This is a genomic window from Curtobacterium sp. 22159, assembly GCF_052045775.1.
Taxonomy (GTDB): Bacteria; Actinomycetota; Actinomycetes; order Actinomycetales; family Microbacteriaceae; genus Curtobacterium.
On the sequence record NZ_JBQEPN010000003.1, the window covers coordinates 306,286 to 361,959 of the forward strand.

The 55,674-nt window shown below is 69.7% G+C and carries 55 protein-coding genes and 2 pseudogenes (1 of these 57 only partly in view); 23 read left to right on the forward strand and 34 right to left on the reverse strand.

What is annotated here, in order from left to right:
* From ACTJKO_RS05400 to ACTJKO_RS05410, 3 genes are all read left to right on the forward strand, one after another.
* Nucleotides 1-1,006 carry the 3' portion of a threonine aldolase family protein gene (locus tag ACTJKO_RS05400; protein WP_440686458.1) on the forward strand. It extends 68 nt beyond the left edge of the window, so the window shows 1,006 of its 1,074 coding nt (coding positions 69-1,074); its start codon lies beyond the left edge, outside the window; it ends in the stop codon at nucleotides 1,004-1,006.
* Between the two features lie 20 nt (nucleotides 1,007-1,026).
* On the forward strand, nucleotides 1,027-1,500 hold the full coding sequence (locus tag ACTJKO_RS05405; RefSeq protein WP_440686460.1) for an SAM-dependent methyltransferase: 474 nt from the start codon (nucleotides 1,027-1,029) through the stop codon (nucleotides 1,498-1,500).
* Nucleotides 1,501-1,639: 139 nt separating this feature from the next.
* The gene (locus tag ACTJKO_RS05410; RefSeq protein WP_440686462.1) at nucleotides 1,640-2,212 is read left to right on the forward strand and encodes a VanZ family protein; all 573 of its coding nucleotides are present in this window, start codon (nucleotides 1,640-1,642) and stop codon (nucleotides 2,210-2,212) included.
* A gap of 50 nt (nucleotides 2,213-2,262) precedes the next feature.
* Here ACTJKO_RS05410 and ACTJKO_RS05415 read toward each other — a convergent pair whose 3' ends face one another.
* On the reverse strand, nucleotides 2,263-2,799 hold the full coding sequence (locus ACTJKO_RS05415; RefSeq protein WP_440686464.1) for a TetR/AcrR family transcriptional regulator: 537 nt from the start codon (nucleotides 2,797-2,799) through the stop codon (nucleotides 2,263-2,265).
* A gap of 106 nt (nucleotides 2,800-2,905) precedes the next feature.
* Here ACTJKO_RS05415 and ACTJKO_RS05420 point away from each other — a divergent pair, with 106 nt between their 5' ends.
* Together ACTJKO_RS05420 and ACTJKO_RS05425 are read left to right on the forward strand one after the other, a co-directional pair.
* Nucleotides 2,906-3,268 carry a DUF4267 domain-containing protein gene (locus ACTJKO_RS05420; RefSeq protein WP_440686466.1) on the forward strand — a complete coding sequence of 121 codons (363 nt, stop codon included), beginning with the start codon at nucleotides 2,906-2,908 and terminating at the stop codon, nucleotides 3,266-3,268.
* A gap of 32 nt (nucleotides 3,269-3,300) precedes the next feature.
* Nucleotides 3,301-3,765: an ester cyclase gene (locus ACTJKO_RS05425; protein ID WP_440686467.1), complete on the forward strand. Its 465-nt coding sequence runs from the start codon at nucleotides 3,301-3,303 to the stop codon at nucleotides 3,763-3,765.
* Between the two features lie 179 nt (nucleotides 3,766-3,944).
* On the opposite strand, the gene ACTJKO_RS05430 is transcribed toward ACTJKO_RS05425, so the two are convergent.
* Both ACTJKO_RS05430 and ACTJKO_RS05435 read right to left on the reverse strand, forming a co-directional pair.
* On the reverse strand, nucleotides 3,945-4,838 hold the full coding sequence (locus ACTJKO_RS05430) for an SDR family oxidoreductase (RefSeq protein ID WP_440686469.1): 894 nt from the start codon (nucleotides 4,836-4,838) through the stop codon (nucleotides 3,945-3,947).
* Nucleotides 4,839-5,017: 179 nt separating this feature from the next.
* Nucleotides 5,018-5,959, reverse strand: a complete 942-nt coding sequence (locus ACTJKO_RS05435; protein WP_440686471.1) for a LysR family transcriptional regulator — start codon at nucleotides 5,957-5,959, stop codon at nucleotides 5,018-5,020.
* A 119-nt stretch (nucleotides 5,960-6,078) separates the two neighbouring features.
* Here ACTJKO_RS05435 and ACTJKO_RS05440 point away from each other — a divergent pair, with 119 nt between their 5' ends.
* Complete coding sequence (locus tag ACTJKO_RS05440) at nucleotides 6,079-7,062, forward strand: putative oxygenase MesX (RefSeq protein ID WP_440686473.1); 984 nt, start codon at nucleotides 6,079-6,081, stop codon at nucleotides 7,060-7,062.
* Nucleotides 7,063-7,114: 52 nt separating this feature from the next.
* Entirely contained in the window at nucleotides 7,115-8,164 is a 1,050-nt protein-coding gene (locus ACTJKO_RS05445) for a methionine synthase (protein ID WP_440686475.1), read from the forward strand.
* 64 nt (nucleotides 8,165-8,228) lie between these two features.
* Here ACTJKO_RS05445 and ACTJKO_RS05450 read toward each other — a convergent pair.
* From ACTJKO_RS05450 to ACTJKO_RS05460, 3 genes and pseudogenes are all read right to left on the reverse strand, one after another.
* Nucleotides 8,229-8,477 (reverse strand): annotated as a pseudogene (locus tag ACTJKO_RS05450) (SdpI family protein); the annotation flags it as partial.
* 18 nt (nucleotides 8,478-8,495) lie between these two features.
* Nucleotides 8,496-8,780, reverse strand: coding sequence for a PLD nuclease N-terminal domain-containing protein (locus tag ACTJKO_RS05455; RefSeq protein WP_440686477.1), 285 nt, complete (start codon nucleotides 8,778-8,780; stop codon nucleotides 8,496-8,498).
* Between the two features lie 3 nt (nucleotides 8,781-8,783).
* Nucleotides 8,784-9,530, reverse strand: a complete 747-nt coding sequence (locus ACTJKO_RS05460) for a hypothetical protein (protein WP_440686479.1) — start codon at nucleotides 9,528-9,530, stop codon at nucleotides 8,784-8,786.
* Between the two features lie 362 nt (nucleotides 9,531-9,892).
* Between ACTJKO_RS05460 and ACTJKO_RS05465 the strand changes: the two genes are divergently transcribed.
* From ACTJKO_RS05465 to ACTJKO_RS05475, 3 genes are all read left to right on the forward strand, one after another.
* Entirely contained in the window at nucleotides 9,893-11,983 is a 2,091-nt protein-coding gene (locus tag ACTJKO_RS05465) for an acyltransferase family protein (protein ID WP_440686481.1), read from the forward strand.
* A gap of 78 nt (nucleotides 11,984-12,061) precedes the next feature.
* Nucleotides 12,062-12,571, forward strand: a complete 510-nt coding sequence (locus tag ACTJKO_RS05470; RefSeq protein WP_440686483.1) for a hypothetical protein — start codon at nucleotides 12,062-12,064, stop codon at nucleotides 12,569-12,571.
* A gap of 74 nt (nucleotides 12,572-12,645) precedes the next feature.
* Nucleotides 12,646-12,978, forward strand: coding sequence for a hypothetical protein (locus tag ACTJKO_RS05475; RefSeq protein WP_440686485.1), 333 nt, complete (start codon nucleotides 12,646-12,648; stop codon nucleotides 12,976-12,978).
* Between the two features lie 33 nt (nucleotides 12,979-13,011).
* Here ACTJKO_RS05475 and ACTJKO_RS05480 read toward each other — a convergent pair whose 3' ends face one another.
* Nucleotides 13,012-13,374, reverse strand: coding sequence for a hypothetical protein (locus ACTJKO_RS05480; RefSeq protein WP_440686487.1), 363 nt, complete (start codon nucleotides 13,372-13,374; stop codon nucleotides 13,012-13,014).
* Nucleotides 13,375-13,661: 287 nt separating this feature from the next.
* Here ACTJKO_RS05480 and ACTJKO_RS05485 point away from each other — a divergent pair, with 287 nt between their 5' ends.
* Complete coding sequence (locus ACTJKO_RS05485) at nucleotides 13,662-14,024, forward strand: hypothetical protein (RefSeq protein WP_440686489.1); 363 nt, start codon at nucleotides 13,662-13,664, stop codon at nucleotides 14,022-14,024.
* Between the two features lie 954 nt (nucleotides 14,025-14,978).
* On the opposite strand, the gene ACTJKO_RS05490 is transcribed toward ACTJKO_RS05485, so the two are convergent.
* Nucleotides 14,979-16,103 (reverse strand): G1 family glutamic endopeptidase, encoded by a 1,125-nt coding sequence (locus ACTJKO_RS05490; RefSeq protein ID WP_440686577.1) that lies wholly within the window; start codon nucleotides 16,101-16,103, stop codon nucleotides 14,979-14,981.
* Nucleotides 16,104-16,253: 150 nt separating this feature from the next.
* Here ACTJKO_RS05490 and ACTJKO_RS05495 point away from each other — a divergent pair, with 150 nt between their 5' ends.
* Nucleotides 16,254-16,658 (forward strand): hypothetical protein, encoded by a 405-nt coding sequence (locus ACTJKO_RS05495; RefSeq protein WP_440686490.1) that lies wholly within the window; start codon nucleotides 16,254-16,256, stop codon nucleotides 16,656-16,658.
* A gap of 148 nt (nucleotides 16,659-16,806) precedes the next feature.
* On the opposite strand, the gene ACTJKO_RS05500 is transcribed toward ACTJKO_RS05495, so the two are convergent.
* From ACTJKO_RS05500 to nrdH, 7 genes are all read right to left on the reverse strand, one after another.
* Nucleotides 16,807-17,499 carry an HAD family hydrolase gene (locus ACTJKO_RS05500; RefSeq protein WP_440686492.1) on the reverse strand — a complete coding sequence of 231 codons (693 nt, stop codon included), beginning with the start codon at nucleotides 17,497-17,499 and terminating at the stop codon, nucleotides 16,807-16,809.
* Nucleotides 17,500-18,259: 760 nt separating this feature from the next.
* The gene (locus ACTJKO_RS05505) at nucleotides 18,260-18,499 is read right to left on the reverse strand and encodes a hypothetical protein (protein WP_440686494.1); all 240 of its coding nucleotides are present in this window, start codon (nucleotides 18,497-18,499) and stop codon (nucleotides 18,260-18,262) included.
* 679 nt (nucleotides 18,500-19,178) lie between these two features.
* Nucleotides 19,179-19,985 carry an isocitrate lyase/PEP mutase family protein gene (locus ACTJKO_RS05510; protein ID WP_440686496.1) on the reverse strand — a complete coding sequence of 269 codons (807 nt, stop codon included), beginning with the start codon at nucleotides 19,983-19,985 and terminating at the stop codon, nucleotides 19,179-19,181.
* Nucleotides 19,986-20,540: 555 nt separating this feature from the next.
* Nucleotides 20,541-21,515: a class 1b ribonucleoside-diphosphate reductase subunit beta gene (gene nrdF / locus ACTJKO_RS05515; protein ID WP_440686498.1), complete on the reverse strand. Its 975-nt coding sequence runs from the start codon at nucleotides 21,513-21,515 to the stop codon at nucleotides 20,541-20,543.
* 97 nt (nucleotides 21,516-21,612) lie between these two features.
* Complete coding sequence (gene nrdE / locus ACTJKO_RS05520) at nucleotides 21,613-23,718, reverse strand: class 1b ribonucleoside-diphosphate reductase subunit alpha (protein ID WP_440686500.1); 2,106 nt, start codon at nucleotides 23,716-23,718, stop codon at nucleotides 21,613-21,615.
* Nucleotides 23,719-23,735: 17 nt separating this feature from the next.
* Nucleotides 23,736-24,152 (reverse strand): class Ib ribonucleoside-diphosphate reductase assembly flavoprotein NrdI, encoded by a 417-nt coding sequence (gene nrdI, locus ACTJKO_RS05525; RefSeq protein WP_440686502.1) that lies wholly within the window; start codon nucleotides 24,150-24,152, stop codon nucleotides 23,736-23,738.
* 110 nt (nucleotides 24,153-24,262) lie between these two features.
* On the reverse strand, nucleotides 24,263-24,496 hold the full coding sequence (gene nrdH, locus ACTJKO_RS05530) for a glutaredoxin-like protein NrdH (RefSeq protein WP_022904483.1): 234 nt from the start codon (nucleotides 24,494-24,496) through the stop codon (nucleotides 24,263-24,265).
* 334 nt (nucleotides 24,497-24,830) lie between these two features.
* On the opposite strand from nrdH, the gene ACTJKO_RS05535 reads away from it, so the two are divergent.
* The 3 genes from ACTJKO_RS05535 to ACTJKO_RS05545 all read left to right on the forward strand — a co-directional run bounded on the left by ACTJKO_RS05535 (nucleotide 24,831) and on the right by ACTJKO_RS05545 (nucleotide 27,806).
* Nucleotides 24,831-26,036, forward strand: coding sequence for an MFS transporter (locus tag ACTJKO_RS05535; protein ID WP_440686504.1), 1,206 nt, complete (start codon nucleotides 24,831-24,833; stop codon nucleotides 26,034-26,036).
* A 328-nt stretch (nucleotides 26,037-26,364) separates the two neighbouring features.
* Nucleotides 26,365-27,183 carry an aldo/keto reductase gene (locus tag ACTJKO_RS05540; RefSeq protein WP_440686506.1) on the forward strand — a complete coding sequence of 273 codons (819 nt, stop codon included), beginning with the start codon at nucleotides 26,365-26,367 and terminating at the stop codon, nucleotides 27,181-27,183.
* Between the two features lie 50 nt (nucleotides 27,184-27,233).
* Nucleotides 27,234-27,806 (forward strand): hypothetical protein, encoded by a 573-nt coding sequence (locus ACTJKO_RS05545; protein ID WP_440686507.1) that lies wholly within the window; start codon nucleotides 27,234-27,236, stop codon nucleotides 27,804-27,806.
* Here the strand turns inward: ACTJKO_RS05545 and ACTJKO_RS05550 are convergent.
* Complete coding sequence (locus ACTJKO_RS05550; protein WP_440686509.1) at nucleotides 27,803-28,144, reverse strand: hypothetical protein; 342 nt, start codon at nucleotides 28,142-28,144, stop codon at nucleotides 27,803-27,805. The two genes, ACTJKO_RS05545 and ACTJKO_RS05550, sit on opposite strands and share 4 nt — an antisense overlap.
* Before the next feature lie 96 nt (nucleotides 28,145-28,240).
* On the opposite strand from ACTJKO_RS05550, the gene ACTJKO_RS05555 reads away from it, so the two are divergent.
* Together ACTJKO_RS05555 and ACTJKO_RS05560 are read left to right on the forward strand one after the other, a co-directional pair.
* On the forward strand, nucleotides 28,241-29,083 hold the full coding sequence (locus ACTJKO_RS05555) for a hypothetical protein (protein ID WP_440686511.1): 843 nt from the start codon (nucleotides 28,241-28,243) through the stop codon (nucleotides 29,081-29,083).
* 65 nt (nucleotides 29,084-29,148) lie between these two features.
* Nucleotides 29,149-29,670, forward strand: coding sequence for a ribonuclease H family protein (locus tag ACTJKO_RS05560; RefSeq protein ID WP_440686513.1), 522 nt, complete (start codon nucleotides 29,149-29,151; stop codon nucleotides 29,668-29,670).
* Between the two features lie 108 nt (nucleotides 29,671-29,778).
* Here the strand turns inward: ACTJKO_RS05560 and ACTJKO_RS05565 are convergent, their stop codons facing one another.
* Nucleotides 29,779-30,030 carry a DUF6458 family protein gene (locus tag ACTJKO_RS05565; RefSeq protein WP_440686515.1) on the reverse strand — a complete coding sequence of 84 codons (252 nt, stop codon included), beginning with the start codon at nucleotides 30,028-30,030 and terminating at the stop codon, nucleotides 29,779-29,781.
* A 149-nt stretch (nucleotides 30,031-30,179) separates the two neighbouring features.
* Complete coding sequence (locus ACTJKO_RS05570; RefSeq protein WP_440686517.1) at nucleotides 30,180-32,768, reverse strand: DEAD/DEAH box helicase; 2,589 nt, start codon at nucleotides 32,766-32,768, stop codon at nucleotides 30,180-30,182.
* Between the two features lie 110 nt (nucleotides 32,769-32,878).
* On the opposite strand from ACTJKO_RS05570, the gene ACTJKO_RS05575 reads away from it, so the two are divergent.
* Entirely contained in the window at nucleotides 32,879-33,895 is a 1,017-nt protein-coding gene (locus tag ACTJKO_RS05575) for an LLM class flavin-dependent oxidoreductase (protein WP_440686519.1), read from the forward strand.
* A gap of 417 nt (nucleotides 33,896-34,312) precedes the next feature.
* Here ACTJKO_RS05575 and ACTJKO_RS05580 read toward each other — a convergent pair whose 3' ends face one another.
* Nucleotides 34,313-36,796, reverse strand: a complete 2,484-nt coding sequence (locus tag ACTJKO_RS05580) for a glycoside hydrolase family 3 C-terminal domain-containing protein (protein ID WP_440686521.1) — start codon at nucleotides 36,794-36,796, stop codon at nucleotides 34,313-34,315.
* Nucleotides 36,797-36,832: 36 nt separating this feature from the next.
* On the reverse strand, nucleotides 36,833-38,101 hold the full coding sequence (locus ACTJKO_RS05585) for an MFS transporter (RefSeq protein WP_440686523.1): 1,269 nt from the start codon (nucleotides 38,099-38,101) through the stop codon (nucleotides 36,833-36,835).
* A 132-nt stretch (nucleotides 38,102-38,233) separates the two neighbouring features.
* On the opposite strand from ACTJKO_RS05585, the gene ACTJKO_RS05590 reads away from it, so the two are divergent.
* Nucleotides 38,234-38,824: a TetR/AcrR family transcriptional regulator gene (locus ACTJKO_RS05590; protein WP_440686525.1), complete on the forward strand. Its 591-nt coding sequence runs from the start codon at nucleotides 38,234-38,236 to the stop codon at nucleotides 38,822-38,824.
* Between the two features lie 137 nt (nucleotides 38,825-38,961).
* Nucleotides 38,962-39,825, forward strand: coding sequence for an NAD-dependent epimerase/dehydratase family protein (locus tag ACTJKO_RS05595; RefSeq protein ID WP_440686579.1), 864 nt, complete (start codon nucleotides 38,962-38,964; stop codon nucleotides 39,823-39,825).
* A 16-nt stretch (nucleotides 39,826-39,841) separates the two neighbouring features.
* On the opposite strand, the gene ACTJKO_RS05600 is transcribed toward ACTJKO_RS05595, so the two are convergent.
* Together ACTJKO_RS05600 and ACTJKO_RS05605 are read right to left on the reverse strand one after the other, a co-directional pair.
* A complete protein-coding gene (locus tag ACTJKO_RS05600; protein WP_440686527.1) occupies nucleotides 39,842-41,455 on the reverse strand; it encodes a DUF7059 domain-containing protein in 1,614 nt (537 codons plus the stop codon).
* A complete protein-coding gene (locus ACTJKO_RS05605; protein WP_440686529.1) occupies nucleotides 41,452-41,817 on the reverse strand; it encodes an ArsR/SmtB family transcription factor in 366 nt (121 codons plus the stop codon). The genes ACTJKO_RS05600 and ACTJKO_RS05605 overlap by 4 nt, the downstream gene beginning before the upstream one ends.
* A 118-nt stretch (nucleotides 41,818-41,935) precedes the next feature.
* Here ACTJKO_RS05605 and ACTJKO_RS05610 point away from each other — a divergent pair, with 118 nt between their 5' ends.
* Nucleotides 41,936-43,192 (forward strand): MFS transporter, encoded by a 1,257-nt coding sequence (locus ACTJKO_RS05610; RefSeq protein ID WP_440686531.1) that lies wholly within the window; start codon nucleotides 41,936-41,938, stop codon nucleotides 43,190-43,192.
* Nucleotides 43,193-43,226: 34 nt separating this feature from the next.
* Here the strand turns inward: ACTJKO_RS05610 and ACTJKO_RS05615 are convergent, their stop codons facing one another.
* Together ACTJKO_RS05615 and ACTJKO_RS05620 are read right to left on the reverse strand one after the other, a co-directional pair.
* Nucleotides 43,227-43,670, reverse strand: a complete 444-nt coding sequence (locus tag ACTJKO_RS05615) for a TIGR02611 family protein (protein WP_440686533.1) — start codon at nucleotides 43,668-43,670, stop codon at nucleotides 43,227-43,229.
* A 130-nt stretch (nucleotides 43,671-43,800) separates the two neighbouring features.
* On the reverse strand, nucleotides 43,801-44,133 hold the full coding sequence (locus ACTJKO_RS05620; RefSeq protein WP_440686535.1) for a TraR/DksA family transcriptional regulator: 333 nt from the start codon (nucleotides 44,131-44,133) through the stop codon (nucleotides 43,801-43,803).
* A 53-nt stretch (nucleotides 44,134-44,186) separates the two neighbouring features.
* Between ACTJKO_RS05620 and ACTJKO_RS05625 the strand changes: the two genes are divergently transcribed.
* Complete coding sequence (locus ACTJKO_RS05625) at nucleotides 44,187-45,218, forward strand: LLM class flavin-dependent oxidoreductase (protein ID WP_440686536.1); 1,032 nt, start codon at nucleotides 44,187-44,189, stop codon at nucleotides 45,216-45,218.
* 108 nt (nucleotides 45,219-45,326) lie between these two features.
* Nucleotides 45,327-45,776: a DUF2510 domain-containing protein gene (locus tag ACTJKO_RS05630; RefSeq protein ID WP_440686539.1), complete on the forward strand. Its 450-nt coding sequence runs from the start codon at nucleotides 45,327-45,329 to the stop codon at nucleotides 45,774-45,776.
* A gap of 9 nt (nucleotides 45,777-45,785) precedes the next feature.
* Here the strand turns inward: ACTJKO_RS05630 and ACTJKO_RS05635 are convergent, their stop codons facing one another.
* The 10 genes and pseudogenes from ACTJKO_RS05635 to ACTJKO_RS05680 all read right to left on the reverse strand — a co-directional run.
* Nucleotides 45,786-46,778, reverse strand: a complete 993-nt coding sequence (locus ACTJKO_RS05635) for a site-specific tyrosine recombinase XerD (RefSeq protein ID WP_440686581.1) — start codon at nucleotides 46,776-46,778, stop codon at nucleotides 45,786-45,788.
* A gap of 65 nt (nucleotides 46,779-46,843) precedes the next feature.
* Nucleotides 46,844-47,425 carry a DUF1349 domain-containing protein gene (locus tag ACTJKO_RS05640; protein ID WP_440686541.1) on the reverse strand — a complete coding sequence of 194 codons (582 nt, stop codon included), beginning with the start codon at nucleotides 47,423-47,425 and terminating at the stop codon, nucleotides 46,844-46,846.
* Entirely contained in the window at nucleotides 47,422-48,009 is a 588-nt protein-coding gene (locus ACTJKO_RS05645) for an NUDIX domain-containing protein (RefSeq protein ID WP_440686543.1), read from the reverse strand. The genes ACTJKO_RS05640 and ACTJKO_RS05645 overlap by 4 nt, the downstream gene beginning before the upstream one ends.
* 66 nt (nucleotides 48,010-48,075) lie before the next feature.
* Nucleotides 48,076-49,791 carry a CTP synthase gene (locus tag ACTJKO_RS05650; protein WP_440686545.1) on the reverse strand — a complete coding sequence of 572 codons (1,716 nt, stop codon included), beginning with the start codon at nucleotides 49,789-49,791 and terminating at the stop codon, nucleotides 48,076-48,078.
* Between the two features lie 74 nt (nucleotides 49,792-49,865).
* Complete coding sequence (recN, locus tag ACTJKO_RS05655) at nucleotides 49,866-51,560, reverse strand: DNA repair protein RecN (RefSeq protein ID WP_440686547.1); 1,695 nt, start codon at nucleotides 51,558-51,560, stop codon at nucleotides 49,866-49,868.
* Entirely contained in the window at nucleotides 51,557-52,483 is a 927-nt protein-coding gene (locus ACTJKO_RS05660) for an NAD kinase (protein WP_440686549.1), read from the reverse strand. The genes recN and ACTJKO_RS05660 overlap by 4 nt, the downstream gene beginning before the upstream one ends.
* The gene (locus ACTJKO_RS05665) at nucleotides 52,480-53,313 is read right to left on the reverse strand and encodes a TlyA family RNA methyltransferase (RefSeq protein ID WP_440686551.1); all 834 of its coding nucleotides are present in this window, start codon (nucleotides 53,311-53,313) and stop codon (nucleotides 52,480-52,482) included. Before ACTJKO_RS05665 ends, ACTJKO_RS05660 begins: the two co-directional genes overlap by 4 nt.
* Nucleotides 53,306-53,521 (reverse strand): hypothetical protein, encoded by a 216-nt coding sequence (locus ACTJKO_RS05670; RefSeq protein ID WP_440686553.1) that lies wholly within the window; start codon nucleotides 53,519-53,521, stop codon nucleotides 53,306-53,308. The genes ACTJKO_RS05665 and ACTJKO_RS05670 overlap by 8 nt, the downstream gene beginning before the upstream one ends.
* A 10-nt stretch (nucleotides 53,522-53,531) precedes the next feature.
* The gene (locus tag ACTJKO_RS05675; protein WP_440686555.1) at nucleotides 53,532-54,509 is read right to left on the reverse strand and encodes an HAD-IIA family hydrolase; all 978 of its coding nucleotides are present in this window, start codon (nucleotides 54,507-54,509) and stop codon (nucleotides 53,532-53,534) included.
* Nucleotides 54,510-54,534: 25 nt separating this feature from the next.
* Nucleotides 54,535-55,674: pseudogene (locus ACTJKO_RS05680) on the reverse strand (hypothetical protein); the annotation flags it as partial.

Below are 55,674 nucleotides of genomic sequence, written 5' to 3' on the forward strand. Positions count from 1 at the left end.
CGAGGTCCTCGACGCGATCGCCACGGCGAACGCGGGGCACCAGATCGCCTACGGCGAGGACGTGTACACGGCGCGGCTGCACGAGGTGTTCCGCGAGCACTTCGGCGAGCAGGCGCAGGTGTTCCCGGTGTTCAACGGCACCGGTGCCAACGTCGTCGGGCTGCAGTCGATGCTGCCCCGCTGGGGTGCCGTGGTGTGCACGACGACCGCGCACATCCACACCGACGAGGCCGGTGCTCCCGAACGCGTCGGCGGCATCAAGCTCCTGCCGGTCGAGACGCCCGACGGCAAGCTCACCCCCGAGCTCATCGACCGCGAAGCCTGGGGCTGGGGCGACGAGCACCGTGCCCAGCCGCTCGTCGTGTCGATCACCCAGACGACCGAGCTCGGGACCGCCTACACGGTCGAGGAGATCCGCGCGATCGCCGACCACATCCACCCGCTCGGCATGAAGCTGCACATGGACGGCGCCCGCATCTCGAACGCCGCGGCGACGCTCGGCGTGCCACTGCGCGACTTCACCACCGACGCCGGTGTCGACGTGCTGAGCTTCGGCGGCACGAAGAACGGCATGCTCTACGGCGAAGCGATCGTCGTGCTCGACCCCGCGGCGTCCGAGGGCCTGCACTACCTCCGCAAGCTCAACATGCAGCTCTCGTCGAAGATGCGCTTCGTGTCGGCGCAGCTCATCGCCCTGCTCACCGACGACCTCCACCTCCGATCCGCCGGGCACGCCAACGCGATGGCCGCCCGGCTCCGCGCCGCACTCGAAGCCCGCATCGCCGACGGCAGCATCACGGGCGTCGAGTTCAGCCAGGAGACCCAGGCGAACGGGGTGTTCGCCACCCTGCCCGCCGGCGTGGCCGACCGGCTGCGGCAGCACTTCCGGTTCTACGACTGGGACGCCAGCCGGAACGAGGTGCGGTGGATGTGCGCGTTCGACACGTCGGAGCAGGACATCGACACCTTCGTGGACGCGCTGGTGCGGGAGCTCGACGCGGTCTGACGATGCGCGAGGATGACCGGGTGCAGATCACCATCGACCCCATCGGACACGTCCGGAGCACCCGAGCCGAGGTCCGCGACGACGACTGGGATCGTGAGGTCGCGTCCATCGAACTCGACACGACCACGTTCGGCCCCGACGCCCTGCTCGGACTCCAGCAGTTCAGCCACGTCGAGGTGCTCTACTGCTTCGACCAGGTGCCCGAATCGAAGATCGAACGCGGCGCCCGTCGGCCCCGCGGGAACCCGGACTGGCCCCTCGTCGGCATCTTCGCCCAGCGAGGCAAGAACCGGCCGAACCGTCTCGGCGCGACCATCGCGAAGATCGTCCGCGTCGAGGGCACGACGCTCCACGTCTCCGGACTCGATGCCGTCGACGGCACCCCCGTGGTGGACCTGAAGCCCTACATGGACGAGTTCGGTCCGCGCGGCGCAGTGACGCAGCCGACGTGGGCGACCGAGTTGATGCACGGCTACTGGGACACGTCCGCCTGAACAGCGCCGTCCGTCCGGCCGGCCAGCCGCGTGCGACCACGGGATGATCTTCCTCGCCGGGCCGGGGATCGGCTGCTCCGCGCCGCTACGCTCGTCGTCGGCCGTGAGACCCAGCCCGTGGTCGAGGAGGCACTGCACGTTGTTCGGGAAGCTCCCCACCCTGCCGTTCGTCGTCCCGCTGGGCATCGTCCTGTTCGTGGTCCTGCTCTGGCTGCTGCACCGTCGTGGCCGACTCACGGTCGCCCGCTCCGCCGTCGCGGCAGCCACGGCCCTATACTCGGGCGGCATCGTCGCGAACACGGTGTTCCCCATCTACCTCGCCTGGCCGTCGAGCGGCGGGTCGGAGCTCCTGCCCCTGAACCTCGTGCCGGTGGTCGACTACGAGATCGACGACGCAGTGCAGAACATCCTCGTGTTCGTCCCGCTGGGGATCCTCGTGTCCCTCATGCTGGCGCGCCCGACCTGGCTGCGCGTCATCGCGATCTGCGCCGGGATCAGCCTCGGGATCGAGGTCGCGCAGTTCCTCACCGCACGCCTCGCCCACGGCGGCCACGTCGCCGACGTCAACGACTGGATCAGCAACAGCGTCGGTGGAGTGCTCGGCTGGGCGCTCTCCGCCGCCTGCATGCGGCAGCCGGTCCTCGCGCGTTGGATCGGCCGGTTCCGATGGCCGACCACGCAGTCCGGGGTGCGGCCGTCCCGCTCCGCCTGACGGTCGGCCCGGAGGCGCGTGGCACGTCCGTCGTGACCGTTGCCTCGGACTCAGTTCTGCGAGAGCACCCGCACGACGCGCTCCAGTCGGGCTCGTGATCGCACCGCGGGCAGCCGCTTGCTGATCTCGAGGGTGGCCAACCCGTGCACCGTCGCCCACGCCACCTCGGCTTCGGTGCCGTCGTCGCCGGGGAACGCTGCCTCGATGCCGTCGAACGCCCGCTGGAGGACGTCCGGCCCGGTGCCGGCACCGAACTCGAGCCCTGACGGCATCGAGAACATCGCCTCGTAGACGCGCGGCTGGTCGACCGCGAACGCGAGGTACGCCTCCATCCGCGCCATCGGCTCCGCCGGGACGCTCTGGAGCGCCCCCGCGATCGCTTCGAACCCGGCGAGCGCGACGGCGTCGACGAGTGCCTGCCGGCCGCCGGGGAAGGCGGAGTAGATCACCGGCTGGGTGACGCCGATCTCCGACGCGAGACGGCGCATCGTGACCGCGTCCCACCCCTCGGCTTCGGCGACCACGCGGGCGGTGCTGGTGATCTGTTCGCGCCGCAGGTCGAGGTCGGGAGCAGGACGGGGAGACATGGTCCGACTGTAACAGAACTGCGTTACATAACAGCACTAGACATCGAGAGCAGCGGCTGCTACCTTCGTCGCATAACGGTGTTATCTAACAAAGAAAGGCTCTCTCGTGATCATCGCAGCCCTCGTGACCGCCATCCTCGGTTGCCTCTTCATCCTGTTCATCGGCGGACGTTTCCTCCTCGCTCCGAGGGTCGCGACCGCTGGGTTCGGAGTCGCCGACGACCGACCGCGGGCATTCACGAGCATCAAGGGCGTCCGGGACATCACCTCCGGCATCGTCCCGCTCGTCGTGCTGCTCGTCGCCGGGCCGCACGCGTTCGGCTGGGTGCTCGTCGCCGCCGCGATCACCCCCATCGGCGACGCGATCATCGTCGTCACCAACGGCGGGAAGCTCCGCCAGGCACTGAGCGTCCACGGGGCGACCGCCGTGGTCCTCGTCATCGCCGGCCTCATCCTCGCGCTCGCTTGAGCACCTCCACCACGTCGGAAGGAAGCACCCTGATGAACACCACGACCGAGGAGCACGGCTCCCCCGACGGCATCGCGGAAGACGTCGTCCGCGCGTTCTACGAGCCGTTCCGCACCGGTGACACGGCCGTCTACGACGAGATCCTCGCCGAGGACTGGGTCGACCTCCCGCTCGCTCCCGGACAGGAGCAGGGGCGCGCCGGGATGGCGGGCCAGATCGCACTGTTCCGGCGTGCGATGCCGGACTACACGGTGGAGCACCAGGACGTCATCGTCCAGGGCGACAGGGTCGCGGTCCGCAACACGGTCTCCGGCACGCACCAAGGCGCCTTCATGGGGCACGAGCCCACCGGCAAGCGGATCGAGATGCGCACCATGGACGTCCACCAGGTCCGCGACGGCAGGATCGTCGCCACCTGGCACCTCGAGGACTTCACTGGTCTCATGGCGCAGCTGAACGCGCCCAGCGATGCGACCACCCCGCACGCCTGGGGGTGACCTGAGCCGGTCGGTCGCAGGGTCGTGGCGTCCCGGACGCCCTCGTGGGCGTCCCGCCCGCAGGCGTCCGAGCGGAGTCGACGCACCGCACCTGTCGGAGGACTACCCGCTCGTCGGCCTCCGTGAGGCCGGAGCGGCCGCCGATCGGTCCACGATCGGGGCGAATGACTCGGACGCCCTCAGCGACTCCCCGGTCGGCGCAGGTCCCGCCACGTGAACCCACCACGCGGCGGGAGCGCCGCCCGGATGTGCTCGTCGTCGAAGCGGGCCTTCGGTGCGAGTTCTGCGGGCAGCTCTCCGGCCGGCTGCGTCGCCTCGGTGACGCCCTCCGCGAGCATGCGCACCTGTGCCTTGGCGACGAGCGGGACCTGCATCGTCCACTCGGTGACCTGTCCGAGCACCTTGTGCGCCCAGACCGGCGCCGGGAAGACCCGCACGGGCCGACCCACCACGCGTGCGACGCGGCGCACGGCGTCGCTGAGCAGCAGCGCCTCGCCACCACGGACCGCGACGGTGCGGCGGGACAGCTGCCCATCCAGAGCCGCGACGAGCACGTCGACGAGTTCGGCGACCGGGATCGGGCTGATCGTCTTCTCGCGGAGACCGACGGACGCGAACAGCGGCACGGTCTGCACGGTGTGGCTGAGGTGGTCGACGAGGTGGTCGCCGTGCCCGTAGATCATCCCGGCCTTGAGCACGGTGTAGTCCAGCCCCGAGGAACGGACCATCTCCTCCGCGGCCCACTTCGTCTCGTGGTACGGCGAACCCGTGCCCGGTCGGGCGCGCAGGAAGCTCAGGAGGACGACGCGCTGCACCCCGGCTCGGTGGGCCGCCTCGAGCACGGCGGCGGTCCCGCGGATGTGCACGCGTTCGAACGACTGGTCGCCGATCTCGCGGTTGATGCCCGCGCAGTGCGCCACGGCGTCGACCCCCTCGAACGCCGTGGTGAGGGCGTCCACGTCGTCGATCTCGACGCCCGTCCGACGCGACACGACGACGACGTCGTCGTCCGGGTACCGCTCCGCGAGGTGTCGCCCGACGAAGCCGGTCCCGCCCGTGATCGCGATCCGCATGCGCCCTGCTCCCCTCGGACGCTGCGCGTCCCCGCCCCTCACCCTACGGACTCCGGGACGGCTCGTCAGCGTGGGGCGGAACCGACTGGAGGCGCGACCCGACCGCCGGACGCACGTCGCGCCTCCAGGCTGGTCACCGCACCAGCGGTCGACGCGCGCGCCCGTCGCGTGCCGCCCACCTACCCGAGCGGCTCCACGCCGTAGCTGCTCACCACCGCCCGCAGCTCGTCCAGGTACGTCTGCGCCTGCACGGTGAGCGGCACGGAGGCGTGTGCGATCCACCCGATCTCGATGCATTCGTCGACGTCGAGCGGGATGGCGACGATCTCGGGGTCGAGGTCGTCGCTGATGAGTCCGGTGGAGATCGTGTACCCGCCCAGGCCGATCATGAGGTTGAAGATCGTCGCGCGGTCCGACACTCGGATCTCCCGCTTGCTGGACATCGTCGACAGGATCTCCTCGGCCAGGTAGAAGGAGTTGTTCGCACCCTGGTCGAACGTGAGCCGCGGGAGGTCCTCGAGGTCGGCGAGGGTCGCACGTTGCCGTGACGCGAGCGGGTTCCGACGGGCGACGAAGATGTGCGGTTCTGCCACGAACAGCGGCGTGAACACGACCCCGGCGTCCCGCATCAGCTTCCCGAGGACCTGCCGGTTGAAGTCGTTGCGGTAGAGGATACCCACCTCGCTCCGGAGGGTGCGGACGTCCTCGATGATGTCCCAGGTGCGCGTCTCGCGGAGCGAGAACTCGTACTCGTCCGCCGCTGCGCCTTCAACCATGCGGACGAAGGCCTCGACCGCGAACGAGTAGTGCTGCGCGGACACCCCGAGCAGCCGCCGGGAGGGCTGCCCGCCGACGTAGCGCTGTTCCAGGAGGGAGACCTGCTCGACGACCTGTCGGGCGTAGCCGAGGAACTCGACGCCGTCGACGGTGAGCACGACTCCTCGTGCCGACCGGGTGAACAGGGCGCGGCCGATCCGCGTCTCGAGGTCCTTCATCGCCGCGGACAGGGTCGGCTGGGCGACGTAGAGCATGTCCGCGGCGGCGCTGATCGAGCCCTCCGAGGCGACCTCGATGAAGTACCGGAGCTGCTGCAGCGTGATGTCGTTCGAGACCCGTGCCATAGGCCGAGGCTATACCAGGGCATAGGCCATCCGGATTACCTGATGACCCTCGTGTGCCGCGATGATCGAGGGACACCTTCCACCGTGCCTCCGGGCCACCCAGCGTACGGACGGCCGACATGACGAACGACCCCACCTTCAGCATCACGAGGACCCGGTTCGACGAGGACTACTCCCCCGCGGACAGCTCCCGGCTCACCACGAACTTCGCCAACCTCGCGCGCGGAGAGCACCGGCAGCAGAACCTGCGGGGTGCCCTCGCCATGATCGATCGCCGGTGCAACGACCTCGCGGCGGCGGACGACCCGGACGGTGACCGGTACCGCGTCGAGCTCGACATCGTCTCGGTGACGATGCACTTCGAGGACGGCGGCGCGGACGAGCAGTTCCCCCTGATCGAGGTGCTGGACGTCGCGATCCTCGACCAGCGCACCGGCGAGCGCCACCAGGGCATCCTGGGCAACAACTTCTCGTCGTACCTCCGCGACTACGACTTCGCGGTGCTGCTGCCCTCCCTCGACAAGAGCGCGGGCATCCCGGACGACTTCGGCCGGCTCCACGGGCTGTTGTTCCAGCGCTTCCTGGAGTCCAACGCCTTCCGGTCCCGGTTCGACGCCGAGCCGGTCGTGTGCATCAGCGTCTCCACCAGCCAGACCTACCGCCGGTCGGAGTACGTCCACCCCGTCCTCGGCGCCGAGTACCACCACGAGCGCTCCTCGCTCACCGACGACTACTTCGGACGGATGGGGATGCAGGTGCGGTACTTCATGCCCGCGGGCGCGAAGGCTCCGCTCGCCTTCTACACGCGCGGCGACCTCGTGCACGACTACTCGGACCTGCAGCTCATCGGCACGATCAGCACGATGGAGACGTTCCAGAAGATCTACCGCCCGGAGATCTACAACGCGAACACCCCGGCCCCGAGCACCTTCCGGCCGAGCCTGGAGCACACCGACTTCGCGAGGACCGGCATCGCCTACGACCGCGAGGAGCGCAGCCGCCTCGGGATCACGCAGGGCCGGTACACGGAGGAGCACCTCGTGCAGCCGCATCGCGAACTCCTCGAGCGCTGGGCCGCCGGCCACAGCGCGCTCGCGCACTGATCGCGTCCGCCCACCGACCGCCTTCGCTCCTCCACCGACTGGACCCCCGCACATGACGAACCTCCTGCCCACCTCGATCGTCGGCAGCCTGCCGAAGCCGTCCTGGCTCGCCGAACCCGAGCGTCTCTGGTCCCCCTGGCTGCTGGAGGGTGCAGCGCTGGTCGAGGGCAAGCAGGACGCCCTCCGGGCCGCGGTGCACGAGCAGGAGCGGCGGGGCATCGACATCGTCAGCGACGGCGAGCAGACCCGCCAGCACTTCGTGACGACCTTCATCGAGCACCTCGACGGCGTCGACCTCGACCGCAAGGAGACCGTCCGGATCCGCGACCGCTACGACGCGGCCGTCCCCACCGTCGTCGGTGCCGTGAGCCGTCGGAAGCCGGTGTTCGTCGAGGACGCTGCCTTCCTCAGGGCCCAGACCGACCGGCCGATCAAGTGGGCGCTCCCCGGCCCGATGACCATGATCGACACACTGTCCGACCAGCACTACAAGAGCCGCGAGAAGCTGGCGTGGGAGTTCGCCACGATCCTCAACGAGGAGGCGCGGGAACTCGAAGCCGCCGGCGTCGACATCATCCAGTTCGACGAACCGGCGTTCACCGTCTTCCACGACGAGGTGCAGGACTGGGGCGTCGCCGCACTCGAACGCGCTGCCGAGGGCCTCCGCGCCGAGACCGCCGTGCACATCTGTTACGGCTACGGCATCGAGGCGAACAACAAGTGGAAGGAGACGCTCGGAGCCGAGTGGCGCCAGTACGAGCAGTCCTTCCCGCTCCTGCAGCAGTCGTCGATCGACATCGTCTCGCTCGAGTGCATCCACTCGCACGTCCCGATCGAGCTCGTCGAGCTCATCCGCGGGAAGAAGGTCATGCTCGGCGCCATCGATGTCGCCACCGAGACCGTGGAGACGCCGGAGGAGGTCGCCGAGGTGCTGCGTCGGGCGCTCGAGTTCGTCGACGCCGACAAGCTCATCCCGAGCTCCAACTGCGGGATGGCCCCGCTCGCACGTGGCGCTGCGCTGGACAAGCTGAGCGCGCTCTCGGCAGGGACGGACATCGTGCGCGCGGAACTCGCGAAGGCCGCCGTCCCCGCTGGGCGCTAGGCCGTCCGACCGACGAGTCCAACGCTCGTCGCGCGGCGCCCACGCTCCACAGCGCCCCGGCAACGAGCACGGCCGCGCAGAGAACCACCGCGAACACGTCGTCAGCCCGCCCGGTCGCGACGGCAGCAATACCGAGGGCGATGGCGCCACCGGCAGCGACACCGGTCGGCAGGACTGCAGCACGGTGCCCTCGGCGCCACGCCGCCTCATCCCGCATCGTCGCTCGCGTGCGAACACCGACGAACTCGTTCCGACCGATGACGCCTCGCGCCGGCAACACGACGAAGACCACGCTCAGTACGGCAGCGGCCATCTCGACGAAGACCACCGTCTACCCCTTTCCCCGACCGGCCAAGCGGCCGACGTGACCAGGTCCGCACGATCCGAAGGTGCCACGTCCCGACTCGATGGACCGTTCGCGGCTCTGGGCAACGAACCACGCGATCGGCCCGAGGATCGGCATGAAGAGGACGACGAGGATCCACACGAGCAACCGCCGACCAGCGGGCGACGGAGATCGGACCAGCGAGACGAACGCTGCGAGAGCCAGCAGGGACGCGACGGTGGACACAGCCATCAGCACACCGTCGAGCGCTGTCGGGATGAGTGGGTTCATGGGTCACTCCCAACGGTTGGCGGTGATTCCGCCGTTGCCCTTCGCGCTGAGGCGCTGGATCGACGAATACGTGCTCCAAGCGATCGATCCCCAAGGCGTCGGGACGCCACGCTTGACGACGACCTTGCACTTCGCGGTGGCCTGTCCGCCACTGATGTAGCCACTGCTCTTCGACGTCCTCACCTCGGTGAAGGGCTGGACGTTCCTGACGACCGTGCACGAGTAGCCGAGCATCTTCGTCGCGGTCGCGCCGCTGTACTCGTACGACATCGACACCTTCGTCTCGGTGAGCCTGATCCCGGCGAACGCGAACCACTGCGTACCCCAGGACGATCGCGACGCCGCTCTCGCCCCGCCCTCAGCGCGGTCGTCATCCTGCGCGCTCAGGGATGGTTCGACCGCTCCCCATTCGAAATTCCCGCGCGTGCGAACAGTGCCCGGGCCGAGCACCTTCGCGCCAGCGGCCGCGGTGACTGCCGACGCCACAGCCGGATCCAAGAAGTACGAAGCAAGCTCGAGGCGCTGATCAGCGCTGAGCCGGTCGAAGGTCGCGACCTCTGATGCAGCTCCTGAAGCCACGAGGTCGGCGCGGATCGCCGACAACACCGCAGAGGGCGTTCGCGGAGCGGTAGCGCCGTCGGTGTCGAAGGGCTCCGCTGCCTGCGCCGGGGCGGAGCCGATGGCGGAGGTTGCGACGATGGCGCATGCTGCGCCGATCGAGGCAACCAGTTTGGTCGTCGTTCGCTTCACGAGAGCTCCCCTTGGTTGTCCGGCTCCGCCGGTACGGCGTCGGCGGCCTTGCCGACGACGAGCAGTCCACCATGTGATACTTCAGAATGTCAACAGAGCGGTGCGGGGTCCGGTCTCCGCGAGCTCCCACAGGTTTCCGGATCGCACGACCGCTTGAAGACGGGCAACCGCGGGCGGTCATGCTGGAACCAACAGCGGCGCGACGGACGCGAGCCGCGCCTCCAGTCCGGGACTCCGATGTGAAGCCGGGGGCTGCGCGCTCGAATCGTGCGGTTTGCTCAATGTAGGCTCTCGGAGGCGAAACGACACTTCCGCAGCACGGCGGCGCCAGGGGTGAGGGAGCCAGGATCAGTACGCGCGTCATGCAGCAGATCGAAGGACGGTTCCGTCCCGAGATCCAGGCCCTCCGGGCGATCGCCGTCGTCGCGGTGGTGCTGTACCACCTGTGGCCGAACCGGCTGCCCGGCGGGTACGTCGGCGTCGACGTGTTCTTCGTCATCTCCGGGTTCCTCATCATCGGCCACCTGCTGCGCGAGACCGAGAAGACCCGGTCGGTCGACGTCTTCGCGTTCTGGGCACGTCGCGTCCGACGGCTGCTTCCCGCGAGCACACTGGTGCTCGTCGCCACCGCGATCGCGACGCTCATCTGGGTGCCGCAGGTCCAGTGGGTGCAGTACTTCCGGGAGTTCGCCGCGTCTGCCGTCTCCCTGCAGAACTGGCTGCTGTCCGCGGCGAGCGTGGACTACCTCGGCGCGGACAACGCAGCGTCGCCGGTCCAGCACTTCTGGTCGCTGTCGGTCGAGGAGCAGTTCTACATCGTCTGGCCGTTGATCGTGCTGGGCGTGCTCGCGTTGCCCAGGCGCCGTCGTCGGATCAGCACGGCGCGGCGGGTGTTCTTCGTCCTGACGGGGATCACCGCGGTGAGTCTCGCGCTCTCGATCGTCATCACGATCACGTCCCCGTCGACCGCCTACTTCGACACCACGACCCGCGCCTGGGAGATCGGGCTCGGTGGGATCCTGGCCTTCCTGACCTACGGTCGACACAAACCGCGCCGGGTCCTCGCGGCCTCGATGAGCTGGGCCGGACTGGCGATGATCGCGGCCGCGCTCCTCTTCTTCACCGCAGCGACGCCGTTCCCCGGCTGGACCGCTCTGCTCCCCGTGGTCGGGACGATGCTGGTCATCGCCGCGGGCATGCCGCACATCTGGTGGTCGCCGACGCACATCGCCCGGCTCCCGCGAGTGCAACGGCTGGGCGCGGTCTCCTACTCGCTGTACCTCTGGCACTGGCCGATCCTGACGATCGTGCCCTTCGCCATGGGCCACCCGCTGGGCTTCAAGTCGAAGCTCGCCGTGATCGTCCTCTCACTCGTGCTCGCGGTCCTCACCAAGCGTTTCGTCGAGGACCCGGCCCGCACCATGCCGGCACTCACGCGCCGCCGACCGCTGGTCTCCGTCGTGGCCGGTGTCGCCACCGCGGTGCTCGTCCTCGGGATGTCCACGTCCGTGGCGACCGTCACCGACGCGACGAACGATGCACGTGCCGATGCGATGCGCCACTCGCTGCGCGAGAAACGGCCCTGTACGGGCGCGCTCGTGGTCGGTAACCCGGACTGCACGAACCCGAACAAGCCCACGGCACTCACCGACCCGAGCGTCGCCCGGAGCGACATCGGCAAGGGCGTGGCCGTCGTCGACCCGTGCAAGCAGGGCCTGACCCAGACCGAGGTGATGACCTGCCGCGTCGGTGACACGGAGCACCCGGTCAAGCGGATCGCACTCGTCGGGGACTCGCACGCCGGTCAGTACGTGGTGCCGCTCGACCGGTACGGGAAAGCACACCGCATCGAGTTCGTCACCTACCTCAAGAGCTACTGCGCCGGCCTCGGGATCCCGGGCATCGCCGCGGCGAAGAACGGGCAGCCCGCCACGGTCAACAGCTGCGCCACCTGGGGTGCCTCGGTCCAGCACGACATCCTCGCCTCGCCCGACGTGCAGTCCGTCGTCTTCACGAACTTCACGCCCTCGTACACCGCGGCCCCGGCACCGTGGCGGTCGCTGACCGCCGGCGACTTCGAGTCCGTCTGGAAGCCGCTCCGCGACGGCGGCAAACAGGTCGTGGCGCTCCGGGACGACCCGATCTCCGCCGAGCCGAACGTCCCGCAGTGCGTTGCAGAGCACATGGACGAATCGGACCCCTGCACGACACCGCTCACCCGGGCGCAGCTCGCCGCCGACAGAGACCCGATGGTGCAGGCGGCCGCCGCCACGGACGTCCCGGTCGTCGACATGGCCGACGTGTTCTGCACCGACGGCACCTGTCATTCCGTCATCGGCGGACTGGTCGTGTACTTCGACCGGCACCACATGACGGCCGCCTTCGCGGAGACCACCGCGGACATCGTGGGACCTCGGCTCGACAAGGCGACCGACCCCGGACACGAGCGGTGACCGGATCGTCGTGATCTGCGACCACACCCCGCGATCACGGGGTGGCCGAGCCGCCGTCCGGCGGGGGAAGATCAGCGGGTGCCGAACACCCCCCGCCGACTGACGACCGCTGTCCTGCTCGCCGGCGCGGCGCTCCTCCTGACCGGCTGCACCGGTCACAGCACCGGGAACAGGCTTCCCGAGGGCTACTCGGAGTGGATGTCCCAGATGTCCTCGCAGTTCGACGACGCCCAGGGCGGAGGCGGCGGACAACTCACCGTGAGTGACGAGGACAAGGGGAAGGCGGAGGGGATCATCGAGCTGCAGACGAAGCTCGCTGGCCCGTACGACGTCCTCGCGGTCTGCCGCTCCACCAAGGCCCTGCACCTCACCATCCGCGACTTCACGGAGCGGCACGACGAGAACGGGTACTCCAGCGACCAGCAGTCGGTCCTCGGCCAAGCCGACATCGACTGCGGCTCCACAGCACGCATCCCCATCGACGTGCCGAAGGGCCGAGACGGCATCGAGCTCGACGCGACCACGACCGACACCTCCGGGCGGGCGCTGTTCGACACGTTCGTCGTCGCGCGAGGGGCGGACCGCTGACCTGCTCGGCCGTCTCGGTGGTCGGTCCGCAGCCGGATCTGCGGCGCGGCCGCTCCCGGCACTACAGTCGGCTCGTGCCCGACAGGATCATGTTCGTCCAGCTCAAGACCGGCTACGACACCGACGCGGGTCCGTCCTGGATCGCGCGGGTCAGCTTCTCGAAGTCGTGGTCGACGGTGTCCTTCCACGGGCGCACGCTGCGGCGCGTGACCGGCACGGCCTACGCCAACCACGACGCCAACTTCGTCGACGTCGACTCGGGCGAGGGGTACTGGATCTCGGGCCCCAAGCGCGACCAGACGGACACGCGCTACCGGCACGGAAGGCCCACGATCGAGGAGGACGCGCGTGCCGCGTACGAGGCGTTCCTCCGCGGCGGGGCGCTGCCGGGGCGGGAGCGCGGCTGATCGGCTCGGCCAGTCGCTCTTCGTGGCTGGCGCTCAGGGGCCGTCGTCGAGCGTCGCGCTGATGAACGCCTCGACGCATGCGCACATCGCCTCGTAGGCCTCGTCCTCGTCCGCGAACGCGAGTGCAGGCTGTTCCAGTTCGCCCTCGACGAAGCTCCCCGCATCGACCCAACCGCCGGTCCAGATGACGATCTCGAACTCGTCGGAGCCATGCCACAGGCGGAGTCCCAACGATTCCGGGACTTCCACGGCCGATCGGTCGTCGACGATGGGCTGCGGCCACTCTGCGTTCTCATCGCGCCAGGTCACCGGGCCCACCTGAACCGACTGCTGCCACCGCTGCAGGTCGGGCAGCAGTCGGGAAGCCAAGCCATCCAGGTCGACGAGGTGTTCCACGCTCCTGATCATCCATGTCCAGGAGGCACGTGTCCAGCGTGCGAGGAGGACTCGCCGCGGCGCCAGCAGCTCCCGCCGAGGACGTTCTCGTCAACCTTGCCCCCCCCAGCTGCGCTCCTGTGGATCCCAGAAGCCACCGAGGACAGCGAACCTGCGAAGATCGCTGCGTGACGAAGGGTGGCGGAGCCGAACCTCCGGACGTCGGAGATCGTTCCGGTCGACAGCCGAGCGATGACCCGTGGTCGCGTCGGATCGGGCCCGAAGCGACGCTGATTCGTCGCACCGTCGTGCGCTCGAAGAACGCGGCGCGGGTGTTGCTCGCCGCCTACGTCGCAGCGCTGCTCGTCGTCTTCGGCGCACAGGGCTTCAGGTCAACGGGCGAGCGGATGCTCCCGAACGTCCTCCTCTTCGGGAGCATGGTGCTCGTGATGATCTGTGAGGCCGTGCTGATCGTCCGTCAGCAGCGCTCGACGACGCGGCTCCGGCGGCAGGTGAGTGCCGTGCTCTCGCGAGGCACCAGCGAGCATCGCGACGTCATCACGGACGACCAGCTACTCGACATGACACGGTTCGACCAGTGGACCGCTCGGTACGGGCTCCGGTGGTTCGACGGCACGGTTCCGTCCCTCGGGGTGGGATCGCATGGGTGAGCCGAACGCATAGTCGTCAGTGTTGGATTGCGCCCGGACCTGACGATGTCGCCGCTTCCGTCGGCGACGCCCAGTGACCTGCGCTGCTCCCCTCGGTTGCAGCCGACGCTCGCCGGCCACGCCGAAGCCGACGGCCCTCCGTCCGGCTGCCGTGGTCTGCGGGCATGCGTCGAGACGCTCCGCCAGCTCTGCCGCGCAACCGGCCATCGAACGCTACGGCAGAGCGTCAGCGGAGCCTGCTTCGGCGATCAGGCACTCGCGGATGGCAGCCACATCCCGCAGCCCCTGACCCCAGTCGTGGACAGTCGTCTGCAACAGTGGCTTGACGACCAAATCGACGTGGACGCCCTCAGACATCGGATACCAAGTGAGGGTCAAGATCTCTCCCCACGTAGCCCAATTCATGCGCCGTTTCAGTACGATCTCGGCCGATGCTTCCCGAAGCACACGGAATTGAGGAGTGCGATGAAGAGCCGCGCGGAGCATAGGACCTACATCAGCCTCTGATACACCGTACAGATTGAATCCAGCACGCGCGCGAGCGAGCCGATCTCGCGCGTGTTCGCCGTCGCTCATGGCCCCTCTCACTCGTCGGCCGGTTCCTGAGATGTTCGGCGCCGTCGCCAGTCTTGCCTACTTCCGCAAAGCTCGAGTTTCATCGTAAAGGAGTGCGGATATGCCGAGGCTGATCATCAGCGTCATGTCATTCCTCCACTCCCGGTCCGAGGAACTCGGCGGTTGGGTAGGCCCGCTCAGACGCAGCACGATGAAGACTGCAGCCCGGAGAATCATCGGGGCCACTCGGCACTCTTCGTCGACGACGACAGCGAAGAACGGCAGCTCTTCGAGCCGTTGGCACACGGACTGACCCCCGCGACGAAGGCCCCCACCAGAACATGCCGGTGGGGGCCTTCTCGCATGGCCTGGTCGGGACGGTACAGGGGTCCCGTTGTCTCAGCAGGTGGTGCCGGTGTCCTTGAACGTGATCGAGAAGTTGCCCGTGGACCCGAGTGACGAGACTGAGTCCAGGTAGGGTGTCCCGCCGTCGCATTGCGTCATGATGTCCTTCTGCAACACCGTGTTCTGCGTCGGCCCCGACCCGAGGTTGTACGTCGTGGCGCTGGTCCCGGGGCCGTTCTCGAGTGCGAACTGGTTGCCGCTCGTGGGGATGGTGCCGAACGGTTCGAGCATGCTGGTCCCGCCGTTGTAACCGTGGCGCTCCAAGATCCACTCTCCCTGTTGCGCGAGCGTGGAGACCTTGCTGCCCATGTCCTCGATGCCGGAGACACACTTCTTCTCGGACTGCGAGCAGATGCCCCAGTAGAGCGCGTTCTGCGTTGCGCTGAAGATGGCGTAGCTGGAGACAGCGTCGCCGCCCGCAACGGTGTAGTTGTTCACGATCTGTTCCTGCTCGTGGGGGTACACCTCGTAGAACCCGTACGTGCCGCTCGGACCGATGCCGAGCGCACCCGGACCACTGTAGGAGACGGTGCCGTCCTGGATGAGCGAGTCGGTCGCGTTCGTCACCTTGTGGCCGGAACCGATGCCGACCCACTGCGACACGCTCAACTGATTCACGCCGTGCGTTGGGGCCGGCGGCGACGGAACGGTCCACGAGCCTGAGACGCTGGAGTAGTACTTGTGGTTGTAGTCGACGCCGTCTCGCTCGTACCCCGACCAGTTGGTGTAGTAGCCCGTTGTGCTCGCTTGCGCCAGGGTCTTCGCGCCTGAGGACGGAGCGGGCGCCGAAGTCACCTCTTGCGGCTTGCTCGCGGGGACCTTCGCGCCGCAGTCCATCTTCTGCACCCACGTCGGGTTCTGGGCGAGGATCGCTGTAACTGCACGGGGCACCTGCGCCGCGAGCGACGGGTCGGCGGCCAGATCCGCTGGTCGGAAGAGCGCCTTTGCGCCGTGTTCGGCAACTGCCGTCGGATTGGGCGCGACCGTCTGCATGCCTCCTGCGCAACCGCTGGAGGCCGCGATGCGCGGTGCTGCAACCGCAGTACTCGTCGCATTCGCGGCGCTCACTGGTCCGATGACCAGAACGATCGTTGATGCCGCGACCAGCGCGGCGATCATCTTCTTCACGTGCATTCCCCCCTCGCGAAGGCACCGTGCCCCCTGGCGATAGTGGTACCGCAATGGAACGGTCCACGACAAGGGAGCCGAGATGAGAACCGCTACAGGGTGGATCGTGCGGGGCGACATGTGTGCCGTACCGTTCTCATCATGCGGTCGGGTCGGGAAATCGCTGCTGCGCTGACGATCAGCGTGGTCCTCCTCGGGGGCGTCACCGGGTGCAGCGTCACGGGGTGCAGCGGCGCGCGGCAGTCCACGGCAAGCATCTCCGTCCAGGCGACTGCGTGGTCATCCGCCCATCCAGGGCACACCCTGTCCGTCTGCCTCGACGACACATGCAAGGACATCACCACGGACGACTCGATCACGACCTCGTCGTCCGAACCGTCTGGCCATGACTTCCAGATCACGGCGACCGACACGATCACCAAGGAGCAGGTCAGCCGCACCACGTCGCATCTGTCCGTGGGACAGGAGAAGACGGCATGCGGGGATGTTTCCTACCCGACGGGCACGATCACGATAGGCAGTGACGGAGGGCTGCGCGTCACGTGACGAGCAGGCCGCCCATCGTTGCACGTGTGAGCCGCCATCCAACCTGTCCTGGACAGGCGCGGCTCGGCCCCCGCGCCACGAGGTCTATGTCCGGCGCTGCTGCCGGATTGCTTGTCCTGATACGAGCAGAGTCTCAGTAGACGATCCGCTAGCGGACGTCGCCGTTGGCCGCGAGCCACGTCAACACGGCAGCCTCAATATCCACCGCTTCTTCCGCGTAATGATCGATCAGCAGGCCATGCATGCCAGCGGAACGTGCGCCAGCGAGGTCATGCGCCGGGCTGTCGCCGACGAAGAGACAGTCGAAGGCGTCGACGCCTACCTTGTGCGCCAAGGTCAGGAAGGCCCGTTCGTCGGGCTTCTGGAAGCCGATGCCCTCGGAGACGCAGACCGCGTCGAACGCGCCGGCGAGACCAGTGCGAGCGAGCTTGTCGAGCTGTTGCTCCTCGACACCGTTGGTGAGCAATCCCAGGCGATACCCCCGCCGATGAAGCTCTTGCAGCAGCGACAAACTCTCGGGGAACGCCCGCCAAGACGCGCGATAGGCGGTCAGGTAGTCGTCGAACAACGAGTCCAAGCCTTCGCGATCCGACGGAGGTCGGTATCCGAGCGGCGGCAACACGGTGCGAAGACGCTCGCGTCGTTGTTCCTGGAAACTGAGCTCCCCGGACCGCCACCGCTCGAACTGCTCGTCCTCAGCGGCGAACCACGACTCCAGCGCAGGCGCCGTCGCGGCCACCCCCAAGCTCTCGAGGAAGTGGGTAGCACCCGCTCGCGCTGACCCCCTGTGATCGAACAGGGTCCCGTCCAGGTCGAAGCAGACTGCTCGCAATACCCCCACGCGCCCAGACTAGAACTCGTCACGTCCGGACCCGATCGGCTGCCGGATTGGGTTGCGCTGAGTCCGTTGCCGCGACCGAGGCACTGCCTCTCTGGGGTCGTCCTGCTGCGCTGGCTGCAGGCCGCTTCCGTCTCACAGAGGTGGTCCGCGATCCTTCGCCGTGAAGGGTGCGTCATGCGGACGCTTCGCGCGAGCTGCCAGGTCTTGGGGTTGCGCGGAGAGACCGTGGCGACCCTAGCCCGCGCGGGACGGCGACAAGTTGTATGCGAAGGAAACAAGTTGTGTGCGCAGCGACAACCTGTCAGCCGCCATCCAACCTGTCCTGGACAGGCGCGGCTCGGCCCCCGCGCCACGAGGTCTATGTCCGGCGCTGCTGCCGGATTGCTTGTCCTGATACGAGCAGAGTCTCGCTAGACGATCTTCCAAGAAGACGCCGCTCAGCCTCGAAGGATCCATACGACGAGCGACACAGCCGCGACCGCACCGGCGAGCACGAATCCGAGCCCCAGCCATCTCGTCAGCTCCACGGTGAACTGGCCTCCCCAGAACTGGCCCTGCACCTTCCGCGAGAATCGAGCGATCGGCTCGGGGAAGAGGAGAAGGGCGCTGCCCCAACAAAGGGAAACTATCGCCACCAACCCGACCCAGAGAGCACCCACTCGGCGGACGCTACTCGCAAACCGTCCCGGCCACCGATCGGCTATCGGGACGATCAGCGAAGGCGTTCGCTGCCTATGGTCGCTTCTGTAGCAAGTGGGCGTCAGCGAGCTCCGGCGCTGCCACTGCGGGCGCCTGCACGGCGCACGACCAAGAAGCCGATCGTGGCTGGGGCTGCGAGGAGTGCAAAGTTCAGGAAAGCGCCGAAGGCGATCACGAAGGACCGCTCGGTGCGCGCCGGGTCGTCGCCGGGGAGGTTGCCGATGATGAGGAGTACGCAGATCGGCACCGTAAGCGCAACAAGCCAGAAGACCCCGGCTGCGATGCCCAGCAGGAGCGCCAACTTTCGTGAACGGCTCGCTGAAGCCCCAGGCTGTCGTCGCACGCTCGCCATGGAATCAGTCGGCGCCTGGAAGGTTCGTCTCCTCTGGAATTGAGCGATCGGCTACCGAGGCGGTCCTACGGGGTCTTGAGAGGCGACACGGACGACTGGGCTCGCGAGTTGTCTCGATAGCCGGTCCTCCAGTGGCGCCGCGGTGCTTGCGGGCGGCGCTGGACCTCTTCGGCCCCGCTCTCCAGCCAACCCCCGCCCATATGGGTGGTCCGCGAACGATCTCAGTGCACGCACGCCGTACGGACGCCTCGCGACGCACGAAGGCTGAGCTCGGCCCTCGTCGGCGTCGCCGCTCCCTGCTGCCAAGTAACGAGTCCATCTGTGCATTTCAGACACGTTGCGTGGCAGTTGGACAAGTTAGCTGGCGGACGACACAAACTGTCGGCCGCCGACTAACCTGTCCAAGACCGGCGCGGCGAGGCCGCCGCTAGGAGGTCGATGTCCGGCACTACTGCCAGATTGCTTGTCCTGATACGAGCAGAATCTCGAAGGACGATCGTGCACCGAGACCTTCACCGTCAGCCATTGACTCAGCCGAGGCAGACATTCAACGGGCGGAGAGGACCAACGTCAGTGAGAGTTGGTCCTCTCCCTTCGAGTTACCGCCAGGCGCGAATCGCGGGCCTCGCTAGAACAGCGAGTTCAGCTCGCCGTAGTCGATGGCCGGCATCAAGGCCCCGTACGTGCCAGCAGTCAGCAACTCGGTAGCGGCCGATCGAGCAATCTCGTACGCGGCCTGCGCCATGCCCGAGCCGACGCTCACGCGGGCCACTCCGAGGTCTGAGAGCTGCGCGGCGTTCAGGGAGCCGGAACCGACCATCACGTTCAGCGGGCCGTCGATCGCCTCAGCCAGCGCCCTGATCGTGTCGGCGTCGCCAACTCCGGGTACGAAGACACCATCTGCTCCTGCTTCGAGGTACCGATGCGCCCGCTGGAGGGCTTCAGCGAGGCGCTGCTCCGGCGCCACCAGGCCGGCGAGGTACACGTCTGTCCGCGCGTTGACGAACATCGGCACCCCAGCACGATCAGCTGCACGTCGAGCCGCGCCGATACGAGCTGCCAGCTCTGCTGAGGGCAGTGCGCCGTCCTCGATGTTGATGCCGACTGCACCAGCTTCGAGAACTGCGTCGACCGTGTGCTCAACGCCGGCTGCGTCATCGGCGTAGCCGGCTTCGATGTCAGCGGTGACCGGCACGGTCACCGCGCCCGCGATCCGAGAGATTGCCGCGACGGCCTCCTCGCGTCCGAGCGCGTTGCCGTCCGCATGACCGAGCGACCACGCGACACCCGCGCTGGTGGTAGCGATGGCTGGCGCACCCGCGCTTTCGACGAGTCGGGCACTTGCTACGTCCCAGGCGTTGGCGAGAAGGAGTGGCTGGGCGGGGTTCGAGTGGAGAGCGCGGAAGGCGGTTGCCTGCGTGGTTCTGTTGTTCACCTCCTCAGTTCAGCGGAGTCACGGTTGCGTTTCTGGCGGATATCGGACGACGTGTTCGGCCCTACAGCGGTCTCAATAGCCGATCGGCCAGCGAGCCGGTGGGACCAGGGCTGCTGAGATCGACAGGCCCTTCGTACGGACTGCCAAACAACCTGTCCTACTCCGTATTTCAGGACACGTTGCGTGACAGCTGGACAAGTTGACTGGCGGACGACACAAACCCCTGCCGTGGCAAGTCCACGCATCTCGAGAACATCCTGTGGAACGCCACCGTGATCGTTCCCGACCCCTCGCGCGCACCTGGGTGCGAGGAACTCGCGCCGCACTATTCCGACGCAACCGCCACGCGTGTCTTCCCCTCAGCCCCAGAGCGCATCGCTCCGGGCTCGAGGTCGCTGGCCCCCTGCACCCAATTTTGGATGACGACGCCCAGAGTCGTTCCTCACACCGGCATCGATTCGCAATGTTCGATGCGAATACCCGATGATGGGTGCGATCCAACACGAACGCCCCGCCGGCCGAAGCCGACGGGGCGCCCCTCGAGTCAGACCGGACTCAGAAGTCCCAGTCCTCGTCCTCCGTGTTCACGGCCTTCCCGATGACGTACGACGACCCCGACCCCGAGAAGAAGTCGTGGTTCTCGTCCGCGTTCGGCGACAGGGCCGACAGGATCGCCGGGTTCACGTCCGTGATGTTCTTCGGGAACATCGGCTCGTAGCCCAGGTTCATCAGCGCCTTGTTGGCGTTGTAGTGCAGGAACTTCTTGACGTCCTCGGTCAGCCCGACCTCGTCGTAGAGGTCCTGCGTGTACTGCACCTCGTTCTCGTACAGCTCGAAGAGGAGCGAGAACGTGTAGTCCTTGAGCTCGTCACGCTCGGCCTGGGTGACCTGCTCGAGCCCCTTCTGGTACTTGTACCCGATGTAGTACCCGTGCACGGCTTCGTCGCGGATGATCAGGCGGATCAGGTCGGCGGTGTTCGTGAGCTTGGCGCGCGAGGACCAGTGCATCGGCAGGTAGAAGCCGGAGTAGAACAGGAACGACTCGAGCAGCGTCGAGGCGACCTTGCGCTTCAGCGGGGCGTCGCCCTGGTAGTAGTCCATCACGATGGACGCCTTCTTCTGCAGGTTCGGGTTCTCCTCGGACCAGCGGAATGCTTCGTCGATCTCGGGCGTCGACGCGAGGGTCGAGAAGATCGACGAGTAGCTCTTGGCGTGCACGGACTCCATGAACGCGATGTTCGTGTAGACCGCTTCTTCGTGCGGGGTGAGAGCGTCCGGGATGAGCGAGACCGCACCGACGGTGCCCTGGATGGTGTCGAGCAGCGTCAGACCGGTGAAGACGCGCATGGTCATCGTCTGCTCGGCAGGCGTCAGCGTGTTCCACGACTGGACGTCGTTCGACAGCGGCACCTTCTCGGGGAGCCAGAAGTTGTTGACGAGGCGGTTCCACACCTCCACGTCCTTGTCGTCCTGGATGCGGTTCCAGTTGATCGCCTGGACCCGATCAATGAGCTTCAGCTTCTCGACCAACGCACGTTTCCTTCAAGTGATGGTGACTGGGTGACGGACTGGAGGCGCGGTGCGCGCTGGCACCGCGCCTCCAGTCCAAGGGTGATCGCGTGAGCGATCAGAGCATGCAGCTGACGCAGCCCTCGACCTCGGTGCCCTCGAGGGCGAGCTGGCGCAGACGGATGTAGTAGATCGTCTTGATGCCCTTGCGCCATGCGTAGATCTGCGCCTTGTTGATGTCGCGCGTGGTCGCGGTGTCCTTGAAGAACAGCGTCAGCGACAGGCCCTGGTCGACGTGCTGCGTCGCCGCGGCGTACGTGTCGATGATCTTCTCCGGGCCGATCTCGTACGCGTCCTGGTAGTAGTCCAGGTTGTCGTTCGTCATGAACGGCGCCGGGTAGTAGACGCGACCGAGCTTGCCTTCCTTGCGGATCTCGATCTTCGACGCGATCGGGTGGATCGACGACGTGGAGTGGTTGATGTACGAGATCGAACCGGTCGGCGGGACGGCCTGGAGGTTCTGGTTGTAGATGCCGTGCTCCTGGATGGACGCCTTGAGCGCCTTCCAGTCGTCCTGCGTCGGGATCGCGATGTTCGCGTCGGCGAAGAGCTGCGCCACGCGGGCGGTCGCCGGCGTCCACGCCTGGTCGGTGTACTTGTCGAAGAACTCGCCCGACGCGTACTTCGAGTCGCGGAAACCGTCGAAGGTCTCGCCCGTCTCGATGGCGATCTTGTTCGACGCGCGCAGGGCGTGGAACAGCACCGTGTAGAAGTAGATGTTCGTGAAGTCGATGCCCTCTTCGGAGCCGTAGTACACGCGCTCACGAGCGAGGTAGCCGTGCAGGTTCATCTGGCCGAGGCCGATGGCGTGCGACTTGTCGTTGCCGTCCTCGACCGAGCGGACCGACGAGATGTGCGACATCTGCGACACCGAGGTGAGGCCGCGGATCGCGGTTTCGATGGTCTTGCCGAAGTCCGGCGAGTCCATGGTCAGCGCGATGTTCAGCGAACCGAGGTTGCAGGAGATGTCCTTGCCGATCTCGTTGTACGAGAGGTCCTCGTTGAACGTGGTCGGCGTGTTGACCTGCAGGATCTCCGAGCAGAGGTTGGACATGTTGATCCGACCCTTGATCGGGTTGGCCTTGTTCACCGTGTCCTCGAACACGATGTACGGGTAGCCCGACTCGAACTGGATCTCGGCGATGGTGGTGAAGAAGTCGCGCGCCTTGATCTTCGTCTTCTTGATGCGCGGGTCGTCGACCATCTCGCGGTACTTCTCGGTGATCGGGACGTCACCGAACGGGATGCCGTAGACCTTCTCGACGTCGTACGGCGAGAAGAGGTACATGTCCTCGTTGTTCTTCGCGAGCTCGAACGTGATGTCCGGCACGACGACACCGAGCGACAGCGTCTTGATGCGGATCTTCTCGTCGGCGTTCTCGCGCTTGGTGTCGAGGAACCGCATGATGTCCGGGTGGTGCGCCGACAGGTAGACGGCACCGGCGCCCTGGCGTGCGCCGAGCTGGTTCGCGTAGGAGAAGCTGTCTTCGAGCAGCTTCATCACGGGGATGATGCCGGACGACTGGTTCTCGATCTGCTTGATCGGGGCGCCGGCCTCGCGTATGTTCGACAGGAGCAGGGCGACGCCGCCGCCGCGCTTCGAGAGCTGCAGCGACGAGTTGATGCCGCGCGAGATCGACTCCATGTTGTCCTCGATGCGGAGGAGGAAGCAGGAGACGAGCTCGCCGCGCTGCGCCTTCGCGGTGTTGAGGAACGTCGGGGTCGCGGGCTGGAAGCGGCCGGCGATGATCTCTTCGACGAGGTCGATCGCGAGCTGCTCGTCACCCTGCGCGAGGCCGAGGGCGGTCATCACGACGCGGTCCTCGAAGCGCTCGAGGTAGCGCTTGCCGTCGAACGTCTTGAGCGTGTAGCTCGTGTAGTACTTGAACGCGCCGAGGAACGTCTGGAACCGGAACTTCTTCGAGTACGCCAGGTCGTTGAGCTTCTGGATGAAGTCGAGCGAGTACCGCTCGATCGTCTCGCGCTCGTAGTACTCGTTCTCGACGAGGTAGTCGAGCCGCTCCTTCAGGTTGTGGAAGAAGACCGTGTTCTGGTTGACGTGCTGCAGGAAGAACTGCTTGGCAGCCTCACGATCCTTGTCGAACTGGATGTTCCCGTCCGCGTCGTAGAGGTTGAGCATCGCGTTGAGGGAGTGGTAGTCCATCCCCGTCTGCGGCGACGTCAGATCGACGTCTGCAACTGCTGCGTCCAAAATGCATCCAATCCTGAGTTGACCGCCTGTACGTCGTCAGGCGTGCCGAAGAGTTCGAAACGGTAGAGGACGGGGACGCCGCACTTCTGCGCAATGACGTCCCCTGCGAGGCCGTACGCCTCGCCGAAGTTCGTGTTCCCGCCGACGATCACACCGCGGATGAGCGAGCGGTTTCGTTCGTCGTTGAGGAACTTGATGACCTGCTTCGGGACCGCTCCCTGCCCGTTGCCGCCACCGTAGGTGGGGAGGACCAGGACGTACGGCTCGTCCACGTGGAGGAACGGGTCGTTCGGGTAGAGCGGGATCCGGTCCGCGTCGCGGCCGAGCTTCTCGACGAAGCGTGCGGTGTACCCGGACACGCTCGAGAAGTAGACCAGTCGGCTCATGGTGCCCCTCCGGGAGAGAAGGTGCGGACAGACGGACCGTGGGGTGTCCGTGGGTGGTGCACCGAGCCTCCTGAACGAGCTCGGGTCACCACCCGCGGACGTGGGGCGCGTTACGCCAGTTCGGCGCTGAGCGTCGCGATCTTGTCGGGACGGAAGCCCGACCAGTGGTCGTCGTCGGTGACGACGACGGGGGCCTGCAGGTAGCCGAGGCTCTTGACGTGCTCGAGCGCCGCTTCGTCGGTGGAGACGTCGTGGACCTCGTACTGGATGCCCTTGTTGTCGAGGGCCCGGTACGTCGCGGTGCACTGGACGCAGGACGGCTTGGTGTAGACGGTGACGGCCATGTTCTCCCCTGTTTTCTGGGCCTCGTTCAGGGCCCGACGTTCTGGTGCGGTACTGAGGACGACGCTACTACATGTTGTGCCAGGCGAACCCGTCGACCACTAGAGAAAGTGTTACACGCCTGTAGTTTCCACAACCCGATCCACAGCGCGGGCATTCCGCGAAGCCCGGTTTTCCGCCACTCTCGCACCGGCCACCGACACTCCTCCACAAGCTGTGGAGGAAAGTTCTCGACACCGCTCCTCGGCGTGTCTGAGAACACCGGTTCCGACTGCGTGAGCCACACCTCCCCCGGACGGGTGACAGCCCCTCCCGTCCGGTCCGTACACTCGATCCGTGAGCACGTACGGACCCCTGCTGAAGACCCCCGGAGTCGGTCGTGTCATCGCCGCCCAGCTCACCGCGCGCTTCCCGTTCGGCATGCTGTCGCTCGCGTACCTGCTGCACGTCGAGCACGTCTTCCACTCGTACGGCGCCGCGGGCCTCGTCCTGGCGACGACGAGCGTCGGCCAGGCACTTGCCGGTCCGCTCACGAGCCGGTGGATGGGCAGCTGGGGCATGCGTCCCGTGTTGGTCCTCACGAGCCTCGTCGCACTGGCGAGCATGGGCGTCATCGCGTTCGTGCTCATGCCGCTGTGGGCGTACGTGGTCGTCGGCTTCATCGGTGGGCTCGCGGTCCCTCCCGTGCAACCCGCGGTCCGGACGATCTACCCGAAGATGGTGACGTCGTCGCAGCTCACGCCGTTGTTCTCCCTCGACGCGAGCGCGCAGGAGCTCATCTGGGTCGCCGGGCCCGTCATCACGACGTTCGTCGCGACGCAGATCGGGACCGTGCAGGCGATCGTCCTCGCGATGGTGTTCCTCGTCGTCGGGGGCGCGTGGTTCATCGGCTCCCCCGAACTCGGCCGGGTCCGCATCCCGCGCTCGAAGCGGGCGTTCGGCGTGGTGCTGCGGCGCCCCTCGGTGGTCGTGGCCACCCTCACCGGCCTGCTCCTCATCGGGGCGTGTGCCGCGGTCGAGGCGAGCGTCACGAGCGTGTTCGGCGAGGGCAGCCCGAACGCCGGCATCGTCCTCGCGGTGTTCGCCGTCGGCTCGCTCATCGGCGGTCTGGCGTTCGGCCACCGCCCGATCTCCCCGAACACGCTGTGGACGCGTATGGCGATCGTGTTCGTCGGACTCGCGCTCGCGGTGGGTGGCACGAACTTCTGGTGGCTCTGCTTCGCGCTCGTGATCGCGGGTGCGGGCATCGCGCCGGCCCTCGCGGTGATGTTCGGCTCGGTGTCGGCGACGGTGAAGTTCTCGGACACCGCCGAGGCGTACGGCTGGATGGGTACCGGTCAGCTCATCGGCGCGGCCGGCGGTTCCGCGGTCGCGGGCTTCCTCATCGATTCCCACGGGCCGACGGGCGGGCTGATGGTGGGTGCCGTGGCGGCGCTCGTCGGGGTGGTCCTCCCCCTCGTGACGAAGCGGTGGCTCCCCGACCTGCGTGGGCGTGACGCGAGCCCCATCCCCGACACGGAGCCGGTCAACCTCCCCACCTGAGCTGCCCGGGTGCGCGTGCCCGGCCGGCCGTGACCGCCGACCCCGAACGACATCGTCGCTGTCGCACGACGTCGACAACGTCGCACCGCGCCCCGACACCGGTCGCCGCGACCGCCGACCCCGAACGACACCGTCGCTGTCGCACGACATCGACAACGTCGTTCGGCGCGCCCGACACCGCCCGTACCCGCGCCCGCCGACCCCGAACGACATGTTCGCTGTCGCACGACGTCGACAACGTCGTTCCGAGTCGGCAGCGCCGACACCCCACCCCGCCACCACCCCTGGAGGCGCGGCGCACCTCCCGCAGCATCGGCAGGATGGGTGCATGGTCACTGCAGTCCCCCTCCGCGACGGTCGGAGCATCCCCGCGATCGGCTTCGGCGTCTACAAGGTCGGCGCCGACGAGGCTGCGACGGCGGTCGGTCTCGCGCTCGACGCCGGGTACCGGCACGTCGACACCGCCGAGATGTACGGCAACGAGACCGGCGTGGGGAAGGCGATCCGCGCCTCCCGGGTCGAACGTGACGACGTCTTCGTGACGACCAAGGTGTGGAACGACCACCAGGGGCGCGACGCGACCCTGCGGGCGTTCGACGGCAGCCTCGAGCGACTCGGCCTCGACGCGGTCGACCTGTACCTCATCCACTGGCCGGCTGCAGCGAACGACCGCTACGTGGAGACCTGGCGCGCCCTCGTCGAGTTGCGCGCCTCCGGCCGGGCGCGGAGCGTCGGGGTCTCGAACTTCCAGGTGCCGCACCTCGAACGGATCATCGGCGAGACCGGTGAGGTCCCCGCCGTGAACCAGGTCGAGCGTCACCCGTGGTTGCCGCAGCGCGAGCTGATCGCGTTCCACGAGCAGCACGGCATCGCGACCGAGGCGTGGTCGCCGCTCGGTCGGGGCCGGCTGATGGAGGAACCGGTGCTCACGCGCATCGCGGAGACCCACGGGGTGAGCGTCGCGCAGGTACTCGTGCGGTGGAACGTGCAGCAGGGGGTCGTGGTGCTCCCGAAGTCCGTGACGCCGTCGCGGATCCGGTCGAACCTCGACGTCGAGGGGTTCGAGCTCACCGACGACGACCTGACCGCGATCGCGTCGCTCGAGTCGGGGCAGCGGACGGGCTCCCACCCGGACGCCGTGTCCTGACCGGGGCGGTTCGCCGGACACGCGCAGCAGCGCGTCCGTAGGTTCGATCTGTGAACGATCCTCAGGGCACCGCACGAGCGCACCTCCGACCCGACGAGCACCTGTACTGGGCCGGGACGAGCGACACCGCCAAGCTCTTCTCGGGCCGGGACGCCTTCCTGGTCCCGTTCTCCCTGCTGTGGGCAGGGTTCGTCCTGTCGTCGTTGGTCGAGGACGCACGGCACGGACGGCTCGGTCCGGAAGCGTTCGTCCTGGTGCCCTTCGCGTTCATCGGCCTGCACCTGGTGTTCGGCAGGTTCCTCGTGAAGCACCACCGCAAGCGGACGACGGTGTACGCGGTGACCGACCGACGAGCCCTGGTCATCACGACGCGGGGCTCGCGCGAGGTCCCGGTCGGCCGGACGGACCGGACGATCACGTGGAGCGGCGGTCGACGGCACTGCTCGGTCGAGTGGAACACCGGCGACCCGACGGGCCCCGGCGCGTTCTTCGGGGGTGGCGCGGCCGCCCGGGTGTACGCGAACACCGGGCTCGACGGTCTGTTCGGTCCGCAGGTGTTCGCGTTCTGGGACGTCCTCGACGGCGAGCAACTCGTGCGCGAGCTCGACCGGGCCGCGGGTTAGCCCCGGCGGTCCTCCTCGGACTGCCACGGCAGGTGCAGGTCGCCGGGTTCGGGCTCGACGTCACCCGCATCGTCGGCGCCGCCCGTGCCCGGGGCAGCGACGACCCTCGACGGGTCGATGCCGTCGGCCTGCAGGTCCGACCGGTCGCGCTGCTCGGTCTGCGACGCCACGGTCTCCCGCTCGCTCGACGGGCTGTACGCCGTGTCGGCCGCCCGCTGCTCCCGTTCCCCGACGCCGGCACGGTCGTCGTCGTGGGAGGCGTCGCGCAGCGCGTCCGAGCGGGCGCGGTCGTCGGACGGCTCGGGCCCGGGAACGTTCGGTGTGGTGTCGTCGCTCATGCCCGGAACGGTAGGCCGTGTGCCCTGCGTACCAGTTCGGTCACGAGGCTCGCCCTGGTGCGCGGCCTCTCGCTACGATCTCGGCGAGGGGGAACGATGCGAGGAACACGCGCCGCGACGACGGCGGTCATCGGCACGGTACTGACGGGGCTCTTGCTCACCGGGTGCACGGCGCTCGACGGGGACCACAGCGTGCCGAAGCCGACGCGGCAGGCTGCCGAGGACGCCTCTGGTCAGACGCCACAGCCGGACCCGACGCTGCGCACCGCGGGGACGAAGCAGGCCGTCCCGACGGGGACGGTCGTCGCCGAGACGGACGCCGTGTCGAAGAGCGGCGAGACGAGCATCCACGTTCGCGTCGTGGCTGCCGCTGGTGGCACCTTCGACGCGCAGCTCTCCAGGTACCGGACGACCGAACCGCAGCCGATGCTGATCGAGTTCCGGCGGACGGCGAAGTACGGCGACTACTGGGACGACGAAGCGGTCGCCGCCACCACCTGGATGCCGAACGCCGACGCCCCCGCGACCGTCGACCTCTCGCGGGCCGGCTCGGATCCGGACTGGCTGCACGACGTCGTGCTCGTCCCCGCGCCGTCCGGCACCGACGACGACTCCGAGCGGCCCTGGGTCGGGACGGTCCTGGCGATCGGTGCGCTGTCGTGGAAGATCCCGGATCCGTTCCCGGACCTCCACGTCACCCTCGGGAAGGACCGTCCCGGAGCCTACGGCTTCGTGTTCGACGGAGCCGGCAAGCGCCTCACCGACAGCGGGACACCGGCGACGTACCAGGTCGCGCACGGCGACGACCAGACGACCGTCGCCAAGCGGTTCGGGATCTCGATCGCGGAACTCCGCTGGCTCAACCCGACCATGAGGGTGCACGACGACGGCTGGATCTACGAGGACACGACGCTCAACCTCGATCCGGCAACGCGCTGAGCCCTCGGGCGTCGGTGCGGTCCGTTACGGTTGACCAGCACTCGCCACACGCAGGAGGTCCCACCGTGACGATCGTCGCCGCAGCAGACGGCTCAGCCCTCGGCAACCCCGGCCCCGCCGGCTGGGCATGGTACGTCGACGACGACCGATGGGCCGCCGGTGGGTGGCCGAACGCCACGAACAACCAGGGCGAACTCACCGCCGTCCTGCAGCTGCTCCGCGCCACGAAGCACACCGGCGAACCGCTGCACATCCTCTGCGACAGCCAGTACGCGATCAAGGCGTGCACGGAGTGGCTCGCGGGGTGGAAGCGGAAGGGCTGGCGGAAGGCCGACGGCAAGCCCGTCCTGAACGTCGAGATCATCAAGGAGCTCGACGCCGAGCTCCAGGGCCGCAAGGTCACGTTCGAGTGGGTCCGCGGGCACGTCGGGCACGAGATGAACGAGGCAGCGGACGTCCGTGCCCGCGGCGCGGCGACCGCCTACCAGCAGGGCACCGAGGTACCGCACGGGCCGGGGTGGCCCGGGGTGGAGGTCACCGAGCCCGAGGCGCTGCCCGAGGCGACACCGCCCGCCACCCTGTTCTGAACCAAGGGCGCCCGAACGAAGGGCAGCCCGAACCGAGGGCAGCCGGAACCAGGGGCAGCCCGAACCGAGGGGTAGCCCGAGCCAAGGGCAGCGGGCGACGCGCGACGGTCAGTAGGTCCCGTCGCGGCGGTCCTGCCGCGTGATCTGCTCCCCCGAGGCGGGGTCGATGCCCGACCGGGTGGTGGTCGTCGTCCGACGTCCGCCGAACGCGACGGCCAGGCTGATGATGAGCAGGACGACGCCCGCGGCCATCAGGATGTAGCCGATCAGCCGCAGGTCGATGCCGGCGAGCTGGATGTTGAGCGCGAACGCCACGATGGCGCCGATGACGATCAGGGCGATGCTCGATCCGATACGCATGGTGACGGGGTCCTTCCGGTCGTCCGAGCCGGGCTGCTCGGGCTGGCGTCGAACGTACTCGTCAGCGCGTCACAGCGTTCCGAGCAGCCCGAGCGGCGCCCGAGCCGGACGCGGCGGACGCGGCGGACGCGCCGACCGAGGCGGACGCCTCAGTCCACGTCGACGTCCGCCCACCCGTCGAACCGCCCGATCTCGGTCACGCGCACCACGGCCTCCCCCGCCTCGTCCGAGGCGTCCAGGTCGATCGTCGCCGAGAACCCGAAGTCCTTGTCGCCGGACGGGTCGGCGAAGATCTGCCGCGCGCGCCAGGTGCGCCCGCCGCCCCGGCCCGGCGTCTCGTCCAGCACGAGGTACTGCATGGACCGGGCGTCGACGTCCGTCCTGACCTCGTCGTGCGACTCGTAGTACTCCTCGAGCACGTTGTCCCACGCGGACCGGTCGAAGCCGGACGTCGCGTCGAGCGCCCCGAGTCCGTCGACGTCGTCCGCGGCGGCGAGCAGGACCCGCTGGAACAGGGCGTTGCGGACGAGCACACGGAACGCCCTGACGTTGCCGGTGAGCCGTGCGGGCTGCGGCGGCGCGATCTCGTCGTGTTCGTCGGCGGCCTCGTCGACGGCGCCGTTGACCAGCGCCTCCCACTCGTCGACGAGGGACGAGTCGGTCTGCTTGACGACCTCGCCGAGCCATTCGATCAGGTCGTCGAGCTCGGGGGTGCGCTGCTCGTCGGCGATGGTCTGCCGCATGGTCCGGTAGGCGTCCGACAGGTAGCGCAGCACGAGCCCTTCGGATCGGGTGAGCTGGTAGAACCGCACGAAGTCCCCGAAGGTCATCGCCCGCTCGTACATGTCCCGCACGACGGCCTTCGGCGAGAGCTGGAAGTCGAGCACCCACGGCTGCTCGGCCGCGTACGCCTCGTAGGCCGCCTCCAGCAGCGGGGCGAGCGGACGCGGCCAGGTGACCTCCTCGAGCAGCTCCATCCGCTCCTCGTACTCGATGCCCTCCTGCTTCATCCGGGCGACGGCCTCGCCGCGCTCCTTGAACTGCTGCTGCGCCAGGATCGCCCGCGGGTCGTCGAGCGTCGCCTCGACGATCGACACCATGTCGAGCGCGTAGGTGGGCGAGGACGGGTCGAGCAGTTCGAACGCGGCGAGCGCGAACGGCGACAGCGGCTGGTTGAGGGCGAAGTTCGGCTGCAGGTCGACGGTGACGCGGTAGGTCGCCGGGGCGTCACCGACGCCGGGCACGCGCTCGATGACCTGCGCGTTGATGAGCGTGCGCGCGATGGTCAACGCCCGCCGAGCCATGGCGAGCTGCCGTGCGCGCGGTTCGTGGTTCTCGAACACGAGCGCCCGGACGGCCGAGAAGGCATCCCCTCCGCGGGCGACGACGGCGAGCACCATCGCGTGCGTGATGCGCATCCGCGACACCATCGGCTCGGGCTCCGCCTGGATGAGTCGCTCGAACGACGCCTGTCCCCACGACACGAACCCGTCCGGCGCCTTCTTCTTCTTGACCTTGTTCTGCTTCTTCGGGTCGTCCCCGGCCTTGGCGACGGCCCGGGCGTTCTCGATCTCGTGCTCCGGCGCCTCGGCCACGACGTCACCCTCGGTGTCGTAGCCGGCGCGTCCGGCACGACCGGCGATCTGGTGGAACTCGCGGGCGGACAGCTGCCGCATCTTCGAGCCGTCGAACTTCGTCAGTCCGGTGAGGAGCACCGATCGGATCGGGACGTTGATGCCGACGCCGAGCGTGTCGGTACCGCAGATCACGGGCAGCAGTCCGCGCTGGGCGAGCTGTTCGACGAGCCGTCGGTACTTCGGGAGCATGCCGGCGTGGTGCACTCCGATCCCTGCGCGGATGAGGCGTGAGAGCGTCTGTCCGAACCCGGCGCTGAACCGGAACCCGGCGATCGCGTCGGCGATCTGGTCGCGTCGTTCCCGCGATGCGACACGGACGGACATGAGCGCCTGCGCCCGTTCGAGTGCGGCGGCCTGCGCGAAGTGCACGATGTAGATCGGCGCCTTGCCCTCCTCGAGCAGCCGTTCGACGGTCTCCTGCACGGGTGTCATGACGTACTCGTACGTCAGCGGCACGGGGCGTGCGACACCGGTGACCCGGGCGGTCGGCCTCCCGGTCCGGCGGGAGAGGTCGTCGGCGATGGTGGTGACGTCGCCGAGGGTCGCGGACATGAGGAGGAACTGCGCCCGCTCGAGCACGAGGAGCGGCACCTGCCAGGCCCAGCCCCGGTCGGGGTCCCCGTAGAAGTGGAACTCGTCCATCACGACGACGTCCACCTCGGCGTCCGGCCCCTGGCGGAGTGCGAGGTTGGCGAGGATCTCGGCGGTGCAGCACACGATGGGGGCGTCCGCGTTGACGCTGGAGTCGCCGGTCACCATGCCGACGTTCTGCGCGCCGAACAGGTCGACGAGCTGGAAGAACTTCTCCGACACGAGCGCCTTGATCGGTGCCGTGTAGTAGCTGCGCTTGCCCTCGGCGAGCGCCGCGAAGTGCGCGCCGGCGGCGACGAGGGACTTGCCGGTGCCGGTGGGCGTGCTGAGGACGACGTTGGCCCCGGACACGAGTTCGATGAGCGCTTCGTCCTGGGCCGGGTAGAGCGGTCGGCCACCCTCGGCGGCCCAGTCGGCGAAGGCCTCGTAGACCGCGTCGGGGTCGACGGCGCCGTCGACCGCCGCCGGCAGGGCGGCGACGAGCGGCGGGACGGTGGTGACGTCGGTCATGCGTCCATCCTCCCAGGTGGGTGGCGACCGGGGGACGGACGGGAGGCGCGGTGCGACCCCGCCCCGCGCCTCCTGGCCCGCTCCTGGATGCGTCCGCATACACTCGCAGCGTGCGCGAACTCGGCTTCCTCTCCTTCGTCCCGAACCACGGTGGCACTGCCGGCGCGGCGGCTGCGCTCGAGGACGGCCTCCGCCTCTTCGAGACCGCGGAGTCCCTCGGCTACGGCACCGGCTGGGTGCGGGGTCGGCACTTCGAGCCGTTCCTGACGAGCCCGATGACGTTCTTCGCGGCGGCGGCGCAGCGGACCCGCACGATCGGGTTCGGCACCGCGGTGCTCGGCATGCGGTACGAGGACCCGGTGCGCCTCGCGGAGGACGCCAGCACGGTGGACCTGCTGAGCGGCGGCCGCGTGCAGCTCGGCATCAGCACCGGCATCGCCGGGTACGGGCCGATCCTGGACCCGGTGTTCGGCGGGTCGGACCGCAGCTTCCGCGACGAGGCCGAGGCCCGCGCCGCCCGACTGCTGGAGGTCCTGCGCGGTGAGGCGCTGGGGACGGCCGGGAAGGGGTACGAGAGCATCCCCGCCGGGGCCGACCTGACCCTGCAGCCGCAGAGCCCGGCGTTGCTCGACCGGGTCTGGTGGGGCGGCGGCAGCATGGGCACCGCGGTGCGGACGGCCGAGAAGGGGCTGCTGCTGCACTGCTCGACGCTCAACACGGAGGACACGGGTGCACCGTTCGCCGAGGCGCAGGCGGACCAGATCCACGCGTACCGCGACCGCTTCGCCGAGCTGCACCCCGACCGGACCCCGAAGGTCGCGGTCGGCCGGATCATCGTGCCGCTGCTCGACGAGCACGACCGCGCCGTCCACGAGGAGTTCCTGACCGGCTACGCGAGCGGCATGGACGACGAGGGTCGACCGCTCTCCGGGACGCCGCCGTTCCGGTTCAGCAAGGTGTTGTCGGGTGAGCCCGCCGCGATCGTCGACGCGCTGCTCGCGGACCCGACCGTCCGGACGACCGACGAACTCGTCGTCACCCTGCCCGCGAACGGTGACGCGGCGGCACACGAGCGGATCCTCAGGATCGTGGCGGAGCAGATCGCGCCGGCGCTGCTCGACGCCTGACCAGGGGCATCCGGCGGGGCTCGCACCGAGGTTGGTGAGGCCCTCGGGAGCCCGGCCGGATGACCATCTCGTCCCTGATCCGCACGGGATGGTGCACCCATCGTTCCACCTACCGTGCGGTTTGTCACACGATCCTGCGGATAGTGGACCGCAAAAGTGACGATCGATCACCCGTTTCTCCCGATCCGCAGGAAGACGGGCGACCACCGGGCCCCGGAAGAGCGAATGCGCCCCCGCGCGGACGCGGGGACGCATTCTTGACGCACCGGGGCCACCAGGGCTCCATCGGCCGGATCAGGAGACCGTGTCGCACGCGTGGCGACCCCGTTCTCGGTGCGCGCGCCGACGGTAACCAGCCGTCTGGCGCAGGACGATGCTACTGAATGAACATCTGAGGAACGCGGAAACCGGACGAAGTCACACCAGTTCGAGGGGTACCGCGCCGGATTCGTCCCTCACGGACGCCCCGACGTGCAGCGTGAACGCGCCCCGCTCGTACGCCCAGGCGCCGTCCTGACCTCCGACCCAGTGCGCGAACGCCCGGGCCGGGACCTCGATCGACACCTCGGTCGACCCGCCCGCGGCGAGGCGCACCGGCGCGAAGCCGACCAACCAGCGGACCGGCCGGTCGACCGCGGACCCGGAACGCGAGGCGTACACCTGCACGACGTGCTTCCCGGCACGGTCGCCCGTGTTCGTGACGGTCGCGGTGACGATCGCCGCGTCCCCCTCGCGCACGGTCGGGGACGCAGCCACGCCGTCGATCGTCCACGTCGTGTACCCGAGGCCGTGCCCGAATGGGTACGCCGGTTCGGTGCCCGCGCGGAGCCACGCCCGGTAGCCGATGTGCACCCCTTCCTCGTAGGCGACCTTGCCGTCGACGGGCGTCACGTTCGCCACGGGGACGTCCGCGAGCGTCGCAGGCCAGGTGGTGGGGAGTCGGCCGCCCGGCTCGCGCGCACCCGTGAGCACGTCGGCGAGCGCGTTGCCGTACTCCTGACCACCGAACCAGGTCAGGAGCACCGCCGCGACGTCGTCCCGCCACGGCATCTCCACCGGCGACCCCGCGTTCACGACCACGACCGTGTTCGGGTTCGCGGCGGCGACCGCGCGGACCAGGTCGTCCTGGTAGCCCGGGAGCGCGAGCGACGTGCGGTCGTAGCCCTCGGACTCGACCCTGGAGTTCGTGCCCACCACGACCACCGCGACGTCCGCCCCGGTCGCCGCCGTCACCGCGGCGTCGATGAGCACCGCGGGGTCCTCGTCGGACGGCTCAGTGCCGAACTGGTACGCGAGCACGCCACCGAGCGTCTCGTCCTGCACGACGTCGTGCTCGATGCGGATCGCGACCTGCTGGCCTTGCTCGACCGACACCGGTACGGAGCGCGCCGGCGGGTTGAGGAACGCGGCACCGAGCTGGTCGCCGTCGAACGCCACGTCCTCGTCGATCAGCAGCTCGCCGTCGATCCACATCCGGGACCGGCCGGCGGCGCCGATGCCGATCCGGACCGTGCCGGTCGAGGGCGCCGTGTAGGTCGTGGTGAGGTCGAGACGGTCGGCCTCCCGGATCGGAGCGTCGCCGCCGAACCAGAACAGCGCCGTGGCCCGGCGGTCCTCGGTGTACAGCTCCTCGCCGTCCCGGACGAACGCGACCCGCGCACCGGGGTCGCCCGTCACCGGGTTCGTGATCGTGGCGAGCGGGAACTCCGCGATGCCCTCCTGGACGACGGCGCCGATCGCGTGGTCGACGGTGGCGCCAGGGAACGCGGCACGGATGCCGTCGAGCGGCGACACGACCGAGGACGGCACGACGGTCGCGGATCCGCCGCCCTGGGTCCGGGCCTGATCGGCGTTGTGTCCGATGACGGCGATGCGGGAGACGGTCGGAGCGTCGAGCGGCAGGACGCCGGTGTTGCGGACGAGGACGGTGCCCTCCGCCTCGGCCTCGCGGACGAACGCGGTGCCGTCCTCCACGTGCACCGGGGACGCGGCCACGGGTTCGACGCCCTCGAGCGCGCCGACCCGGGCCGCGAGCGTCAGGATCCGCCGCACCTTCCGGTCGATCGCCGCGATCGGCACCTCGCCCGACTCCACGGCCGACAGCAGCGGCCCCTCGCTCCACCACGGGTTCGGCCCCGGCATGGCGAGGTCCTGCGACGCCTTCGCCGAGTCCACCGACCGGACGCCGGTCCAGTCGGACACGACGACGCCGTCGAAGCCCCACTCGGAGTTGAGCGGCGTCTCGAGCAGGTCGTTCTCGGACGCCGTGACGCCGTTGATCGCGTTGTACGACGACATGACCGCCCAGGCGTGCGCCTCGGTGACGGCCTTCTCGAACGCGAGCAGGTAGAGCTCGCGGAGCGCACGGTCGGACACCTCGGTGCTCGCGGTGAACCGGTCGGTCTCGTAGTCGTTCGCGATGTAGTGCTTCGGGGTCGCGGCGACGCCGTTCTCCTGCACGCCCGCGACGTACGACGCCGCGAGGTCGCCCGTGAGCACCGGGTCCTCGCTGAACGCCTCGAAGTGCCGGCCGCCGAGCGGCGATCGGTGCAGGTTGATGGTCGGGCCGAGCACGACGTCGACGCCCTTGCGGCGAGCCTCGACGGCGGCTGCCGCGCCGTACCGCTTCGCGATCGCGCGGTCCCACGACGCGCTCAGCGCGGTGGCGGACGGCAGGTTGAGCGAGGGGTCGCGCTCGTCCCACACCTCGCCGCGGACTCCGGAGGGGCCGTCCGACATGACGATCCGGCGCAGCCCGATCTCCTCGATCGGCCACGTGGTCCAGAAGTCTCGGCCGGTCAGCAGCCGGACCTTCTCCTCGGTGGTCAGCCGGCCGAGGAGCGCGTCGATGCGCTCGGTCAGCGGACGGGAGGCACGGGTCGGTTCGTCCACGATGCTCACGATGGTCGTCCTTTCGTTCGGAGTGGTTGCGGGTCGTCAGCGCACGCCGCGGATGCGGGACACCGACACGATGCCGAGCAGCCCGACGACGGCGCCGGTGATGAAGAAGCCGCTGTAGCCGCCGGTGAGCCCGATCACGCCGGGTGCGGCGGCCGGCACGATCGACTGCGGCAGCGCCTGGGCGATGTTGACGACGCCGAGGTCCTTGGCGTTGTCCTCGTCGGACGGCAGCACGTCGGTGATGAGCGCGAGGTCGACGGCGTAGAACACGCCCATGCCGGCGCCCATCACGAACTCGCCGACGAGCACGGCGCCGAGCGACGGGGCGAGGGCGATGACCACCAGGCCGACGACACCGACGACCCCGGCGACCGCGACGAAGAGCTTCCGTCGACCGAGCCGGTCGGAGAGCCAGCCGGCGACGAGCGAGGTGAGGACGATCCCGACGACGTTCCACAGCGTGCCCTGGAACACCGCGTTGGCGAGGTGGGAGTCGTCGATCCCGATGTCGTCCCGCAGGAAGTACGTCAGGTACGACACGGCGGTGTACTGCGCGGCGACCATCATGAAGCGCGTCAGCCAGGCCCAGCCGAGGTCGGGGTGCTTGACGGGGTTGAACACGAACGAGCCGAACAGCTGCCCGATGCCGAGCTTCGAGGTCGGGCGGTTCGCGAGCACGCGGTCACGGAAGACGAGGGCGTAGAGGACGACGACCGCGGACCCGATGGCCCCCGGGACGATCATCTGCGTCGCCGACGTGGAGAACAGCTGCACGAGGAACGTGCCACCGACGAGGGCGAGGTTCTGCGCGAGGCCGAGCAGCGCCGCGACCCGCCCGCGCTGCGACCGGGTGACGTGGTCCGGCATGACGGCCGTCAGCGCCGCGATCGTGGCGTTGTAGGCGATCTGCGCGACGCCCCAGCCGACCACGAGCACGACCGTGGAGGACGTCGTCGCGACGACCACGAGGGCCGCGAACCCGACCACGGTGCCACCGATGATCCACGGACGACGCATGCCGAGCCTCCCGGCCGTCCGGTCGCTGAACCGTCCCGCGAGGGGGTTGGCGACCATCGCCGCGAACGCGCCGATCCCGAGCGCGAGGCCGAGCACACCGGCCTGGTCGTCGGGTGCGATCTCGGCGACCTTGAGCGCCATGGCGACGAGCACCGGGGGCAGGAGGGCGATGTACAGGCCGAGCATCGCGATCGGCATGCCGAGCGTGTACATGAGCGGTGCGCCTCGACCGCTCGTGGGGGCGACGGCGGTCGGGGTGTCGGTGACGGTCAGGGCGTCGTTGGCCACTGCAGCCTCTTCTCGGGTACGCCGCCGTCGTCGGCGACTCGCACGCCTCCGTCGGCGGCTCGTGCCACCGTACCACTAAAACCAACTCTTGCTAGGTTTTCTGCACGGAGGCCCGGGCGGTACAGTCCTGCCATGGCACGACGGGGTTCGTACGCGAAGGGCATCGCGAAGCGTGAGGAGATCCTCACGACGGCCCTCGAGCTCGTCGCGGCACAGGGCTTCCGCAGGACGAGCATCAAGGACATCGCCGACGCGGTCGGACTCACCCAGGCCGGGCTCCTGCACTACTTCGACTCCAAGGACGAACTCTGGGTCGAGGTCCTCCGCCGCCGCGACGAGCTCGACCTCGCCCACGACTGGCAGACGTCGGACCCGGCGGCGCTCCTGGCGGCCATCGTGCGGCACAACACCGAGGTGCCGGGGCTCGTGCAGATGTTCGTGAACCTGTCGGCGGCCGCGGCGACCGACCCGGAGCACCCGGCCCACGAGTACTTCCGCGAACGCTACGAACGCAGCCGGCGCGACGTGTCCGCGGACTTCCGCGAGATGCAGGCTGACGGAAGACTCCGGAGCGACGTCGACCCCGAACAGCTCGCGAGCGTGCTGCTCGCCGTGTCGGACGGCATGCAGATCCAGTGGTTGTACGACCCGACGCGCACCATGGCCGAGCACGTCGAGCTCGTCGCGCGGCTCGCGATCGCCGAAGCCGTCCGGCCGGCCTGACCGCACGCCCACACGGGAGGCGCGGCGAGCGCCCGGCGGACAGGTACCGTCAGTGCCTGGTCCCGTCCGGCGACCACACGGCAGGATGGACGGTGCCCGCCAGGGCAGCGACCCCGACGACGATGTGGAGTGACGCGATGACGCGTGTAGTGGTGACCGGTGGCAGCGGCAAGCTCGGACGAGCGGTCGTGCGCGACCTCGACGAGCACGGGTACGACGTGGTCCTGCTCGACCGTGTCCCGTCCCCCGACAAGCCCGAGCGGGTGCAGTTCGTCCGCACCGACCTCGGCGACTACGGGCAGGTGCTCGGCGCGTTCACGGGCGTCGACGACCGCTACGACCACATCGATGCCGTGGTGCACCTCGGCGCGATCCCGGCGCCCGGTCAGGTGCCCGACGTCGCGCTCATCACGAACAACGTGACGGCGTCGATCAACGTGTTCCACGCCGCACGTGCCGCGCGGATCAAGAACGTGGTCTGGGCATCGAGCGAGACGCTGCTCGGCATCCCGATGGGTGAGCACCAGCCGCCGTACCTGCCCGTCGACGAGGAGTTCGCGGTCCGTCCGCAGTCGTCGTACTCCCTCGGCAAGGCGGTCGAGGAGGAGATGGCCCGGCACTTCACGCGCTGGGACCCCGAGCTGAAGATGATCGGGTTGCGGTTCTCGAACGTCATGGACGAGACCGACTACCCGGCGTTCCCCTGGGACGCCACCCCCGAGGCGAAGACGTTCAACCTGTGGTCCTACATCGACTCCCGCGACGGGGCGCAGGCGGTGCGGAAGGCCGTCGAGGCCGAGCTCACCGGGTTCGAGGCGTTCGTCATCGCCAGCCCGGACACGGTGATGGACACCCCCACCATCGAGCTCGTCGAACGCTTCGTGCCGCAGATCGAGCGCCGCGCCGACATCGACGGGGTGAGCTCGCTGCTGTCCTCCGACAAGGCACGCGAGCTCCTCGGCTACGCCCCCGAGCACAGCTGGCGCGACCACCGGTCCTGACGACGCCGGCGCCGGGTCAGGCCGGCAGCAGGAGCCCGTCGAGCACGAGGTCACGGGCGCGCGGCAGCAGGTCCGCCGTGAGCGCCCCGTCGTCGACGCCCGTGATCTGCGCGATGGCGCCGATGATGGCGGCCGTCGACAGTTCCCCGTCGCACGCGCCCACGAACGCGGCGAGCGCCGTGTCCGCGTCCACCCGTCGGCCGAACCCGCCGCCCTGCACGAGCGTGATGACGGTCGGGTCGTCGTTGCCCGGCCAGTAGAAGCGTTCCTCGGTGACGTCCCCGGCGACGCGGAGGTGCGCGGCGGCGAGGGCGTCGTCGTCGTGTGCGCCGAGCCACGTGGCCGCGTCGAGGACCCGGGCGACCGTGGCGCCGAGGCCCGCGGGGTTGGAGCCGAGCACCTCGGGGACGCGCTCGAAGCGCCGGAGGGTCACCGCGCCCGGCGAGAGCGGCTTCCGGACCACGACGTACCCGAACCCGACACTGGTGACGCGGCGCGAGTCGAAGTCGTCGAGCCAGGCGCCGACGAGGTCGTCGTACCCGTCCGTGCCCGGCTTCGTGCCGCCGTCGCGGATCCAGGTCTCGGCGTAGGCGGCCGGGTCCTGCCGCTCACGCTCGACCACCCACGTGTCGAGGGCCCCGGGGCCGTCCGGATCGGACCAGGAGCGCACACGGTCCAGCCCGTCCGACCCCCAGCGGTACTCCCAGTTGCCGAGGAGCTGCGCCGTGCCGCCGGGTTCGAGGTGGTCGCCGAGTCCGCGCAGGACGGTCTCGACGAGGGCGTCACCGACCATCCCCCCGTCGCGGTACTCGTACGACGGGACACCCTCCCGCCGCGGGGTGATGACGAACGGCGGGTTCGAGACGATCCGGTCGAAGCGCTCCCCCGCGACCGGTTCGAAGAGCGAGCCGAGCCGGAACTCGATCCCGTCGATGCCGTTGAGCTGCGCGTTGAACCGGGCGATGTCGAGGGCGCGCTGCGAGATGTCGGTCGCCACCACCTCGTCCGCGAAGCGCCGCGCGTGCATCGCCTGCACGCCGCAGCCCGTGCCGAGGTCGAGCACCCGGCGGACGGGCACCGGCACCTGCAGGCCGGACAACGTCGTGGTGGCACCACCGATGCCGAGGACGTGCTCCTCGCCGAGGGCGGCACCGAGCGCGAGTTCCCCGAGGTCCGAGACGATCCACCAGCTCCCGGCACCGAGGTCGTCGACGAACGCGTAGGGACGCAGGTCGACCCCCGGCACGACCCACTGCTCGGCGTCCGCACCCTCGGAGCCATCCTCGGAGGCGTTCTCAGACATGCTCTCGAGCCGCACGAGCCCGCTGTCCACGAGCGCGTCGACGCCGACGGTGGGGAACGCCTCGTCCGCCCGGCCGCGGGGCACGCGGAACCCGAGGACGAACAGCTCCGCGATCGTGGACCGCGACCGCAGGTCCGGGGTCACGCGGGCCCGTGCCGCCCGGACGGCCGCGACGCGGTTGCCCCGGTGCAGTGCCGCGGCGGCGTCCGCGCCCCAGAGCGCGTCGACGCCCTCGACGCTGAACCCGGCGTCGGTGAGGTCCTGCCGCAGGGCATCGGTGACGACGGGGTCCGTCACCACGGTGGGCAGGACGTGCTCGCGGATCACGCCAGGACGTCCTCGCGCATGAGCTCTGCGGGGACCTCCCACGCAGACACGAGGTCGAGCAGGCCGGGGAACCGCTGCTGCACGTCGTCGAAGCGGACCCGGCTGGAGCGGGTGAGCCCCTCCTGGTGCTGTTCGAGCAGCCCGGCCTCGCGCAGCACGCGGAAGTGGTGCGTCAGCGTCGACTTCGGCCGGTCGATGCCAACCCACCCGCAGCTCCGGATGCCGCCGGCTGCGTCCACGAGGTAGCGGTGCAGGATCGCGAGCCGGATGGGGTCGCTCAGGGCGTCCATGACGGCGGGGAGGTCCATCTCCGCCACGGACGGCTGCGGCAGGTGTTCGGGAGCATCCACGGGCGCGGGCATGGACGGGACGCTACCACTGTTCACCTCGCAGTACGACTTGCGTCGTACAGCGCGGTACGGTACGAATGCTGTACGACTTCGCTCGTACAGGGGTGGTCGTCGAAGGAAAGGGGCGCTCATGGCGCAGTCAGCTCGGTCGGTCGTGGGGTTCTGGATCCTCGCGGCGATGCTCCTCGTGTCCGTCGCCTCGTCGGCGGTCCCGTCCCCGATCTACCCCGTGTACGCGGCCGAGTGGCACCTCACTCCGCTCATGCTCACGGGCGTGTTCGCGATCTACGTCGCCGGACTCCTCGCGAGCCTGCTCGTCGCCGGGCGCCTGTCCGACCACGTCGGCCGCAAGCCGGTGCTCGTCGTCGGCGGTCTCGGCGTCGCCCTGTCGCTCGGCCTCTTCGCCGTCGCGGACGGCGTCGGCGCGCTGATCGTCGACCGGATCGTCCAGGGGGTCTCGGTCGGGCTCCTCATCGGCGCGCTCGGAGCGGCCCTCATCGACAACTCGCTCGAGCGTCACCCGAGTCTCGCCGGGGTGCTGAACGGCGTGATCCCGCCGATCGCCCTCGCCACCGGCGCGATGTCGAGCGGTGCCCTCGTGCAGTGGGGGCCGGCACCCGAGCAGCTCGTCTACGTGCTCTTCGGCGTGCTGCTGGTGCTCATGGTGATCGCGCTGGTGGTCGTCCCCGAGCAGGTCACGCCGCGTCCGGGCGCCCTCCGCTCCCTGCGCCCCCGCATCAGCGTCCCCCGGTCCTCGCGCCGCCTGTTCCGCAGCGTCGCCGGCTCCCTCGTCGCGAGCTGGGCACTCGGCGGCATGTTCCTGTCGCTCGTCCCCTCGGCCCTCGGCGCGGTGTTCGGCATCACGAACCACTTCGCCGCCGGCGCGCTCATCGCGGTGGTCACCGGCGTCGGCGCACTGACCGGTCTCGCGATCCAGCGGATGGACACCCGCCGCGCGGTCCTGATCGGGCTCGTCGCGCTCGTGCTCGGGCCGATCGTCACCGTGGCCTTCGTGATGGCGCACTCCCTGCCCGGCCTCGTCATCGGCAGTGCGATCGCCGGCGTGGGTTTCGGGGCCGGGTTCCAGGCGCCGTTGCGGATGCTGCTCGCGACCGCCGCCCCGACGCACCGCGCGGGACTCCTGTCGACGATCTACGTCGTGAGCTACCTGGCGTTCGGCGTCCCCGCGGTCGTGGGCGGTCTGCTCGAGCCGTCGGTCGGCCTCGTGCCGGTGATCGCCGGGTACGGCGCCTTCATCGTGCTCGCTGCGGCCGTCGCCCTCGTCCTGCAGCTCGTGTCGAAGGACGCCGCGTCCGTCGAGGAGTCCGCCGCCGAGGTCGTCGAGGCGACGGCCACCGGCTCGGTCCGGATCGCACCGGCGGAGTGACGCTGGCGGCCGAGCGGCGAGCCGCCGTCGAGGGTCAGTGCCCCGGACGCGCCCGCTTCGGCCCCCGGGCCCGCACGCCGACGCTCCGGTGCGCATCGGCGTGCGCGGCGTCGACGTCCGCCTTGCCGCGATCGGCAGCGTTCCGCAGCCACTGCGGGCCGTGCGCCTTCGCCCAGTCCCAGAACCGGTGGAGCTGCGCACGGAGCCACGTGATGATCCGGTGGAAGAAGTGGAACTCGCTCGCGAGGATCGTCAGCCCGATGAACACCACCAGCCATCCCGGCCCGGGCAGCGGCACCAGGATGAGCCCGATCACGACGACGAGGCCACCCACGATCCCGACGAGGACCTTGTAGAAGAGGTGCACGTGCGGGCGGGCGTGGATCCAGGCGCGGAGGTCGCGGAACCACCGGAACCGCCGGTGCGGCTCCTCAGCACGCTCGACAGCGTCGGTCCGCTCGCTCGGGTCGCCTTCCATGTGCGGAAATGTAGGGCGCGCGGCTGGGAATCCGCGGCGCGGGCGGTGGGCACCCCGTGCATCCCGGGAGGCGCGTGGCGGCGCCAACCCGCGCCTCCCGTCCGTCAAACGGCCGGGCCCAGGAGGCGCGTCACGCGTGCACGACGCACGTCGCGGCCCACGGGACGGCGGCGAGGCGCGCCTCCGGGATGGGCTCCCCGCCGACGGTGCACCGCCCGTACGTGCCGGCGTCGATCCGCGCGAGCGCGGCGTCCACCTGCCGGAGCCGCTGCCGCGCGTCGTCCCGTACCGCCCCGAGCGAGCCGCGTTCCCAGGCGAGCGTGGCGCCCTCCGGGTCGTGCTCGTCGTCCGAGTTGGCGTCCTGGCGGGCATCACTGACGTCCCGCATGCTCCGCTCGACGTCCGCGAGGAGCCGTTCGTTGCGCGCTCGTTCCGCGAGCAGCGCCGTGCGGGGGTCGTCCATGCCGGACACCGTAGTCGCGGAATGACGAGGCGGTCGGATGCGTTCGCATCGACATGACGAAGATCGGGTTCCTGTCGTTCGGACACTGGCGCGACGTGCCGGGGTCGAAGGTGCGCAGCGGCCGGGAGGCGCTCGTACAGGCGATCGACCTCGCGGTCGCGGCCGAGGAGGCCGGCGTCGACGGCGCCTACTTCCGCGTGCACCACTTCGCACCGCAGCAGGCCGCACCCTTCCCGCTGTTGTCGGCGATCGCGGCCCGCACGAGTCGCATCGAGATCGGCACCGGCGTCATCGACATGCGGTACGAGAACCCGCTCTACATGGCCGAGGAGGCCGGGGCGGCGGACCTCATCTCCGGCGGCCGACTGCAGCTCGGCGTCTCCCGGGGATCACCCGAGACCGCACTCGCCGGGTACCGACAGTTCGGGTACGTGCCCGATCCCACCGACGAGAACGGTGGCGACATGGCGCGGGCCCACACCGCGGTCTTCCGGCGTGCGATCGCCGGCGAACCGATGGCCGACGCGGACCCGCGGATGACCGGCGTCGCGGGTTCGCTGCCGGTCTTCCCGCTCTCCGACGGGCTCGGCGACCGGATCTGGTGGGGCGCGGGCACCCGTGCCACCGCCGAGTGGACCGCGGAGCAGGGCATGAACCTCATGTCGTCGACGCTGCTGACCGAGGACACCGGCGTGCCCTTCGACCAGCTGCAGGCCGAGCAGATCTCCCGGTTCCGGACCACCTGGGCCGACATGGGGTGGGAGCGGACCCCGCGGGTCTCGGTCTCCCGCAGCATCATCCCGATCATCGACGACGAGTCGCGGCACTACTTCGGCGTCCGCGCCCAGGTCGAGGGCCAGGACCAGGTCGGCCACCTCGACGGCGGGCTGGCACGCTTCGGCCGCTCGTACATCGGGTCGCCCGAGGAACTCGTCACGGAGTTCGCCGCCGACCGCGCCGTGCGGGCCGCGGACACCGTGCTCGTCACCGTGCCGAACCAGCTCGGGGTCGACTTCAACGCCCGGCTGCTCGCCGCAGTGAAGGACGTGTTCGCCGAGGTCGACGCGGCCCCGGTCCCCGCCTGACCCGGAGCGGGTCCCCCTTCCTGCCGACACCCGGGCTGGGACTGTGGCCGTGTGCGCCGCCTGCGTAGCGTCGAGGAGCACCATCCCCCGCACCTCGAGGAGCACCCCGTGACGCTGCCGGCCGCCGGCTGGTTCCCGGACCCGCAGGACGCCAGCCGCCTGCGCTGGTGGGACGGGCGCGCCTGGGGAGCGGCGACCCGCGTCCTCCCGAGCCGCGCCGAGCCCGCCGCCCCGATCGTCGTCGCACCCGCGGGTCCGTCGTTCTCGGTCCGACCCGCCGCCACCGTCCGGACGGCGTCCTGGGCGTCGGGCGGGTCCGGCGTGCACCGGTTCAGCGCCTTCTCGATCCTGGCGGTGCTGCTGGCGGCGGCGTCCGTGGTGCTCGACCCGTGGGGCGCGATCAGCGTGGCGGCGATCGTCGCCGGGCTCATCGGCGTCGTGCGGCCCGGGGCGACGGGCGGCTGGCGGGTCCTCGCCCGCAGTGCTTCGGCGAGCGCGATCGTGGTCGGGGTGGCGACGGCAGCGGTGGCGGCGTCGGCGCAGTTCCACCTGTTCTGATCGCCCCCGTCAGCGCCGGGCGCGGGGGTGCGAGGTCTGGTAGACGTCGCGGAGCATGTCCGCCGTCACCATCGTGTAGATCTGGGTCGTCGCCACGCTCGCGTGCCCGAGCAGTTCCTGCACGACCCGGACGTCCGCACCGCCCTCGAGCAGGTGCGTCGCGAACGAGTGCCGGAACGTGTGCGGTGACACGTGTTCCGCCAGGTCCGCCCGGGACGCAGCCGCCTGGATCACCAGCCACGCGCTCTGACGCGACAGCCGAGCCCCACGCGCCCCCAGGAAGAGCGCCGGTGTGGACGGGCCCCGCGCCGCGAAGACCGGTCGTGCCCGCACGAGGTAGGCGTCGATGGCAGCACGCGCGTAGCTGCCGAGCGGCACGATGCGCTGCTTGTTCCCCTTGCCGGTGACCTTGACGACGGAGAGGCCGCCGGCGTCCGGAGCCGAGTCGTCCGACAGGGTCGTCACGTCGTCGACCGACAGCCCCACGGCCTCGGAGATCCGCGCTCCCGTGGCGTAGAGCAGCTCGAGCAACGCCTTGTCCCGCAACTGCACGGGGTCGTCGGCGTCGTCGGACACGGCGCCGAGCAGCCGCTCCATGTCGTGCACGGAGATCGCCTTGGGCAGCCGCATCGGCGCCCTCGGCGGCCGGACGGAGGCACCGGGGTCGAGCTGCAACCACCCCTCACCCGCGGCGAACGCGGTGAAGGACCGGACCGAGCTGAGCATCCGCGCCACCGACCTGGGCGCCAGCGGCCCCTCGGGACGGGTCGCCAGGTGCGTCACGAAGCCCGCGAGGTCGGCCCGAGCGATCTGGCCGACGTCCTCGAGCACCCGGGCACCGCCGGCCCGGTCGGCACCGTCCGAGTCGACCGTCGGCGCCGACGCCAACCAGTCCGCGAACGTCGCCAGGTCACGCCGGTACGCCGCGAGCGTGTGCTGCGACAACCCACGCTCGATCGCGATGTGCCGCAGGTACGACTCGGTGGCACGGTCGAGGGGCATCACCTGAGAAGGCTAACCGGCGGAGCGGCCCGCTCCCGACCGGCGCCGGCGGCTCGGAACCCGGGTCAGTGCAGCCGGTCGTCGGCGGGACCGACCCGGTGCCCGGTGAACGTGACGGTGAGCCCGCTCCGCGTCGGCGCAGCGCAGAACAGTCCCGCCGACACCGAAGCGTCCGGCAGGAGCGGAGCGACCCGGACCAGCCGGGGCTCCTCGCCCTCGGCCCACGCCCGGATGGTCACCGCGTCACCGTCCCGGCTCGCCCGGACCGTGACCGTACGTCCGGTCCAGTCCGGTACCGGCGCGACCGACCAGTCGGACGCCCCGGCCGTGACGACCGCGCCGACCTGCGGCAGACCGTCGGAGTGCTCGACCCCCGCCTTGATCCACGTCCGCTCGTCGACGCGGAGGAACACGCCTGCCTGGTCGAACTGCTCGGCGTAGTCCAGCACGAAGGACACCTCCACCGCCGCGGAGCCGTCCAGCTGCTGCACGAGCGCGTGCTCCGAGTCGTGGACGAAGCCGTACGAGGTGGTCCGCCAGGCGTCGCTGCCCTCGACAGCGGTCACGAGCAGGCGGTCGCCCTCGAGGACGGCCCGCTCCGGCTCGTGCGTCCACCGGCCTGCCTCGAGCAGCCCGGCGAGGCTCACGCCCGGCCGCCTGCCGCGCCCCGCTCGATGGCCTCGACCGCGAGCGTCGCCACGATCAGTGCCGAGTTGTGCAGCCGCCCGTCGAGGACCGCCGCCACCAGCTCGGCACGCGGCACCCACCGCGTCACGATGTCCGCCTCCTCGGCCTCGCGCTCGAACGCCGACCCGGTCGACCGGACGCCGCGGGCTCGGTAGATCTGGATGAACTCATCGCTGCCGCCCGACGAGGTGTTGTACCGGACGAGCGGTTCCCACGTGTCGGCCTCGAGGTCGGCCTCCTCACCGAGTTCACGCTGCGCGGCCGTGAGGTGGTCCTCCCCCTCGTGGTCGAGCAGCCCCGCCGGCAGCTCCCAGTCGCGCAGCCGCACCGGGTGCCGGTACTGCTGGATGACGAGCACACGCCCCTCGTCGTCCTCGGCGTAGACCGCGACGGCGCCGGTGTGGTCGACGTACTCGCGGACCATCGAGTCGTCGTGGTAGGCGATGGTGTCGCGACGGATGTCCCACACCGCTCCCTCGTACACGACCGTGGAGTCGGTGATCTCGAACGAGGCGGATTCGTCGGCGATGGGTGCGTCAGTCACCGCACCATCCAAGCACGCGGCCCCCGGACGGACTGGAGGCGNGCCTCCAGTCCGGGACGGGTCGCGTTACGCGACCTGCTCCTCGTTCTCCGGGTCGAAGAGGCTCGACGCCTCGTGCCGCACGATCGCGGCGTCGACGAGCCCCGCGAACAGCGGGTGGGCCTTCGTCGGACGCGAACGGAGCTCCGGGTGCGCCTGCGTGGCGATGTAGAACGGGTGCACGTCGCGCGGCAGCTCCACGTACTCGACGAGCGTGCCGTCGGGCGAGGTGCCCGAGAACACCAGGCCGGCGTCCGCGATCTGCTGACGGTAGGTGTTGTTCACCTCGTAGCGGTGACGGTGCCGCTCCGACGCCTCGGATGCCCCGTACAGCTCGGCCGCGAGCGAGCCGTCCGTGAAGTGCGCCGGGTAGAGGCCGAGCCGCATGGTGCCGCCGAGGTCGCCGCCCGCGATGATGTCGACCTGCTCCGCCATGGTCGCGATGACCGGCGTCGAGGTCTCCGGGTCGAACTCGGTGCTCGACGCGTCGGTCAGACCGGCTTCGTGGCGGGCGTACTCGATCACCATGCACTGCAGACCGAGGCACAGACCGAGCGTGGGGATCCCCTGCTCACGGGCGAAGCGCAACGCACCGAGCTTGCCCTCGATGCCGCGCACGCCGAACCCACCCGGGATGCAGATGCCGTCGACGTCGCCGAGCTGCTTCGCGGCGCCCTCCGGCGTGGTGCAGTCGTCGGACACGACCCACTTCAGCTTCACCTTGGCGTTGTGGGCGAATCCACCGGCACGGAGCGCCTCGGTCACCGACAGGTACGCGTCCGGCAGGTCGATGTACTTGCCGACGAGGGCGATCGTGACCTCCTTCTTCGGCTCGTGCACCGCGCGGAGCACGCCGTCCCAGCGGGACCAGTCCACGCCGTCGGCCTCGAGCCGGAGCGCGTCGATGATGACCTGGTCGAGCCCCTGGTCGTGCAGCATCGTCGGGATGTCGTAGATCGACGGGACGTCGACCGCGTTGACCACGGCGTTCTCGTCGACGTCGCACATCAGCGCGATCTTCTTCTTGTTCGAGTCGGACACCGGCCGGTCACTGCGCAGGACGAGCGCGTCCGGCTGGATGCCGATCGAGCGCAGCTGCGCGACGGAGTGCTGCGTCGGCTTGGTCTTCTGCTCACCCGAGGCGTTCATGAACGGCACGAGCGAGACGTGCACGAAGAAGACGTTGTTGCGGCCGAGCTCGTGCCGGACCTGACGTGCCGACTCGATGAACGGCTGGGACTCGATGTCGCCGACCGTGCCGCCGACCTCGGTGATGATGACGTCGGGCTGCGGGTCGTTCTCCGCCTGCTCGCGCATCCGCCGCTTGATCTCGTCGGTGATGTGCGGGATGACCTGGACGGTGTCGCCGAGGTACTCGCCGCGACGCTCCTTCGCGATCACCGTCGAGTACACCTGGCCGGTCGTCACGTTCGCCGCCTGGGACAGGTTGATGTCGAGGAACCGCTCGTAGTGCCCGATGTCGAGGTCCGTCTCGGCGCCGTCGTCGGTCACGAAGACCTCGCCGTGCTGGAACGGGTTCATGGTGCCCGGGTCCACGTTGAGGTACGGGTCGAGCTTCTGCATGACGACCTTGAGGCCGCGCGCCGTGAGGAGGTTGCCGAGGCTCGCCGCCGTCAGGCCCTTGCCGAGAGACGAGACGACCCCGCCGGTCACGAAGATCTGCTTCGTCACCTTCGGGGTCGAGGTGCTTGCTTGGGTACCGCCGCTGTAAGTGTCCGCCACGGGCTTCCATCCTACGTCAGAACCGACGGGAGGCGCGACCTCGGTTCGCCGTGGGCGTTGCGGCGCGCGCGGGGTCAGACGTTCTGGCCGGCGACGTCGAGCAGTTCGCGCGCGTGCTCGATACCGCTCGCGCTGTCGCCGAGCCCCGACAGCAGGCGCGCCATCTCCTGCAGGCGCTCGTCGCCCTCGAGCCGACGGACGCTCGACGACGTCACCGCGCCGCTGGCGTCCTTCACGACGTTGAGGTGGTTGTTCGCGAACGCCGCGACCTGCGCGAGGTGCGTGACGACGATGACCTGCGTGCGTTCCGCGAGCTTCGCCAACCGTCGCCCGATCTCGATCGCCGCCGCGCCGCCGACACCGGCGTCGACCTCGTCGAACACGAACGTGGGGACGGTGGTGCTGCCCGCCATGACGACCTCGATCGCGAGCATGACGCGCGACAGCTCGCCGCCCGACGCCCCCTTGCCGATCGGACGCGGGTCGGTCCCCGGGTGGGGCTGGAGGAGGATCGACACCTGGTCGCGGCCGTGGCGGCGGTAGTCGCCGGCGTCGGTCACCTCGACCACCAGGGTCGCCCCGGCCATCGCGAGGGACTTCAACTCCGCGGTGACCCGCTTCGCGAGGTCCTTCGCCGCCTTCGTCCGCGCCGCGGTGAGTGCCGCGGCCGCCCTCGCGAGGGCCTGCTCGTCCTGCTCCACCGCCTGCTGCAACCCGGCGATCCGGTCGTCGTCGCCGTCGAGTTCGAGGAGCCGGTCACTCGCGCGCTGCCCGTACGCGATGACGTCGTCGATCGTGTCGCCGTACTTGCGGGTGAGCCCGGCGAGGAGCGCCCGACGCTCGTTGATCAGTTCGAGGTCGTGGCCGGCGTCGGGTTCGAGGGAGCCGAGGTAGCTCGACAGGCTCGCCGACGCCTCGCTCGCCTGGATGCCGAGTTCCGTCAGCTGTTCGAGCACGGGCTGCAGGGCCACGTCCGAACCCGCGACACGCTCGATCGCCCGACGGGCCGACTCGACCAGGCCGACCACGTCGTTCGCGCCGTCGAGCGACTCGCTCGAGAGCGCTTCGTGCGCCAGGCCTGCCGACAGGCGCAGGTCTTCGAGGTTCCCGAGCCGCTCCGCACGTTCGGCGAGTTCGACGTCCTCCCCCGGCTGCGGGTCGGCGGACTCGATCTCGTCGGACGCCGCACGGATGCGCTCGGCCTCGGCCACGCGGTCGTCACGGTCCCGCGTGAGGGTCTCGAGCCCCCCGGCGTGCTGCTGCCACGTGTCGTACGCGGCGACGTAGGCGGCGAGTGCCTTCTCGAGCGCAGGACCGCCGAAACCGTCGAGCGCTGCCCGCTGCGCGGTCGCCGAGGTGAGCCGGATCTGGTCCGACTGACCGTGCACCGTGACCAGCTGGTCCGCGAGCTCGCCGAGCACCGCCACGGGTGCACTGCGACCGCCGACCGTCGCGCGGCTCCGCCCCTCGGCCGAGACCGTGCGGGTGAGGATGAGTTCGCCGTCCTCGATCGCGCCGCCCGCGTCCTCGACCCGCTCGGCGACCGCATCGTGCTCCGGGACGTGCCAACGCCCCTCGACGACGGCGTTCGTCGCACCGCGACGGACCGACCCCGCGTCGGCGCGCGCACCGAGCAGGAGGCCCAGCGCGGTGACGATCATCGTCTTGCCCGCACCGGTCTCACCGGTCACGACCGTGAACCCACGGCCCAGCTCGAGCGTGGTCTCGCCGATGACCCCGAGGTCGGAGATCCGGATCTCCTCGATCACAGGCTGTCCTCGTCGTCGGACTGCGGCCCGCGCCACCCCGCGACCGGCAACTGGAACTTGGCGACCAACCGGTCGGCGAACGGGGCGTCCTTGAGCCGCGCGACCCGGACGGGGTCCGGCGAACGGCGCACCTCGACGCGGGCTCCGGGCGGGAGGTCGTGCGTCCGGCGACCGTCGCACCACAGCACGCCCACACCGCTCGTCCGACGCAGGACCTCGATCGCGAGCGTGCAGTCCGGACCGACGACGATCGGCCGGGCGAACAGGGCGTGCGCGCTCAGCGGCACCATGAGGAGCGCATCGACGTCCGGCCAGACGATCGGGCCGCCCCCGGAGAACGAGTAGGCGGTGGAGCCGGTCGGGGTGGACACGACGACTCCGTCGCACCCGAAGGAGGAGAGCGGACGACCGTCGACCTCGGTCACGACCTCGAGCATGCGTTCGCGCGCGGCCTTCTCGATGGTGGCCTCGTTCAGCGCCCACGAGGTGTACACGACCTGGTGCCCGACCACGACGTCGACCTGCAGGGTCACGCGTTCCTCGACGTGGTAATCGCCCGAGAGCGCTCGTTCGACCGTGGAGCGGAGCCCGTCGCGCTCGCTCTCGGCGAGGAACCCGACGTGTCCGAGGTTCACCCCGACGATCGGAGCGGCCGTCCCGCGGACGAGCTCGGCTGCCCGCAGGATCGTGCCGTCGCCACCGAGCACGATGACGATCTCGAGCTGGTCGGACTGGACGTCCACGCCGAGGATGTCCACCTGGCCGACCGATGCTTCGGCGCGACGGATGTCGGCGTACTCGTCGAACGGCATCACGGGGACGAGGCCGGCGGCGTGCAGGAGGTCGCACACCTCGACTGCGGCGTCGATCGAGTCCCGGCGGCCCGTGTGGGACACCAGGAGGATGTGCCGGTCGTCGCTCATGCCGCCCCTTCCGTCAGTTCTGTCGCCCGGTCGATCCATTCTGTCGGATTGCCCCCGACATCCCGCTGGAAGCGCGCCAGGTACTCGTGGTTGCCGTGCGTGCCGACGATCGGCGAAGCCGCGAGCCCGGAGGTCCCGAGGCCGACGTCCCAGGCCGCCCACAGCACGTTCATGAGGGCGTCGCCCCGCAACGCCGGGTCACGCACGATGCCCTCGCGCACACCACCGCGGCCGACCTCGAACTGCGGCTTCACGAGGAGCACGAAGTCGTCGGACGGAACGGACTCCGCCAGCGCGGGCAGGACGAGTCGGAGGGAGATGAAGGACAGGTCCCCGACGACCAGCGTCGTCTCCGGAGCCGCGGGGTCGAGCGCCGCGTACGCGTCCGCGGTGAGGTTCCGCGCGTTGACCCCCTCGACCACGGCGACCCGGGAGTCCAGGGCGATGCGGGGATCGAGTTGTCCGTGCCCGACGTCGAGCGCCACGACCCGGCGCGCGCCGCGGCTCAGGAGCACCTGGGTGAAGCCGCCCGTGCTCGCACCGACATCGAGCACCACTCGACCGCTCGGGTCGATGCCGAACGTGTCGAGCGCACCGACGAGCTTCAGCGCCGCACGGGACACCCAGTCGTCGGCGTTGTCCACGTGGAGCGGCACCGACGAGGGGAACGCGGCCGAGGGCTTCACGACCGGTGAGCCGGCCACGGTCACGCGTCCGGCCTGGATCAGCTTGGCCGCAGCAGTGCGGGACTTCGCGAGGCCTCGGGCAGCCAGGAGCGCATCGAGCCGGACCGGCGTGGTGTCCGGTCCGGATCCGTGACCGTCAGGCACTCGTGGTGCCACCACTCTCGAGACGGGTGCGCAGCTCGTTGTGCAGCGCGGCGAAGGCGTCCGCGCGGTCGGCCAGCGGGAGGGCTTCGACGGCGTCGGTCCGGCTCGCGAAGTCCGTGGCCGCGCGCTCGGGTACGTCGTGCGTCCCGGGGTCGTCCGTGGCGGATTCGCGCTCGTCGTCCGCGCGGTCCTGCTCGTCGTTCGGCACGTCGGTCACGCTACTCGCCGCCGTACAGCTTCGGGTCCACGTCGAGACCGTAGATGGCCAGCCCGGACTCCCAGATGAGCGTGGTGCCCGCACGCAGCAGGTCGAGCGGGTCGCCGTCGTCCAGCACCCGCACGACGTGACCGCGCATCGCGACGGTGACGTCCCCGACGGTGGCGTAGCGCGTGCCGTCCGGGTCCTCACGCCGGCGGGTCACCGGGTACGGCTCCGCCAGACCCCGCAGGTCGCCGAGGATGTACGTCGGCCGCGAGCGCTGGTCCGCCGCCAGCACCTGCTTGGCCTTGTCGATGCCGGTGAGCACGAGCACGCTCGGGATGCCGGCGTCGTTCGCACCCTTGATGTCGGTGTCGAGCCGGTCGCCGATGAAGAGCGGGTGCTCGCCGCCGAAGCGGGCGAGCGCGGCGTCGAAGATCGGGCGCTCGGGCTTCCCCGCGACGACCGGCATCCGGCCGACCGCCTGGTGCACCGCCGACACCAGCGTCCCGTTGCCCGGCGCGATGCCGCGCTCGACGGGGATCGACCAGTCCATGTTGGTCGCCACCCACGGCACGTCCGGGTCGGCGAGCGCGAACGACGCCTCGGCGAGGTGGGTCCAACCGAGGTCCGGCGAGAAGCCCTGGATCACCGCGGCGGGCGAGTCGTCCGCACTCGACGTCACGGTGAAGCCCGCCGCCTCGACGATGCTGGTGAGGCCCAGACCGCCCGTCACGAGCACGGTCGAGCCCGCGGGCACGAGCGTCTCCAGCAGACGGACGCCTGCCTGCGACGAGGTCACGACGTCGTCCTCGGACACCTGGAGCCCGTAGCCGGCGAGGTGCTCCGCGACGTCGGCGGGACGGCGCGACGCGTTGTTCGTGATGTACCCGACCCGCGCCGTCCGAGACGCGTTCGTCAGCGCTTCGACCGCGTGCGGGATGGCGTTCCGCCCGCGGTACACGACCCCGTCGAGGTCCGTGAGGACGACGTCCACGCCGTCCGTCGGGGGCTTCGGGGAATCAGTCGGCAGCGGATCCGTCGACGTCGGTGGGGTTGTCGTCGTCGATCTCGCCGGGCTCGTCGCCGGCGGGTTCGTCGTCGTCCGGCTCGTCCCCGAGGGGCTCGTCGGTGAGCTCGGCGTCGGGCTCGTCGTCGACGGCTCCGTCGAACCCGTCGTCTCCGGGTCCTTCGACTTCGAGCGTTTCCTCGACCACATCAACTGTCTCCCAAGCGTTCTCGTCGGCGGCCTCGGCCAGGGCTTCGGTCGCACGATCGACACGGGCCCACCACTCGTCGGCCTCGTCCTGACGGCCGAGCTCCTCGAGCGTGGCCGCGTAAGCACTGTAGAGCGCCGGGGACCAGCTGTAGGCGGTGGACGGGTCGAGCTGTGGAATCTCCAGCTCACCGAGGGCGGCTGTGGGGTTGCCGAGGTCGAGGCGGGCGCCCGACATCGCGATGGCGAGTTCGACCTGCACCGCCGTGTCCAGCGCGGCGCGGTCCACGGAACGACCGAGCTCCAGTGCACGCTCGGGCCGCCCGAGGCCACGCTCGCAGTCGACCATCATCGGCAGCTGGTCGTTGCGGCCGGAGATCCGCCGGTAGGTGCGCAGCTCCCGGAGCGCCGTCGCGAAGTCGCCCAGACGGTACGCCGTGATCGCAGCGGTCTCCCGCACCACACCGACGCGACCGGCACGACGTGCAGCGCTCAGCGCGTGCTGGTTCGCCGCTTCCGGGTCGTCGTCGACGAGCATGGCCGCCGCGACGAGGTGACGGGCCACCCAGTCGGCGTTGTCCTTGCTCAGCGTCTTCAGCTCAGCGCGAGCAAGTTTGTCGAGGTCGCGGGCCTGGATGTCCTCGGGGATCTCCGGGTCGTCGTGGCGAGGGCGGACGGACTTGGTGCCGTAGGGGTCGCGGTCCTCCCAGTCGTCCCGGGATGCTTCCCCGAAGCGGGCGCCGGCGTGACGGCTCCCGTCGCCGAAGCGCTGGCGACCGTCACGGCTACCGCGCTCGCGGTCGGAGCCACCGCGGAACGGACGATCCCCGTCGCGCGTGGGGCGGTCCGAGCGGAACGGACGGTCACCGTCGCGACGCGGCCGGTCGTCGGAGCGGAACGGACGATCACCGTCACGACGCGGCCGGTCGTCGGAGCGGAACGGACG

Bases quoted from the DNA above. Each gene is read 5' to 3' on its own strand.
- ACTJKO_RS05490 (WP_440686577.1), bottom strand. From the start codon at position 16,103: ATGATCGCCGCGCTGGTCGCGGCATCAACGATCGTTCTGGTCATCGGA.
- ACTJKO_RS05430 (WP_440686469.1), bottom strand. From the start codon at position 4,838: ATGCGGATCGCGATCACGGGCGGGACCGGCTTCGTCGGGCGACACCTC.
- ACTJKO_RS05455 (WP_440686477.1), bottom strand. From the start codon at position 8,780: ATGAACCCACTCATCCCGACAGCGCTCGACGGTGTGCTGATGGCTGTG.
- nrdE (WP_440686500.1), bottom strand. From the start codon at position 23,718: ATGGACTACCACTCCCTCAACGCGATGCTCAACCTCTACGACGCGGAC.
- ACTJKO_RS05625 (WP_440686536.1), top strand. From the start codon at position 44,187: ATGACGAAGATCGGGTTCCTGTCGTTCGGACACTGGCGCGACGTGCCG.
- ACTJKO_RS05565 (WP_440686515.1), bottom strand. From the start codon at position 30,030: ATGCGTATCGGATCGAGCATCGCCCTGATCGTCATCGGCGCCATCGTG.
- ACTJKO_RS05445 (WP_440686475.1), top strand. From the start codon at position 7,115: ATGACGAACCTCCTGCCCACCTCGATCGTCGGCAGCCTGCCGAAGCCG.
- ACTJKO_RS05465 (WP_440686481.1), top strand. From the start codon at position 9,893: ATGCAGCAGATCGAAGGACGGTTCCGTCCCGAGATCCAGGCCCTCCGG.
- ACTJKO_RS05550 (WP_440686509.1), bottom strand. From the start codon at position 28,144: ATGAGCGACGACACCACACCGAACGTTCCCGGGCCCGAGCCGTCCGAC.
- ACTJKO_RS05605 (WP_440686529.1), bottom strand. From the start codon at position 41,817: ATGCCCGCGCCCGTGGATGCTCCCGAACACCTGCCGCAGCCGTCCGTG.
- nrdI (WP_440686502.1), bottom strand. From the start codon at position 24,152: ATGAGCCGACTGGTCTACTTCTCGAGCGTGTCCGGGTACACCGCACGC.
- ACTJKO_RS05495 (WP_440686490.1), top strand. From the start codon at position 16,254: ATGCGGTCGGGTCGGGAAATCGCTGCTGCGCTGACGATCAGCGTGGTC.
- ACTJKO_RS05570 (WP_440686517.1), bottom strand. From the start codon at position 32,768: ATGACCGACGTCACCACCGTCCCGCCGCTCGTCGCCGCCCTGCCGGCG.
- ACTJKO_RS05595 (WP_440686579.1), top strand. From the start codon at position 38,962: ATGACGCGTGTAGTGGTGACCGGTGGCAGCGGCAAGCTCGGACGAGCG.
- ACTJKO_RS05615 (WP_440686533.1), bottom strand. From the start codon at position 43,670: ATGGAAGGCGACCCGAGCGAGCGGACCGACGCTGTCGAGCGTGCTGAG.
- nrdH (WP_022904483.1), bottom strand. From the start codon at position 24,496: ATGGCCGTCACCGTCTACACCAAGCCGTCCTGCGTCCAGTGCACCGCG.
- ACTJKO_RS05590 (WP_440686525.1), top strand. From the start codon at position 38,234: ATGGCACGACGGGGTTCGTACGCGAAGGGCATCGCGAAGCGTGAGGAG.
- ACTJKO_RS05425 (WP_440686467.1), top strand. From the start codon at position 3,301: ATGAACACCACGACCGAGGAGCACGGCTCCCCCGACGGCATCGCGGAA.
- ACTJKO_RS05555 (WP_440686511.1), top strand. From the start codon at position 28,241: ATGCGAGGAACACGCGCCGCGACGACGGCGGTCATCGGCACGGTACTG.
- ACTJKO_RS05540 (WP_440686506.1), top strand. From the start codon at position 26,365: ATGGTCACTGCAGTCCCCCTCCGCGACGGTCGGAGCATCCCCGCGATC.
- ACTJKO_RS05610 (WP_440686531.1), top strand. From the start codon at position 41,936: ATGGCGCAGTCAGCTCGGTCGGTCGTGGGGTTCTGGATCCTCGCGGCG.
- ACTJKO_RS05415 (WP_440686464.1), bottom strand. From the start codon at position 2,799: ATGTCTCCCCGTCCTGCTCCCGACCTCGACCTGCGGCGCGAACAGATC.
- ACTJKO_RS05435 (WP_440686471.1), bottom strand. From the start codon at position 5,959: ATGGCACGGGTCTCGAACGACATCACGCTGCAGCAGCTCCGGTACTTC.
- ACTJKO_RS05660 (WP_440686549.1), bottom strand. From the start codon at position 52,483: ATGAGCGACGACCGGCACATCCTCCTGGTGTCCCACACGGGCCGCCGG.
- ACTJKO_RS05440 (WP_440686473.1), top strand. From the start codon at position 6,079: ATGACGAACGACCCCACCTTCAGCATCACGAGGACCCGGTTCGACGAG.
- ACTJKO_RS05635 (WP_440686581.1), bottom strand. From the start codon at position 46,778: ATGCCCCTCGACCGTGCCACCGAGTCGTACCTGCGGCACATCGCGATC.
- ACTJKO_RS05620 (WP_440686535.1), bottom strand. From the start codon at position 44,133: ATGGACGACCCCCGCACGGCGCTGCTCGCGGAACGAGCGCGCAACGAA.